This window comes from Stutzerimonas stutzeri (assembly GCF_024448955.1).
Taxonomy (GTDB): Bacteria; Pseudomonadota; Gammaproteobacteria; order Pseudomonadales; family Pseudomonadaceae; genus Stutzerimonas; species Stutzerimonas stutzeri_AQ.
Genome location: NZ_JAMOIH010000008.1, coordinates 173014 through 218119, shown reverse-complemented (window position 1 = coordinate 218119; position 45106 = coordinate 173014). Strand labels below are relative to the sequence as shown.

Here is a 45106-nt window from a genome sequence, read left to right as displayed (position 1 = left end):
ACGGCCTGGATCAGCTGGCTTTCTTCCTGGTGGACTTACTGGCTGCACTCTTGCTTGTGGTGGACGATTTGCTGCCAGTGGATTTGCTTGCCGTGGACTTGGCCGGTGCCTTGGCCTTGCTGGCAGCGCTTTTGCTCGCCGTGCGCTTGGGCGGCGGCGCCTGTTCCTCGGCATCGTCTTCGTCGTCCACCTCTTCGGCCTGCGCTGTTTTTTTGCCAGGTTTCCCGGCCAGGCTGCGCTTGAGCAGTTCGGTCAGGTCGATGACATCGGCGCTGCGGCGATCGACCGCTTCCTCCGGCCCACCCACGGCTTCGAGTTTGCCTTGGCGGGCCTTGGTTTCGACCAGGTCCATGATCTGGTCCTGAAACGTGTCCTTGTACTGATCGGGATTCCACTCGTCGCTCATGTCCTCGACCAGTCGCTTGGCCATGTCCAGCTCGCGCGGGTTGAGATCGGCATTGAGTGCTTCGTCCTTCATCTCAAGGTACTCCAGCCCCCGCACTTCCTCAGCCCAACGTAGCGTGTTCATCACCAACGCTTTGCCCAGCGGCATCACTACCGCCAGGTGCTGCTTGTTGCGCAGCACGACGTTGGCGATGCCGACCTTGCCGGTCTGGATCAAGGTTTCGCGAAGTAGCGCATAGACCTTTTCGCCTCGCCGGTCGGGCGTTAGGTAGTACGGCGTATCGATATAGAGGAACGAGATGTCCTTGGCATCGACGAAGGCAACGATATCCACCGTCTGCGTCGCCTTCGGATGCGCGGCCTTGATCTCTTCGTCGCTGATCACAACGTAGTGGCCCTTCTCGTACTCGACGCCCTTGACGATGTTCTCGCTATCGATGTCCTCGCCGGTGGTCTTGTTGATGCGCTTGTAACCGACCCGGTCCATGCTGCGCTTGTCCAGCCAATCGAAATCGATGCCCGTGCGGGTGGTGGCCGGCACCAGCGCGACGGGAATATGAACCAAGCCGAAACTGACGGCGCCCTTCCAGATCGTGCGAGGCATAAGCTTTTCTCCTGTCGACTGGTGCTCAGCCGTTGAGCACCGTACCGCCGTTCACATGCATCACTTGGCCGCTCACATAGGACGAATCGCTGCTGGCGAGATAGACATAGGCCGGTGCGACCTCGTCCGGCTGGCCAGGACGCTTCATCGGCACGTTGGCGCCGAATTTCGCGACCTTGTCCGCATCGAAGGTCGACGGAATCAGCGGCGTCCAGATCGGGCCTGGCGCTACGCCGTTCACGCGGATGCCGCGCTCGGCCAGGTTCATCGACAGCGAGCGGGTAAACGCGGTGATAGCGCCCTTGGTGGCCGAGTAATCGAGCAGCTGCGGGCTGCCCTTGTAGGCCGTTACCGAGGTGGTATTGATGATGGACGCACCCTGCTTGAGGTGCGGCAGCGCCGCCTTGGTCATCTGGAACATGCCGAAGATATTGGTGCGGAAGGTCTTCTCCCACTGCTCTTCGCTGATGTCTTCCAGGCTTTCCTGCGGATGCTGTTCGGCGGCGTTGTTGACCAGGATGTCGAGCTTGCCGAACTTGGCCAGTGTCTCGTCGATGGCTTTCCGGCAGACCTCGCGGTCGGCTACGTCACCGGCAAAGGTCAGGCATTGACGGCCATGGCTTTCGACCACTTTGCGGGTTTCGTCCGCGTCCTGATGTTGGTCGAGATAGAGAATCGCCACATCGGCGCCTTCCCTAGCGAACAATACGGCTACGGAACGACCGATGCCGCTGTCACCGCCCGTGATAATCGCCACCTTGCCCTGCAGCTTGCCGGCGGCCTTGTAGTCTTCGCCCTTGAACTCCGGACGCGGGTTCATCAAGCCTTCCTTGCCGGGCTCCGGTTGTTCCTGAGGTGGCAAGGTCTGGTTTTCTTCGCCCATGTGTTTTTTCCTCCGTCGAGTGAATTACCTGTCTTCGGAGGACTTGAAGGGAGAGTGGAAAGTTTCTATGAAGCGATGAGAGGCCCCTGAATCAGGCCACTGAAATCCCTAACCGGCGCCGCCCGCTTCACCTGTAGGGCCGAATTTATTCGGCTATCAACTGCACTGTGCATCCACTGACCGAACAAGTTCGGCCCTACAGGAAATCAATCGACGAGCAGCGCGACTCGACCGCGCGGGATGCCGCTTTCGACATACTCGTGCGCCGCTACCACCTCATCGAAGCCGAACACCTTATCGATCTGCGGCGTGATCAGCCGGTCGGCGGTGAGCTGGTTGATGTGCAGCAGCGCGCGCTGGACCGCGTCACGGTTCTGCTCGATGCCCAACTCCGGCTGGCCGGTGAAATCGCACAGGCAGTGAAGGAAGAATTTGAAATTTTTCTTGAACGCCGCACACGCTGGGAAGGCCGTCTCGTTGCCGCCGTTGAGCCCGTAAAGGATCAGCTTTCCGCGTGGCGCGATGACATCGCCCAGAAGCTTCATCTGAGGACCGCCACACGCGTCGAGCACCACCTCGACGCCCGCGTCAGCGGTGATTTTCTGCAGGCGGCCAACCAAGTCTTCCTCTTCGGTGACGATCACCGTTTCGGCGCCCAGTGTCTGGAGAAAGTCGCGATCTTCTGCGGTCTCGCAGGTGGCTATCACCCGGGCGCCTAATGCCTTGGCCAACTGCACGGCGATCGGTCCGGTGCAACGACTCGCTTGGGTCACCAAAACATGCTGTCCGGGCTCGAGTTGCGCCAGTTCGACCAACGCGAAGTAGGCGACCAACGCCGGCATGTAATGCACGCTGGCTTCGACCGGGCTGAGCATGTCCGGATAGTGAACAAGAGAGAACTGAGGCAACAGTACCTGCTCGCCGTACAACGGATACTGGTTGAGGTCATGAGCTAGGAAGCTCGCGACCCGATCGCCAATGACGAAACCATCCACCTCGTCGCCCACCGCCAGCACTTCACCAGCGACTTCGCAGCCGAGTCCGGCTGGCAGCTGTGCATGGCGTGGCGCAAGGTCTTGCCGCCAGAGCACATCGCTCCAGCTGATGCCGATCGCGTTCACGCCGATCAGCACTTCACCAGGACCTGGCCGTGGCACGTCCTGCTGTTCATAACGCAGCACTTCGGCAGGGCCGAACTGATGGAAACGGATCATGCGGGACATTGAAAGACCCCTCGATTACTACTGTATTAGCGACTCTATCTGCACTGTCGGCACAACTCCAGCCACGATGCCCGCATTCCGTTCGATAGTCGCCATGCGCGCCAATGATGTTCGGCTGTACGTAAAGCCGCATCCCGCCCTGCAGGTTTGTGTTATTGCAAAGCGGAAATGGACATGCCGGCGTCACTCCGATCTGTCTAGAATGCAGACGCACCCTCGGAAGCCCGCAGCATCTTGCGTGGCCACACGCGTGAATGAATGGCATGAATCGCAACGACCTCCGCCGCCTGGATCTGAATCTGCTGATCGTCTTCGAAACGCTGATGCACGAGCGCAGCGTGACGCGGGCGGCTGAAAAGCTGTTTCTCGGACAGCCAGCGATCAGCGCCGCTTTGGCTCGTCTACGTACGCTGTTCGACGATCCGCTGTTCGTACGTACGGGCCGCAGCATGGAGCCCACTGCTCGCGCACAGGAAATCGCCGGCCTGCTCTCGCCTGCGTTGGATTCGATCTCCACCGCGGTCAGCCGCGCCTCGACTTTCAATCCGGCGACCAGCGAACTGGTGTTCCGTATCGGTTTGACCGACGAGGTGGAGTTCGCCTTGCTGCCTCAATTGCTCAGACGCATACGCGCTGAGGCTCCGGGTGTGGTGCTGGTCGTGCGACGCGCCAACTACCTTTTGATGCCGGGCCTGCTGGCGTCCGGGGAAATCTCGGTGGGCGTCTGCTACACCGTCGAGCTGCCGGCCAATGCCAAGCGCAAGGTGTTGAGACGGCCGAAGCCCATGTTGCTGCGCGCCGACAGCATCCCAGGCCGCATGAGCCTGGACGATTACTGCTCGCGCCCGCATGCGATGGTGTCCTTCGCTGGCGACCTGAACGGCTACATCGACGAAGAACTGGCGCTGCACGGCTGCAAGCGCAAGGTGGTGCTGGCCGTGCCGCAGTTCAATGGGCTAGCGAGTCTGCTGGCCGGCACCGATCTGGTCGCGACCGTGCCGGATTACGCCGCTGCGGCCCTGGCCGCCAACGGTGGCGTTCGCGCCGAGCCGCTACCCTTCCAGACCAGCCAGGACTTTGAACTGTCCATGGCCTGGCGCGGCGCGCAGGACAACGACCCCGCAGAGCGCTGGCTGCGCTCGCGCATCCAGATGTTCGTCGGCGATCCGGATAGCTTATGAGCGAGCTGCGGGCTCGCTCACTTTTTGGTGAAGCCCAATCCGAGGCCTCGGTCAGCATTTGGGCTAGACGCTAAAGAACCTCACCCTTTCCGACAATTTCCCGGCCAGGGCAGTCAATGCCTTGCTGGCTACCGCGACCTGCTCGGAGCCGGTGGAGGTCTGCTGCGTTGCGGCGTTGATGTGAGTGATGTTGCGGTTGAGGTTTTCGGCAACATTGGATTGCTCGTTCGCTGCATTGGCGATCTGAACGTTCATGTCGCTGATTGCGCCAACCTCCAGATTGATCCGAGCCAGAGACTGCTCCGCTTGAGCGGTCTGCTCCACCGCCTGCCCGGCGAGCCGGCGGCTTTGGTCCATCACCTCTGCCGCTTTGCCGACTCCGTCGTGCAATTGGCCAATCATGGCGCGGATTTCCTGGGTCGAATCCTTGGTTCGGTTAGCCAGGGACCGCACCTCGTCAGCCACCACCGCGAATCCCCGCCCCTGTTCGCCAGCCCTTGCCGCTTCGATGGCCGCGTTCAGTGCGAGCAGGTTGGTTTGCTCGGCAATCGCCGTGATGACGCCGATGATGTTTTCGATGTTCTGGCTGTCTCGGGAAACCTCTTGGACGCGTTCGACAGCATCATCCAGGGTTAGCGCCAAATGCTGAATCGCCTGCGCCGTTTCGGTGACGACGCGATTGCCGATCGTTACTTCACCGTTGGCGTTGTGGGTAGCTTCCGCGGCTTTGGCTGCATAGCCCGCCACCTCACTCATGGTGGCCGACATCTGTGAAATAGCGGTCGCCATTAGCTCGGCCTCATGAATCTGCATGCGGATTTGCTGGCTGTTCTCGCCGGAAATCCCCTGCAGTTTTCCAGATGAGCTCGTGAGCTCGTCTGCCACCTGGCGCACCTGGCCGATAGTTTCAGCCAAGTGCACCGCCATGGTCCGGATCGCGCCCATAACGCTATCGGGATAGTCCGTGCGCACATCGAGGGAAAGCTGACCTTTCGCCAGCTGATCGATGGTATGCGCGACCTGATCAGGCTCGGCGCCCAACGTGGACTTGAGCCAGCGGATGATGATCCAGGTGACCGCGATACTGCACAGGATCGCCAGGGTGAGCAGGACGAAGATCATGTTCAGGAAACTTCCAGCCGCCGAGCTGACGCTGGTCAGGTCCTGCTTCAGGATTCTTTCCTGATAATCGATGAACGCATTGATGCGCTTGAGCCATTCGGTGTAAGCCGGTGCGACATCGCGCAGCAGCAGCGTCTTCGCCTCGTCGCTCCGGCCTTGCTGGCGCTGCGCAAGCAACGCATCGGTTTGCGGCAGCGCGGCGCGTTCGATTTCCCTAATGGCGTCCAGCAGGCGCAGCTCGTCCGGGTCTGCTACTCCAGCGGCAAAAAGCGCGTCCATGGCCATGGCAGCGTCTTTGTAAAAGGCTTTCAGCCGCTCGATTTCATTGAGATGCGTACGCAGCTCATTGTCGCTTTCAACCAAGACTGCATCGCGTATGGCAATGGCACGATCATGGACGCTGCCGCGGAAGTCTATCGCGTAGCGCTGCTTGGCTGGCGCGCCCACACTCTGGGTCAGGGTCTGCTTGATGTAGCCGACACGTTGAACCCCCACGAGGCCGATAACAATAATCATCGCCAGAATCAGGCCAAACCCGAGGCTCAGTCGTTGGGCGGTTGTCAGATGTGTCATGAAACGTGTCCTTTGGAAGCGTGCGTAGATTCGCGTGCGATGCGGTCACCGGTCCGTTGGACCGGCATGGCCCGCAGCGTACGTATCGACCCTTACTGCCGTTTCTGAAGGCACTGCGTCGCCTGCTTGTCCTTAGGTGATGAAAGGCTCCGGCCCGCTGCCGAGACAAGCCTTCCGCCTTACCCGAATCATCATCGGAAGTGATATCTACATTCGCCTCGTTCGATTTCTGCATCGAGAACCCGCCCCGCACACTTCGCCCAACATAAAAACCGAGTTGCGGAGTCAAGCATGGAACGTTCACTCAACGCCCTGCGTTACCCACTGGTTGCAGTTGTCGCTGCGCTTGTCGGTGCATGCGGGCAGGCGCCTGAAGCCACCGAGGCGGTGATGCCCGCGCCGGCGGTCAGCGTCGCGGAAGTCATCGAGCAACAGGTCACCGAATGGGACGAGCTCACCGGGCGTCTGGAAGCGCCGGAGTCGGTTGAAATCCGACCACGGGTTTCCGGCTTCATCGACAAGGTCGCCTTCGAGGAAGGCGCGCTGGTTAAGAAAGGCGATCTGCTGTTCCAGATCGATCCGCGCCCGTTCGAGGCTCAGGTAAAACGCCTGCAAGCCGAGTTGCAACAGGCGCGCGCCACGCAACAACGCACCGCCAGCGAAGCCCAGCGCGGCGAGCGGCTACGGGCCAATAACGCGATCTCCGCTGAATTGGCCGATGCCCGCGTCAGCGCTGCCAGCGAAGCGAAATCCGCAGTCGCGGCGATCCAGGCACAACTGGACGCAGCCAAGCTGGACCTCAGCTTTACCCGCGTCACTGCACCCATCGACGGCCGCGCGGGCCGCGCCATGATCACCGCCGGCAATCTGGTCAACGCTGGCGAGGCGCTGCTCACCACGCTGGTTTCCACCAACGAGGTCTACGCCTACTTCGAGGCGGATGAGCGTACCTACCTGAAGTACCGCGAGCTGGCCCGCAACGGCACACGTGGCGAAGCGACTCCGGTGTATCTCGGCCTTTCCAGTGAGGACGGTCACCCGCACCTCGGCCGCATGGACTTCATCGACAACCAGGTCGATCCGCGTACCGGCACCATCCGCGGGCGCGCCGTGTTCGACAACCGTGACGGGCGCTTCACGCCTGGCCTTTATGCACGGATGAAGCTGGTCGGGAGCGCCACCTACGACGCAGTGCTGATCAAGGACGTCGCAGTGGGGACCGATTTGGGCAAGAAGTTCGTGCTGGTGCTTGGCGAGGACGGCAAGGTGAATTACCGCGCCATCGAACTGGGGCCGAAGCTCGAAGGGCTGCGCATCGTCCGCAGCGGCCTCAACGAAGGCGAGACTATCGTCGTCAATGGCCTGCAACGCGTCCGCCCAGGCAATGCGGTTGAGCCGCAAACCGTGCCGATGGCAGACGCCGACACCCTCGCCGCACTCAAGGAACAGCACCGCGCCATCACTGCGGCGTTCAAAACCGAAGTGGTCGACCGCAGCGTGGCGCGACGTCCCAGCAGTTGAACAGATAGCAGCTGAGCTAACGCCCAGCCAGTCGACCGTGCGCTTCGGTGCACATCTAGAACAATCGATTCCGTCAGGGTGTGTCATGCGCACCCTCTCCCCCGGAGTGCGTCATGAATTTCTCTCAATTCTTCATTCAGCGGCCGATCTTCGCGGCGGTGCTGTCACTGGTGATCCTCATCGGTGGCGCCATCTCACTGTTTCAGCTGCCGATCAGCGAGTATCCGGAAGTCGTTCCGCCTACCGTGGTGGTGCGCGCCGAATTCCCCGGCGCCAACCCCAAGGTGATCGGCGAAACCGTCGCCTCGCCGCTGGAGCAGGCCATCACTGGCGTCGAGAGCATGCTCTACATGTCGTCTCAGGCCACCGCCGACGGCAAGCTCACCCTGACCATCACTTTCGCCCTCGGCACGGATCTGGACAACGCCCAGGTGCAGGTGCAGAACCGCGTCACCCGCACCATGCCGACCCTGCCCACCGAAGTGCAGCGCCTCGGTGTAACGGTGGACAAAGCCTCGCCGGATCTGACCATGGTGGTGCACCTGACTTCGCCGGATGAGCGCTACGACATGCTCTATCTGTCCAATTACGCAGCGCTCAACGTCAAGGACGAGCTAGCACGGCTGGACGGCATCGGCGACGTGCAGCTGTTTGGTATGGGTAATTACTCGTTGCGTGTCTGGCTCGACCCAAACAAGGTCGCCTCGCGCAACCTCACCGCTTCCGATGTGGTCAACGCGATCCGCGAGCAGAACCGTCAGGTCGCAGCCGGCTCACTTGGCGCGCCGCCGGCGCCGGGTGCGACTGATTTTCAGCTTTCGATCAACACGCAGGGTCGGTTGGTCACTGAGGAAGAATTCGAGAACATCATCGTTCGCGCCGGCGAAGACGGCTCGATTACCCGTCTCCGGGACATTGCGCGTATCGAACTGGGGTCCAGTCAGTACGCCCTGCGGTCGCTACTGAACAACCAGCCCGCCGTCGCCATCCCGGTATTCCAGCGTCCCGGCTCCAATGCCATCGAAATTTCCGACTCGGTGCGGGCACGCATGGCCGAGTTGAAGCAGGACTTCCCTGAGGGTGTGGACTACGAAATCGTCTACGACCCGACCATTTTCGTCCGCGGTTCCATCGAGGCGGTAGTGCACACGCTGCTTGAAGCCATCGTGCTGGTGGTACTGGTGGTGATCCTGTTCCTGCAGACCTGGCGCGCCTCGATCATTCCGTTGGCTGCAGTACCGGTTTCGCTGATCGGTACCTTCGCCGTGATGCACATGCTCGGCTTCTCGCTCAATGCGCTGTCGCTGTTCGGCCTGGTCCTGGCGATCGGCATTGTGGTGGACGACGCGATCGTCGTGGTGGAAAACGTCGAACGTAACATTGGCCTCGGCAAGTCGCCGGTAGAAGCCACTAAGCAGGCCATGAAGGAAGTGACCGGGCCGATTATCGCTACCGCCCTGGTGCTGTGCGCGGTATTCATCCCGACTGCGTTCATTTCCGGTCTCACTGGACAGTTCTACCAGCAGTTCGCGCTGACCATCGCCATCTCGACAGTTATTTCGGCGTTCAACTCGCTGACCCTGTCGCCAGCACTCGCCGCTGCACTGCTGCGCAGCCACGACGCACCTAAGGACGGCTTCTCACGCCTGCTGGACAAGCTCTTCGGCGGTTGGTTGTTCGCGCCGTTCAACCGGGTGTTCGAGCGCGCCAGCCACGGATATGTCGGCGCGGTGAAGCGCATCCTGCGCGGTAGCGGCATTGCCCTGGTGGTCTATGTCGGGCTGGTGGGCCTGGGCTATATGGGCTTTGCCAGCACGCCGACCGGTTTCGTGCCGCCGCAGGATAAGCAGTACCTGGTGGCCTTCGCGCAGTTGCCGGATGCCGCCACGCTGGATCGCACCGAGGACGTAATCAAGCGCATGTCGCAGATCGCCAGCGAACATCCGGGCGTGGAAAACACCGTCGCCTTTCCGGGTCTGTCGATCAACGGCTTCACCAACAGTCCCAACAGCGGCATCGTCTTCACCCCGCTCAAGCCGTTCGATGAACGCAAAGACCCGGCGCTTTCGGCCAACGCCATCGCGGCAGATCTGAATGGTCAGTTCGCGCAGATTCAGGATGCTTTCATCGCTATCTTCCCGCCACCACCGGTACAAGGCCTAGGCACCATAGGCGGCTTCCGCATCCAGGTGCAGGATCGGGGCAACCTTGGTTATGAGGAGCTCTACAAACAGGTCCAGAACGTCCTTGCCAAGAGCGCTGACTATCCAGAGCTAGCCGGACTGTTCACTAGCTACCAGGTCAACGTGCCGCAAATCGATGCTGATATCGATCGTGAAAAAGCCAAGACTCATGGCGTGGCGATCGATCAGATCTTCGACACCATGCAGGTCTACCTCGGCTCGCTGTATGCCAACGACTTCAACCGCTTCGGCCGCACTTATCAGGTCAACGTCCAAGCCGAACAGAAGTTTCGTCTGACGCCCGAGCAGATCGGCCAACTGAAGGTACGCAATGACCGTGGCGAGATGGTCCCGCTGTCGACCTTCGTCAAGGTCAGCGACAGCGCAGGTCCCGATCGCGTGATGCATTACAACGGCTTTCTCACGGCGGAAATCAACGGTGCGGCGGCTCCGGGCTACAGCTCGGGTCAAGCCGAAGACGCCATGGAGCGGCTGCTTCAGGCCGAGCTGCCGAACGGTATGAGCTACGAATGGACCGAGCTGACCTATCAGCAAATCCTGGCCGGCAACACCGCAATGTTCGTCTTCCCGCTCTGCGTGCTGCTGGCGTTCCTGGTGCTGGCGGCGCAGTACGAGAGCTGGAGCCTGCCGCTGGCGGTGATCCTGATCGTGCCGATGACGCTGCTCTCGGCCATCACCGGAGTGATTCTCTCGGGTGGCGACAATAACGTGTTCACTCAGATCGGCCTGATTGTGCTGGTGGGGCTGGCGTGCAAGAACGCGATCCTTATCGTTGAGTTCGCCAAGGACAAGCAGGAAGAAGGCATGGATCGGTTGGCTGCGGTGCTCGAAGCCTGCCGCCTGCGGTTACGCCCGATCCTGATGACTAGTTTCGCCTTCATCATGGGCGTGGTACCGCTTGTGCTTTCAACCGGAGCCGGTGCCGAGATGCGCCACGCCATGGGCGTCGCGGTGTTCAGCGGGATGCTCGGCGTGACCTTCTTCGGGCTGCTGTTAACGCCGGTGTTCTATCTGGTGATTCGCGCATTCGTCGAGAAGCGCGCGGAGAGAAAGGCTGTGTTGAAGGAGATCCATGCATGAAGGCTGTAATCACCACCCCGCTCCTGCTAGCCGCAATATTGACACTCAGCGCCTGTGCGGTGGGGCCCGATTACCGTACGCCGGAAACGGCTCCGGCAGAGATCGATCGCTCCGCCGCGGAAGGCTTCGACCGCTCACAGTTCGAATCTGCCTGGTGGCGCCAGTTCGAGGACCCGACGCTGGATACGCTGGTCAGTCAGGCGCTTTCGGAAAACCGTGAGTTGCGCATTGCCTTCGCCAGGCTACGGGCGGCACGCTCGATTCGTGACGACGATGCCAATGATCATTTCCCAACGGTAACCGCTGGCGCTACCGCCGAATACGGCAAAGCCCAGCAGCCCGGCTTCAGCGAAGAACGCAGCAATATCGAGCGCTACGATCTGGGCCTGGACATGGCTTGGGAACTGGATCTATTCGGGCGCATTCAGCGGCGTATCGAAGCCAGCGAAGCACAGACTGAAGCCGCCGAAGCCGAGCTCTATCAGTTGCAAGTCAGCCTGATCGCCGAGCTGGTGGACGCCTATGGTCAACTGCGTGGCGCCCAGTTGCGTGAACGCATTGCTCGGGAAAACCTGAACTATCAGCGCGACTCGCATCAATTGACCGAGCAGCTGCGAGACGCCGGCATGGGAAGCGAACTCGATGTCCTGCGCGCCGATGCTCGTTTGGCCGCCACCGAGGCAAGCTTGCCGCAATTTCAGGCGGCCCAGAGCCGTGCGCGCAATCGCATCGCCACCCTGCTCGGCCAGCGCGCCGATCAGCTCAGCGTCGACCTGTCGCCACGTGAACTTCCGGCGATTGCCAAAGCGTTGCCGATTGGCGACCCCGGCGAACTGCTACGCCGTCGTCCGGACATCCGTGCGGCGGAGCGCCAACTGGCCGCAGCCACCGCCAATGTTGGCGTCGCGACGGCGGACCTGTTTCCGCGGGTGAGCCTGTCGGGTTTCCTCGGCTTCATTGCCGGGCGTGGATCGCAGATTGGTTCCAGCGCTGCGCAGGCCTGGGGAGTTGCACCAAGCATCAGCTGGGCAGCGTTCGACATGGGCAGCGTCCGCGCCAGATTGCACGGTGCCGAAGCCGATGCCGAGGGTGCGCTGGCAAGCTACGAGCAGCAAGTATTGCTCGCGTTGGAAGAGTCAGAGAATGCTTTCAGCGATTACGCCCGCGCCCAGGAAAGGCTTCTGTCACTGTTACGTCAATCCAGCGCCAGTCGCGCGGCAGCGCAACAGGCAGAGATCCGCTATCGCGAAGGAACAGTGGACTTCCTTGTGCTATTGGATGCCGAGCGTGAGCGGCTCGCCGCCGAGGACGCCCAGGCACAGGCCGAAGTCGAGCTTTACCGGGGTGTCGTCGCGCTCTACAAAGCCTTGGGCGGCGGTTGGCAGCTATCCAACAGCTGACACGCGGATAGCTCTGCGCCGCTGCTTGCAAGGCAAAGCAGCGGCGCATGACGGGGCAAATTGTGATGCATTCCCGCTCCCGCTCTTTCAATTATGAATTTTGCGAGAAAGCGCTTTAGGTGGTTCGGCTTATTTGGCATAACGTCGCGTTGAAGCTCAATCGCATTCGGCTCCCGGATGTAATGCCAACCAACCAAAAATAAAGAGCCCTTCAAATGATCAAGCCGATCATCACCCTCGCCGGACTGATGCTGGCACTGACCGCGACAGTGGTCGAAGCAGAGCCAATCGTTATCAAGTTCGCCCATGTCGTTGCCGAAGAAACCCCCAAGGGCAAGGGCGCCCTGTTATTCAAACGATTGGTCGAAGAGCGCTTGCCGGGTCAGGTAACTGTCGAGGTCTACCCCAACTCCACGCTGTATGGCGATGCCGACGAACTGGAAGCCCTGAGCAAAAACGAAGTCCAACTGCTCGCGCCCTCGCTGGCCAAGTTCGAGCAGTACACCAAGCAGGTGCAGGTCTTCGATCTGCCGTTCCTGTTCGACGATCTGGACGCCGTCAATCGCTTCCAAAAGCGCGCCAAGGGGCGTCAGCTGCTGCGCTCCATGGAAAAAGAAAACATCACCGGCCTGGCCTACTGGCACAACGGCATGAAGCAACTGTCGGCCACCAAGGCGCTGCGCTTGCCGAGCGATGCGACCGGCCTGGCCTTCCGCATCCAGTCATCAGCGGTGCTGGAATCACAGTTCGCCCAAGTGGGTGCGCCTACCAAGAAAATTGCCTTCGCCGATGTCTTCTCGGCGTTGCAGAACGGCACCGTGCAGGGCGCGGAGAACCCCTGGTCGAACATCTACAGCAAGAACATGCATACCGTGCAGCCGTATATCACCGAGAGCAACCACGGGGTGCTCGACTATATGCTGGTGAGCAATACGCGCTTCTGGTTCGGCATCCCGCACAAAATTCGCACCGAACTCGAAGGCATCATCGATGAGGTGACGTATGAGGTGAACCGCGCCGCCGAAGAAGCCAACCAGGCCCATCGCGAACGCATCCGCCAAGCCGGTACGTCGCAAATCATCGAGCTCACCGCTGCCGAACGCGAAGCCTGGCGTGAAGCCATGCGACCTGTATGGAAGGAGTTCGAGCCGGTGATCGGCGCCGACATCATCAAGGCGGCACAAACGGTGAATCGCAAGCAGCGTGACTGATCTGGTTCACCCAGGCGCTCGCCTGATCTGACGAAACCCCGCGTTTTGCGGGGTTTTGTTTTTTAATCGAACGCTCTGCATCGCACGCCCGTCACCCATCACCAGCAATCACAGGCGCCAAATACTCAGCGCTCCGGCCCTTCGAACACCGGCTCCTGCTCCAGTTGAGACTCATCCCAACCACCGCCAAGCGCCGCGATCAGCTGCACGCTGGCCGTCAGCCGATCACCCAGCAACGCGAGGTTGGTCCGCTCGTTGTTCAATGCAGTGGTCTGCACCGTCGCAACGCTGAGGAAGTCCACAGTCCCAGCGCGATACTGGTTTTCGATCAGACGCAGCGATTCCTGCGCCGCTTCCAACGCCTCACGTTGCACAGCCGCTTCCTCGGCAAGCACGCGCAGTTGCACGAGGTTGTCCTCGACTTCACGGAAGCTGTCGAGCACCGTCTGGCGATAACTGGCCACAGTCTGGTCATAGCTGGCTTCAGCCGCTTCGAGGTCGGCACGGCGACCGCCGAAATCGAGTAGCGTCAGCGCCAGCTGAGGGCCCAGCGACCAGAAGCGGTTGGGCACGCTGATCAGGTCGCTGAAACTGCTGTTGCGATAGCCGCCGCTAGCGCTCAAGGTCAGGTCCGGATACCAGGCCGCTTCGGCCACGCCGATCTGCGCATTGGCGGCCATGACCTGGCGCTCGGCCGAGGCGATGTCCGGCCGGCGCTCCAACAATTGCGACGGCAAGGCCAGTGGTACTTCGGGCAATTGTGGAATGTCGCGTCGTTCGGCAATGGTCAGCTCCGAGGGCGGCACGCCAACGAGCACCGCGATGGCGTGCTCCATCTGCGCGCGTTGCCAGCGCAGGTCGATCGCTTGGGCCTGGGTGCTTTTCAGCTGGGTCAGGGCCTGGCTGACGTCGGACTTGGGCACGATGCCAGCCTCGTACTGGTTTTCTGTCAGGCGCAACGAGCGGGCAAAAGCCTCCACCGTCTGGTCCAGCAACCGCTGCTGCTCGTCCATCACGCGCAATTGCAGATAGGTCTGGACCAGTTCGGACTGCAGGCTCAGACGGACCGCCGTCAAGTCCGCTGCGCTCGCTTGCATGTTGGCGCGGTTGGCCTCCAGATTGCGGCGCAGGCGCCCCCAGATATCGAGTTCCCATGACGCGTCGAGGCCGACATCGTAGCTCTCGCTTACACCGCCACCGTTACCGACGTACTGCGACGAATTATTGCCAGAGCTACCCTGCCCTCCACGGGACACGCCGCCACTGGCCCCCACGACGGGAAACAGCTGCGAACGCGCACCCCGTACCAAGGCACGCGCTTGGCGATACTGCGCTTCGGCTACCGCCAGATTCTGGTTGGAAACGTTCAGCCGACCAACCAGCGCATTCAGCTCGGCATCGCCGTAGAGCGCCCACCAGTCGCCACGCTGCAAGACGTCCGCCGGGGCGGCGGTCTTCCATCCTTCGGCCTGCTTGAACTCCGTGGCAACGGGCAGTTCCGGCCGTTGGTAGTCGGGACCCAAGGTGCAAGCACCGAGCGAAAACGCCATGACCATCAGGGCCAGCGGGCGCAAGGGAGATTTCAAATACGACGAATTCATAGCGGATTTTCCAGGGCGGCATCGGTGCGCACACCACGCCAGCGGTTGAAGCGATGACGCGCGCGATCCAGGTACAGATAGACGACCGGCGTGGTGTAAAGCGTGAGGATCTGGCTGAGGATCAACCCGCCGACGATGGTCAGGCCCAGCGGTTGGCGCATCTCGGCCCCTTCGGCACCGCCCATGAGCAACGGCAAGGCGCCGAGGATCGCGGCCATGGTGGTCATCAGAATTGGGCGGAAGCGCAACAGGCAGGAACGGCGAATCGACTCTTGCGGAGACAAGTGGTCGTTGCGCTCGAATTGCAGCGCCAGATCGATCATCAGGATCGCGTTCTTCTTGACCACGCCAATCAGCAGGAACAGACCGAGCAGGGAAATCAGGCTGAACTGTTCGCGCATCAGGATGATGGCCAACAGCGCACCGACGCCCGCGGACGGCAGCGTGGAGAGGATCGTCAACGGATGGATATAGCTTTCGTAGAGAATGCCGAGCACGATGTAAACCAGCAACAGAGCGCCCAAGATCATCAGCGGCTGCCCCTCCTGCGTAGCCTTGAAGACATCACCGGTGCCACCTAGACGCCCCTGCACCTCGCTGGGCATGCCGATGGCGGCAACCGCACGCTCAATCGCCCGTGTCGCCTGATCGAGACTCACACCGGGCGCCAGATCGAAGTCGATGTTTTCCGCGGCGAACTGCCCCTCGTGGCTGACGCGGTCTTCTTCGAGGCTGCGCTCATAGCTTGCGAAAGCAGCCAGGGGCACCCGCCGACCATCGCTGGTGATTACCTGGACCTGTTCCAGTACCTCGGGGTGCTGGGCGTAGGCCGGGTCGATTTCCATCACCACCTGATACTGATTGAGAGACTCGTAGATGGTGGAAATCTGCCGCTGGCTGAACGCGTTGTTGAGCAGCGTAGTGACCGTGCTCATATCGACACCGAGCCGCTTGGCCGCATCTCGATCCACCTTCAGGCTGATCTGCTGCGCGCCCTCGCCTTCGTTGGCATCGATGCTGGTCAGCTCCGGTAACTCCATCAGCGCACGCGTTACCTGCGGAACCCAGGCGCGCAGGTCGGCCAGATCGCTGGCGAGCAGACTGTAGGAATATGCCGAACTGCTCTGCCGTCCCCCGCCGAACTGCAGATCCTGATCGGCCATGAGGAACATGCGCCCACCCGGGACTTTCGGCTGATTGGCGCGAATCCGCTCGATGACTTTCTGCGCGGAAATCTTGCGTTCAGCCAGCGGCTTGAGGCGGACGATCATGAAGGCGTTATTGATGCCGCCCTGCCCGCCAATGAAACCGGCCACGCTTTCCACCGCTGGATCGGCCAGCACGGCTTGGCGGTAGGTTTCCATCTTAGGCTGCATGACTTGGAACGACAGCCCATCGTCCCCGCGAATGAAGCCGGTCAGCTGGCCGGTGTCCTGCTGCGGAAGGAAGGTTTTGGGTACTTCGATATACAGAAAAACGTTGAGCCCGATGGTCGCCAGCAGCGTGAACAGCGTGATCCGGTGATGGCGCAGCGCCCAACCCAGGGATCGATCGTAATGACGCAGCAGCCATTGATGAGCGTTGTGGCTCCAGCGGTGCAGGCGGCCTTCCTGCGAGGCTTGGTGGGGCTTCAACCAACGGGCGCAGAGCATCGGTGTCAGCGTCAGCGACACCAACAGCGAGACCAGAATTGCGGCCGCGAGGGTAATGGAAAACTCGCGAAACAGCCGCTCCACGATGCCGCCCATGAACAGGATCGAGACGAACACCACCACCAGCGACAGGTTCATCGACAGCAGCGTGAAGCCAACCTCTCGCGTCCCGATATACGCGGCGCGCATGGGCGGAACGCCGTCATCGATATGCCGTGCGATGTTCTCCAGCACCACGATGGCATCGTCCACCACCAGCCCGGCGGCCAGAATCAACGCCATCAACGACAGTACATTGAGCGAGAAACCGAACAGATACATCACCGCGAAGGTGCCAACCAGCGACACCGGCACCGCCAACGCCGGAATCAACGCCGTGCGCAACCGCCCGAGAAAGAGGAACACCAGCACGATGACCAGTCCCACTGCGATCAGCAATGTGCGCTCGGCCTCGTGCAGCGTCGCGCGGATGACTGGCGAGCGATCCATCGCCACGGCCATCTTGACGCTACCAGGCACGATCGCCTGCAGCGCGGGCAGTTCGTTGCGAATGCCTTCGATGGTTTCGATGATGTTGGCGCCAGCCTGACGGTTGATGATCAGCAGCACGGCACGTTCATTGTTGAAGAAGCCGTCGTTGTAGCGATCCTCGACCGCGTCGCTGACCTTGGCCACGTCGCTCAGACGCAGTGCGGCACCGTCCTCGTAGCGGATGATCAGCGGCAGGTAATCCGCCGCCTCGTGCAGCTGGTCGCTGGCTTGCACCTGCCAGTGACGATGATTGTCTTCGACCATGCCCTTGGGCCGACGCACGTTGGCCGAGGCGATGGTCTGACGAACCTCGTCGAGGGACACACCGTATTGCTCGAGCTGTTGCGGTTGCAGTTCGACGCGCACCGCCGGAAGCGAACTGCCACCAACCTGCACCTCACCCACGCCGGGCACCTGCGATAACTTCTGCGCGAGCACTGTAGAACCGATGTCGTACAGCTGGCCTTTGTCGAGCACATCGGAGGTCAGCGACAGCACCATGATCGGCGCCTGCGATGGGTTGACCTTGCGGTACGTAGGCATGCTGCGCATACCGCTAGGCAGCAGATTGCGCGCAGCGTTGATCGCCGCCTGAACCTCACGCGCAGCACCGTTGATGTCGCGGTCTAGGTCGAACTCGATGATGATCCGCGTCGAGCCCTGACTGCTGCGGCTGCTCATCTGGTTGACACCGGCGATGCTGCCGAGCGACCGCTCCAGCGGCGTCGCCACGCTGGACGCCATGATTTCCGGACTGGCCCCAGGCAGACTGGCCTGCACCGTGATTACCGGAAAATCCATGTTCGGCAGCGGCGACACCGGCAGCAAGCCAAAACTGACCCCGCCCAACAGCAGGATCGCCAGGCTCAGCAACATGGTCGCCACCGGACGGGCGATGAAAGGTGCGGACAAGTTCATCGCGCAAAAGCCGCTGGAGATTGAAGGCTGGAGACTGGACGAGCCGGCAGCACCAAGCGCTTTTGCCCCCCAGCCATATCATCGACAACCTTGTAACCGACCGTAGGATGGGTGCAACCCATCGAGCCAAGGTGATGGGTTGCACCCATCCTACGGGCTGGCCTCGGGCGTCTTTTCGAACCGGTCATACGCCCACCTCTTGTCCTGCCACGTTCTTACGGGCAAAACGACTGCCCAACCGATCGAAGAACAAATAGATCACCGGCGTGGTGAACAGCGTCAGCAACTGGCTCAACAGCAAACCACCAACCAGGACCAGGCCCAGCGGCTGACGCAGCTCGGCACCGGAACCAGAGGCGAGCATCAGCGGCACCGCGCCGAACAGTGCCGCCAGCGTGGTCATCAGGATCGGCCGGAAACGCAGCAGCGCGGCCCGGTAGATAGCATCGTGCGGGCTCATGCCTTGATGGCGCTCGGCCTCCAGGGCGAAGTCGATCATCATGATCGCGTTCTTCTTGACGATGCCGATCAGCAGGATGATGCCGATGATCGCGATCAATCCCAGATCATTGCCGGTCAGCAACAACGCGAGCAGCGCCCCGACCGCTGCCGACGGTAGCGTCGAAAGAATAGTGATCGGATGGATGTAGCTCTCGTAGAGCACGCCGAGCACGATATACATGGTCACCACCGCCGCCAGAATCAGCAGCAGCGTGCTCGACAGCGAAGCCTGGAATGCCTCGGCGGCGCCCTGGAAACGGCTCTGGATGCCAGCGGGCAGGCCGATCTCGGCCTCGACACCTTCGATGACCTCCACCGCTTTGCCCAACGAGACGCCATCGGCCAGGTTGAAGGATAAGGTCACTGCCGGGAACTGGCCGATGTGGTTGATCAGCAGCGGCGCATTGCGCTGTTCCAGCGTCGCCAGGCTCGACAACCGCACCGGCGTACCGCCTTCGCTCTGCACAAAAATCTCTTCCAGTGCCTGTGCGCCAAGACGGCTGCCCGACTCGGCCTCCAGCACTACACGGTACTGGCTGGCCTGGGTGAAGATCGTCGAAATCTGCCGTTGACCGAAGGCGTCGTACAGCGCGTCGGTGATGGCCGAAACTTCGATTCCGAGGCGCGCCGCGGCATCGCGATCGATGTCCAGATAAATCTGCAGGCCGTTGCTCTGCAGGTCGCTGGCGATATCGGTCAGTTCAGGGCGCTCGCGCAGTGCCTCCACCAAGCGAGGCGTCCATTCCTGTAGCAGCTCTCCGTCCGGTGATTCGAGGCTGAACTGGAATTGCGTGCGGCTGACCCGATCTTCGATCGACAGATCCTGCACCGGCTGCATGTACAACGCTATACCTGGCAGCTTCGCCAGTTCCGGTCGTAGCCGATCGATGACCTGGCTAGCCGTGACGTCCCGCTCACCGTGGGGTTTGAGATTGATCAGCAAGCGGCCGCTATTGAGGGTGACGTTGTCGCCGTCCACGCCGATATAAGACGACAGGCTCTCTACCGCCGGGTCGTCCAGGATCACTCCCGCAAGCGATTGCTGACGCTCGCTCATGGCGCGGAAGGAAATCGACTGAGGCGCTTCGCTGATGCCCTGGATCACGCCGGTATCCTGCACCGGAAAGAAACCTTTCGGCACGGCCAGGTAAAGCACCACGGTCAATCCCAAGGTCAACACGGCAACCAGCAGGGTCAGTGTCTGGTGCCTCAGCACCCAGGTCAGCCAGCGCGCGTAGCCGCCGATGAGCCGCTCAACCCAATCCGGCTTGGCTTCATCCACGGTGGCCGGCTTGAGCAGCTTGGCGCACATCATCGGCGTCAACGTCAGCGACACTACCAGCGAGATGAGGATGGCGACCGCCAGGGTGATCGCGAACTCGCGGAACAGACGCCCTACCACGTCCTGCATGAACAGCAGCGGAATCAGCACGGCGATCAGCGACAACGTCAGCGAGATCAGGGTGAAGCCGATCTGCTTGGCCCCTTTGAGCGCGGCCTGAAGGGGCGTCTCGCCCTCCTCCACATGGCGGGCGATGTTTTCGAGCATGACGATGGCATCGTCCACGACGAAGCCGGTCGCGATGGTCAGCGCCATCAGCGTCAGGTTATTCAGCGAAAAGCCGGCGAGATGCATAACTGCAAAGGTGCCCACCAGCGACAACGGTACGGCAATCGAGGGAATGATCGTCGCCGACAGCCGCTTGAGGAATACGAAGGTGACCATCACCACGAGGACCGTGGCCATCAACAGCTCATGCTGCACGTCGGTGATGGCGGCACGGATGGTCTGGGTACGATCGGTGAGCACCACCACGTCGAGACCGGCCGGCATGCTGGCGGTGACTTCAGGTAGCAACGCCTGGATACGTTCGACCACATCGATCACGTTCGCGCCGGGTTGGCGCTGGATGTTCAGCAACACGGCCTGGGTTTCGTTGGCCCAGGCGGCGAGGCGTTCGTTCTCGGCACCATCGATGATGTCGGCGACATGCTTCAAGCGCAGCGTCGCGCCGTCTTCGTATGCCAGGATGAGTTCGGCGTATTCCTCCGGCGTTTTCAGCTGATCGTTGGCGTCGAGCATTGACACCCGGGTTGGGCCGTCAAAATTACCTTTGGGCTGGTTGACGTTGGAGCTGGTGACCAGCGAACGGACGTCGGCGAGCGACAATCCGTATGACGCAAGCGCTTCGGGGTTGACCCGAATGCGTACCGCAGGGCGCTGACCGCCGGCGATACTGACCATACCCACGCCGCTGATCTGCGCGAGCTTCTGTGCCATGCGCGTATCGACCAGATCATGCAGTTCCGGTAGCGCCAGGCTTTCCGACGTCACCGCCAAGGTCATCACCGGCGTGTCCGCCGGATTGACTTTGTTGTATACGGGTGGCGCCGGCAGGTCGTTGGGCAACAGGTTGCTTGCGGCATTGATAGCCGCCTGAACTTCCTGCTCGGCCACGTCCAGCTCGACTTCGAGGGAGAAACGCAGCGTGATCACCGATGCCCCGCCCGAGCTGGTCGAGGACATCTGGGTCAACCCCGGCATCTGACCGAACTGACGCTCCAGCGGCGCGGTTACGGCGCTGGTCATTACCTCAGGACTGGCACCGGGATACAGCGTCATGACCCGGATGGTCGGATAGTCCACCTGAGGCAGCGCCGATACGGGCAGCATGCGATAGGCGATCAGGCCGGCCAGCAAGATCGCAATCATCGTCAGCGTGGTCGCCACCGGCCGCAGGATGAACAACCGCGAGATGTTCATCGCGCCGGGCGCTCCTTGGCGTTCTGAGGGTCGACCTTGGGATTTTCGGCCGCTTCTTCAGCGAGCGTCTGGCGATCCACCACTTCCACTTCGCTACCGTCACGCAGCCGGTCGGTGCCCTCCATGACGATGCGCTCACCCACGCTCAAGCCCTTGGTAATGACGGTGTGCTCGCCATTACTCGGCCCTACTTCAAGGACACGCAGCTCGACCTTCGAATCGTCGCCGACCACATAGGCGAAGTTTCCGCGCGAGCCGAACTGAAGCGCCGCGGAGGGGATCAAGACGGCATCCTCCAACGTTTCCACACGCAAGCGGATATTGACGAACTGGTTGGGTATCAGCAGCTCGGCTTCGTTGTCGAAGCGGGCTTTCATCTTCAGGGTGCCGGTGGTCGTGTCAATCAGGTTGTCGACGCTTTCCAATACCCCTTCGCCGAAGAGGACTCGCGCACTGCGGTCCCAAGCCTGAACCGACAACTCGTCACCGCGGCGGAAACGGCTTATGACAGGCGGCAACTCGCCCTCTGGCAGCGTGAAGCTGATGGCCATTGGCTGGGTCTGGGTGATGACGACCAGCGGCGTAGTGTCGTTAGCCGCGACGAGGTTGCCCTGATCCAGCTGCCGCAGGCCCACGCGGCCATCGATCGGCGCGCGGATCTGGGTGAATTGCAGGTTCAGCTTGGCCTCGTTGACCGCTGCTTGGTTGGCCGCAAGCGTCCCCTGGTACTGGTTGACCAGCGCCTGCTGGGTGTCGAGCGTCTGCTTGGCGATGCTGTCATCGGCAAACAATCCCTGATAACGCTTGAGATCGACTTGCGCGTTCTGCAGCAATGCGCGGTTCTGCTGCAAGGTGCCTTCCGCCTGCTGCAACACCACCTCGTAGGGGCGCGGATCGATGACCGCTAGCAGATCGCCAGCCTTGACGCGCTGGCCCTCCTCGAAGCGCACCTCGACGAGCTCTCCGGCCACACGGCTGCGTACGTTCACGGTGTTCAACGGCGTGACGGTGCCGAGCGCCTGGGAGTAGACCTCGAACCGTCCCTGCTCGACCGAAGCGACCCGCACCGGCGTTGGCCCACCGAACGCTCCGAATGCCGGACGACCACCGGCTCGCTGTTGGGGTTGTTCCGCTGCGCTAGGCCATAGCCACCAGAGCAGGAGCGCAATCGCGATGACCACGACGCCAATGATCAGCCAGCGCTGCAACGCGCCGGCGCGAGAAGTGTTTGCCTCGGACATGAACTGGGTTCGCCTGGAAATGAGGATGAACCATAAGCAGTCGAGCTCCGCTGGGAAAGCGGATTTACGGCATTTTTACGTAACCGAGCTTGTCGATGCCAAACACGGCTTTTTAGCGTGCGTTCCAGGCTCAGGAACCATGTTTGAGCCATCCAGTCTATGTACCGTTCGCTCGGCAGCTGGTGAACCTGACTTCTGTCGATTCATCGCATCTGGTGCGATATGCCGCTATTCATCAGGCCGTCCGATAATGGCCTGCACAGGATCAAGGAATGAACGCATCACTGGTTATTCTGGCGTTGACTGTCGCCAGCTTTCTTCTCGGTTTTCTACGCGACCTGTTCATTGCCAAGGCCTTCGGCCTGAGCTGGGAAGCCGACCTGATCTTCGTTGCGCTGATCCTGCCGATGTTCTTCGAGAATTTCTTTGGCCTCGCCCTTCGCGACGCCATGATTCCGTATCTGCAAAAGTTGCGCAGCCAATCCCAAGCCTTGTTCGAGACCGTCAGCCGCTGGCTTTATTGGCGTGTCATGGGCATGGGTGCGGCGTTCAGTGCCGTTGCCATCGCCGGCAGTTACTGGATCCTCAATCTTCTGGCGCCCGGTTGGACGGACGCTCAGGTCGCCACCGGCCAAATCGTGTTCTGTGTAGGCGCGGCGCTGATCGCCGTTCAGGCCGTCCTGTATTGCCAGGGCGCATTGCTCAACATGGATGAGATCTTCATTCTGCCGATGACTCGCACGGTGTTGCTCAACGCCGGTGCGATCATCGGAATTCTGCTGTTCCAGCCCACCGGGATGGTGATCTTCATCGGCATGCTGCTGCCGCAACTTGCGCTGATCTGGCTGCAGCACAGGCGGATCGCCTATTTGCGTGGAAGTGAAAACGTTGAAACGGACGGTCACCGAGGCAGCTTCGGCCTCGCCTTCGCACCAGTCCTGCTAGCCGCAGGGGCACAACAAGGCTGCATTCTTGCGGAACGGATGTTCGCGTCCTATCTCGACGAAGGCAGCATCACCATGCTGTCTTTTGCATTCCGCATCGTCACCATCCCGCTTACGCTCTACGCGTTGTCAGTCCTATCCGTGCTGTTCCCCCGCTTCGTCTCGAGCTGGAATGACGGTGATTACATTGGTCACGCCGCAGTGATACGCAAAGGGTTGTTGGCCACTCTGCTCTTCTTGGTCCCGGCGACCGTGGTGCTCTGCTCATTTCCGCAGCCCGTGGTGTCGGTGCTACTGGAGCGGGGCCAATTCGGCGCTGCGCAAACAGATGCCACTGCATCGCTGGTGGTTCTCTATTCACTTGGCCTGCCGGCGATGGGACTGGCGCTGTTATGGGGCCGCACCCTGCTCGCTCAGCATCAGTCACGGCTGTTTCTGGTGATCACGCTTGTCAGCTCTGCGCTCACCATCAGCCTCGATGCGCTGCTCTACGGCCCATACGGTGCTGAAGGTTTGGCGTTCGCTTTTTCCAGCGGGGCGGCACTGCAGGCGCTGTTCATGGGGCTATATGTTTATCGTGCATCGCCGACGGGTCTGGCTCCGAGCGTACTCCTGCGTTGGATCACCACAGGCGCTACCGTTGCGGCTCTACTGCACTGGCTACCCACGCCGCACGGATTGCTCCAGTTGTGCCTGTACATCGCGTTGATGCTGTGTGCCTTCGCGGCGGGCGTGGTGTTGCTCGGTGAACGGGACCTGTTCAGGCCCAGCTACTGGTCGATGAAGAAGGCCTGACGATATCGGCTTCGCTCCAGCAGGGGTAGCCAGTCAGGAATGAGCTTCAGCGGGAAGATCAGAGCGTTGCTCATGAGCAACACCCTGCTTTGGTGAGTGGCGAAGCCAGGAATTGATTTGGAGCCCGCCCGCTCGAACGAAGCCCTATAGGAACCGTTTCGGAACGACCCAGAGGCGGCGGCGAAACCCCTCAGTTAGGCTCGGTCTCAGCTTCCTCGTGCGCCTGGCGCAAACGCTCGCGACTGTTCGTCAGGTGCAGACGCATCGCTGCGCGGGCGGATTCTGCATCCTGGCGCGCGATGGCGTCGTAGATCTGCTCATGCTCGCGGCCGAGGCGCTGTTGATAGTGCGGCTGGTCATCGTGAGCCAGACGTGCCGAGTTGAGCCGACTGCGTGGAATGATCGCCGTACCCAGGTGATTCATGATGTCGGTGAAATAACGATTACCGGTCGCCTCGGCAATCTGCAGATGGAATTGAAAGTCCGACACGGCGGCTTCGCTGGAAAGCGCTGCACTTTGCTGCAGCGAATCGAGAAACGCCCGCATTGCGGCCAACTGCTCCGGTGTTCGGCGTGTCGCCGCCAACCCTGCTGACTCGACCTCCAGGCTGATGCGCAGCTCCAAGATCGAAAGCACGTCACGCAGCGTGCCGATGGTCGCCGGATCGATGCGAAGCCCAGTCGTGCTCGGCGTATCGAGCACGAAAGTACCTATTCCATGGCGAGTTTCCACCAACCCGGACGCCTGCAATCGTGAAATCGCTTCCCGCACCACCGTCCTGCTCACCCCCTGCGCCTGCATGATTGCAGATTCGGTAGGCAGCTTGTCTCCACGCTTGATAACGCCATCGCGTATCTGCTGAGACAATTCGGTCACCAACTCCTGTGCAAGGCTGCGATGCTTTCGGCGAACGCGTGGCTGGATGCTCTGGTTTTCCATGGACACATCGATCTCTTTGAAGCGAAGTAAGCCGTATCATAGCCCAGTAGTTGTACGATAACTATGCGGCGCCCCTAATTCTCTGTCCCCAACCTTATATCTGAAAACCGCACTGCCCCCAGGCGGCTCCTATACTGACGGAGCCCCCTCTAAGGAGATCGACACCATGCGCCGCATCATTCTGTCCATCGCAGCTGCCGTCGTCAGCATGCCCCTTTGGGCGATGCATTGCCCAATGGACATGGCAAAGATCGACGAGCACCTGAAAACAAAACCGCCAAGCGACCCCGCTACTCTGACCCGCGTCAAAGAGCTGCGCGCCGAAGGAGAGGCGCTGCATAAGGCTGGTGAGCATGAGCAATCGCTCGAGGTACTGGGAGAAGCCCAGGATTTGCTCGGCATAGCAGAATAGCCCTCCGTCTTCACCACCGAGCATCTGCCGCATCGGCGGCTGCTCGGTGCGGCTGTCAGATATCCTCGCCGCCCTCGCCGGTGCAGCGAACCCGTAGTTCCTTGCGATCGAAGTTTTCTTCTCTGCTCAGGGTTTCGTAGCCCTCCGGGCAGACCTCGCGCGCACGCGTCGCGCAGCCCGGTTGCCCCGCGACTTTGGTGCAAGTGAACACATATTCGTCGGTGCCGTCTGCCGGGGACACGGTTTCAATGGCGCTGCAGCCGTTCAGCAAGACCGCCAGGGCGACAATAACGGCACATTGCCTGTTTAGGTTATTCATCGATAAATCGGCTCGATGTGGTTGAGCGACACTGATCGTCCACACCTGCGGCTCGGCGGGCCTCATTGGCTGCTACCGTCAGACGCGGCTCAGAACAAAAGCACAGCCATCCTTGCGGGCTTTTCGTTGGATCGGGCACTTGCGCTAGCGTGGGTCAGGTGCGTCATCCATCTCGGCATTGTCAACGTCGATATCAGGCGTCTCGCGTTCGATAGGGTCATCCGACCTATCCCGCGGAATCTCCAGTTCATTTCCTGGCAGCTCGTCGACGCCCGCCTGGTCATCCGGATTCACATCGGTGCGCCCGGGACTCAACGGTGGCGCAGAACCAGGAATCACCACGCCATCGTCGCCCCCGGCCTGGGAATTCGTACGGGGTTCGTTCAGCGGTTGCTGATTCTGGCTCTCGATGCTCATCATTCACCTCTGTCGTTGCTCTGTACAGATAAGAGGGTTGACGGGCTTCTGCGTTCAGGCAGATAGGTGCCATCGGTCACCTATGGAAACGCTGGATTGATGTGATCATTCATCACTAGCTCTACGCGGTCACAGAGACTCAACCACTGCGATTGAATCCGCCGCTCGGGTTGCACCTCGACGGGTGGCTGGTTATAGTCCTGCGCCGCGATAGAGCATCGCGCTCACCGTCCTGCCCGGATGGCGAAACTGGTAGACGCAAGGGACTTAAAATCCCTCATCCGAAAGGGTATGCGGGTTCGATTCCCGCTCCGGGCACCATCAGCGTGGGTTATCAATTGTTTGTTGCGGCATCTATTTAGAACCGGCCTTCGCAGCCGGTTTTTCGTTCTATAGATAGATATGGCTCAACAGCTCGTAATCTAAGTCAATGCTGACGTCGCATTCCCACGACTAACCAGAACACCAACCCGAGAATTGGCAGCAGCGCAATGCCGATAGCCCAAAGCGCTTTGACTCCAACCGTTCGGTCGCTTTTGAACACGCTGATGATCGCAAGTAGATCCAGTGCTATCACAACAACGGTAACGGCGATTGCCAGATAACTCATCGCATCCGTCATGTAGCCCTCCACGGTCAGCTCTATATATGAGTCCCAAGCGCCTCACTACAGTTCCGTTTGTTTGAACGGCCAGCCCTGAACCACTAGCCGCGCTACTCTACCTCGCGAAAACCAGCTCTTACGAATGTTTGGCAGCTCAAATCGAAGGCATAAAAAAACCGCAAGCTTGCGCTTACGGTTTCTTTATTAATGGAGGCCGATGTCGGAATCGAACCGGCGTACACGGATTTGCAATCCGCTGCATAACCACTCTGCCAACCGGCCTCAAAACGAAGACGCCGCATACTGCGGCGCCATCGTCAACAAATTGGAGCGGGAAACGAGACTCGAACTCGCGACCCCGACCTTGGCAAGGTCGTGCTCTACCAACTGAGCTATTCCCGCGTCGTCTTGATGACGGGCGCCATTTTATAGTTTCAGCACGCCGCGTCAAGCCTTTGATTAAAAAGTTTTATTTCTTTTCCGTAGGGCTGAGATGAGGCCAGGCGGCCATCAGGTAATTGACCATCGACCACAACGTCAGAGCGGCGGCGATGATCAGCAATGCGTAGCCAAGCCCGACCCAGATGGTCGCCAGTGGCGGGTTGGCCAGCAGGATGATGAGCGCAACCATCTGAGCCGCAGTTTTCCACTTGCCCAGGTTGGATACGGCTACCTGCGCTCGCGCACCCAGCTCGGCCATCCACTCTCGCAGGGCTGAGACCACGATCTCCCGGCCGATGATGATGGCCGCCGGCAAGGTCAGCCAGAGGTTGGAATGCTCTTCGACCAGTAGTACCAGCGCTACCGCCACCATCAGCTTGTCTGCGACCGGATCGAGGAACGCACCGAAGGGAGTGCTCTGCTTGAGCTTGCGAGCAAGATAGCCATCCAGCCAATCGGTTACCGCTGCGATGGCAAACACCGCGCTCGACGCCAGATAGCTCCACTGAAACGGGAGATAGAACAGCAGGATGATGATGGGGATCAGCAGCACACGCAGCACGGTGAGAATGTTTGGAATGTTCATCGATACCACTGGTCCGCGGATTTAGAGGGTGATTCTACTCACTGTGCAGAGCGGCATAAATCGACTCGGCAAGCTTTTTACTGATACCGGGCGCCTTGGCGATTTCATCAAGACTGGCGCGGCTGAGTTCCTGAAGACCTCCAAAGTGCTTCAGCAGTTCGCGGCGGCGCTTCGGCCCGATGCCTGCTACCCCTTCAAGCGTAGAAGTCGTTCGTGCTTTTCCACGCCGCGCGCGGTGGCCTGTAATGGCGAAACGGTGGGCCTCGTCGCGAACCTGCTGGATCAGGTGCAGCGCCGGGGAGTCGCCTGGCAAAGTGAATTCATGGGCTGCGTCGTTGAGATACAGCGTTTCCAGACCCGGCTTGCGGGTGACACCCTTAGCCACGCCCAGCAGGATCAACTCCGGCACGGCGAGCTCCTGCAGCACCTCGCGGGCCATGTTGAGCTGCCCCTTGCCACCGTCAACCAGCAATATGTCAGGCAGCTTGCCCTCCCCCTCGACGGCCTTCTTGAACCGGCGAGAAAGCGCCTGGTGCATCGCGGCATAGTCATCGCCCGCAGTAACGCCTTCGATGTTGTAACGGCGGTAATCGGACTTCAGCGGCCCTTCCGGGCCGAATACCACACAGGACGCGACGGTCGCTTCACCGCTGGAGTGGCTGATATCGAAGCATTCCAGCCGTGTCGGCGGCTCCTCGAGATCCAACGCCTCGGCCAGGGCCTGGAACCGTGCAGCCAGATGCTGCCGATTCGCCAAGCGCGCGCCCAGCGCCTGCTCGGCATTGGTCAGCGCCAGCTGTTGCCAGCGTGCGCGCGTACCGCGAACACGGTGGCTGATTGTCAGCTCGACATCGCGCAGTTCTGTAATAGCGCTGATCAACGTATCGAAGTCTTCATGAACCGTATTGACGATCAGCTCCGAGGGAAGATCGCGCTCCATGGAGCCGAGGTAATACTGCTCGAGAAAGGCCTGCAGAACCTCGCTGACGCTCTCTTCAATGGCGACTTGCGGAAAGAAATTCTTGCTGCCCAGGACCCGTCCGCCACGCACGCTGATCAAATGCACGCAGGCACCGCCTGGGCTTACCACCGCCGCGACGATGTCGACGTTACCACTACCGCCTTCCATGCTCTGCTGATCCTGCACGCGACGCAGGATGCCGATCTGGTCGCGGATTTCCGCGGCACGCTCGAAATCAAGCGCCATCGCCGCTTTTTCCATGTTTTTCGACAGCTCCTCGGCCAGCGCATTGCTGCGCCCCTCAAGAAACATCACAGAATGCCGGACGTCATCGGCATATTCTTCCGGATTGACCAGGTTCACGCAGGGCGCCTTGCAGCGTTTGATCTGATATTGCAGGCAGGGCCGAGTACGGTTGCGGTAATAGCTGTCTTCGCATTGGCGCACAAAGAACGCCTTCTGCAGCAGACTCAGGCTTTCGCGAATGGCGCCAGCGCTGGGGTACGGACCGAAATAACGCCCCGGCTCCTTCTTCGCACCTCTATGAATGCTGAGCCGGGGAAAGTCCCCGCTCGACAGAAATACATAGGGGTAGGACTTATCGTCGCGCAGCAGGATGTTGTACGGCGGGCGCCACTGTTTGATCAGGGTCTGTTCGAGCAACAATGCTTCGGTTTCGTTCGCCGTGATCGTGGTTTCGATCTGAGCAATCTTGGCCACCAGCGCGGCTGTTTTCGGCGCCTGCCCAGTCTTGCGGAAATAGCTCGCCAGGCGCTTCTTCAGATTCTTTGCCTTGCCCACATAAAGCAGCTTGGCGTCAGCATCGAACATTCGGTAGACGCCGGGACGCCCGCTGCACGAAGCCAGAAATGCGGAGGAATCGAAGCCGCTCATCAATTGATGGTGTCGACCATGCCGTGACGGACAGCGAGCAGCGCCAGCTCGACGTCACTGGTAATCGAAAGCTTCTCGTAGATACGGTAGCGATAGGTGTTGACGGTTTTCGGCGACAGGCACAGCTTGTCAGAGATGGCCTGAACCTTCTGGCAGTTCGCGATCATCAGGGCGATTTGGATTTCTCGCTCGGATAGGAGATCGAAAGGTGACCCGTTGACCTTGGGCTGGAATGACTTGAGCGCCAGCTGCTGGGCGATTTGCGGGCTGATGTAGCGCTGACCCGCAAATACCATGCGGATCGCCTGAATCATCTCATCGAGCGCTGCGCCCTTGGTCAGGTACCCGGCGGCACCTGCCTGCAGCAGTCGCGTCGGGAAGGGGTCTTCTTCGCAGATGGTGACCGCAATGACCTTGATATCGGGATGGCTGCGCAGGAGCTTACGGGTGGCTTCGAGGCCGCCGATGCCCGGCATCTTGACGTCCATCAGGACCACATCAGGCTTGAGTTCACGCGACTTCTTGATCGCCGCCTCGCCCGATTCAGCCTGCCCAATCACCTGCAGGCCATCGATATCGGCGAGCATTCGGGAAATGCCTGTGCGTACTAGATCGTGGTCATCGACCACCAGCACCCTAATCAAGCAGACACCTCTTTCAGTGCAAATTCAAAGCTGGCTGACTGCTCGCTTCATAAGCGGCGGACTTTAACAAAAACTCACCGTCTTACCCAGACCATACATCGCAAAATGGCCAGATGACATCACGCCCTTGCCCTAGTGTCAGGAACTCTGTGTGAACGGATAGGCAGGCGTACCAGTCCGAACTATGGTCGATATAGCTCTCGTCACCGGTACCGATTCTTGTTCGAAAGCCTCATTGCAGCCCTCCTCCTGGCTACCGTTCACCTGCTCGCAGGACGCCTGCGCACACTTGGCCATCTGCCTCGTAGCCGTTGGCTTTCGCTGGCCGGTGGCGTTTCTGTGGCATATGTATTCGCTCACCTCTTGCCGGAACTGGCCCGAGGTCAGGAAGTGATAGACGGTAGCGATATCTGGCTACTCAATTATCTCGAGCATCACGCCTATCTGCTGTCATTGCTTGGCCTCGCTACTTTTTATGGCTTAGAGCGCTTGATAAAGAAGCACCGGAGCGAGCTGGAGGAGCATGAAGAGTCCCATGCCGGTGTGTTCTGGCTGCACATCGCTGCCTTCGCCCTCTATAACGGGCTGATTGGTTACCTGTTGACGCATGGCGCGAATGACAAACCGTACTCGCTGCTGCTCTACTGCGTCGCGATGGGGATGCACTTTCTGATCAATGACTTCGCGCTGCAAAACGACCACAAGGATCTGTTCAAACGCCGGGGCCGCTGGGTACTCGCGATGATGCCACTGGCTGGGTGGGGCTTCGGGGCCATTACCGATGTTTCAGAACTGACCGTTTCGGCGCTGACCGCCTTTATTGGCGGCTCGATCATATTGAACGTGCTCAAAGAGGAGCTGCCGGAAGAGCGCAACAGCCGCTTCGGCGCCTTTCTCATCGGCTCGGCCGGTTATTCGCTGCTGTTGCTCGGGTTTCAGAATGTCGGCTGACCCGCGACACACGACTACTCGACATCCGATTCAGCCATCACAACCACGCCGCTCACGTAAGGCACAGGCTGGTTGATGCCGCTGAGCACGGATTCGGGCGGTACACTCCCCCAGGACTTCGATCAACGCAACGGGTCACCAAGAGACTTTCATGCTTAAAACCTTCGCACTATTTGCTGTCACAGCTGTTGCCGAGATCGTCGGTTGCTACCTGCCTTATCTCTGGCTCAAGCACGGCAAAAGCGCCTGGCTCCTAATGCCCGCCGCGTTGTCGCTGGCACTCTTTGCATGGCTGCTGACATTGCACCCGACCGCAGCGGGCCGGGTTTATGCCGCTTACGGCGGCGTTTATGTGGGCGTAGCGCTGCTCTGGTTATGGCTGGTCGATGGCGTTCGCCCAACTCATTGGGATTTGCTCGGCTGTGCAGTCGCCTTCCTCGGCATGGCAATCATCATGTTTGCACCGCGAGCCGCCTGAGCTAGAACCGACTACGGCCGCTCCGCCGCACGCTTAGCAAGCAGCCCCTGATAGAAACGACACTCACGCTCCAGCGCATCCGCCAGATTGCTTGCCTGCCGGAAACCATGATGTTCCTGCGGGTAAAGACGGTACTCGACCGGGATGTTTCTCTGACGAAGCGCCGCCACCATCGATTCGGTCTGTTCGGGAAGCACCACCGAGTCCTGCCCGCCCTGAAAGAAGATCACCGGCACCTTGATCTGCGCCGCATTGTGCAACGGGGCGCGCTGACGGTAACGCTCAGCATGACGCTGCGGATCGCCGATCAGCCAGTCCAGATAGTCCGCCTCGAACTTATGCGTGACACGCCGCAACGCGAGCGGGTCGCTGACACCATAAAGACTGGCGCCACCACTGAAGCCTGCATCGGATGCCAGCGCGCAGAGCGCAGTAAAGCCCCCGGCGCTCGAACCGCGAATGTAGGTGCGGGCCGGATCGATCTGCTCGTCCTCAGCCAGCGCTCTGACGGCGGCGCATGCATCTTCCACATCGACAACGCCCCAGTGACCACGCAGCCGCTGCCGGTAGGCACGACCGAAACCGCTGCTGCCTCGGTAGTTGATATCGGCCACGGCAAATCCTCGCTGGGTCCAGTATTGAATCCGCGGATCGAATACCGGATAGCAGGCCGACGTCGGCCCGCCGTGCAAGAAGATCACCAGCGGTGGGCGCTCACCGTCCAGGCTCCGGCAGTTGGCATTGCGCGGCGGATAGAAGAATGCGTGAGCGGTTTCGTCACGCCCGGTGACGAAACTGAACGACCGTGGACACGACAACGCGTCGGTCGATAGCGGTTGCTCGCCACCCGCGATGATGTCGGCCCGGCCGGTTCGCCGGTCAATGGCCAGCACCGCTGGCGCGCGATCGACGGCTGCGGCGATGCAGTAGTAGTTCCGATTATCAGCAGCCAGCTGCCGGCACCGGCTGAATGCCGTCGCCAGTTGACGCTCGCAGCCCCCGGCGTCCCGCTCGAACAGCAGGCCGTAGCCGTCGACCATCCGCGTCAGTAGCAGGCCGCCCTCGGCAAGTGGCAAATAGCTGTTCGTGCCTAACTGCCATGGGGCTGGCGCATGGTCGAATGCCAGCTGCGCCGGGCCAACCGCATCAGGCCCGGACTCGCCGTTTGCAGACGTGAGCGCCGGGACCAATCGGCCATCCTGCTCTCGCCAGGGCTGCCACCAGCCTGCTTTGTCGCTCAGGCAGTAAAGCGTGCCATCCGATGCAAAGCGTGGCTGTTGCAGGGATTCATCACCTTCGCGCCCGGCCAGGCAAAGTGGCGTCTGCCATGTGCCATCGGTGTCGCGCTCGGCCATCCAGAGGCTGGTTGCGGTCCAGGGTTGATCCGGGCGTTGCCACTGGATCCAGGAAATGCGCCGAGCTTCGGCATCGAGCGTTGGCGACGAGTAGAAGTCCGCACCTTCAGCGATAACACTGCGCTGACCGGTACTCAGCAAGAAACTGACCAGCCGATGCTCCACGCGCGTGCCGGCCTGATCCTCCTCGACCGCCACGATGGCGACATGCTGGGAATCGAACTGCAGATCACCGTAGCGGCAACAGGGTCGTTGCGTGAGTGCAACGGGTTCAGCCGATTCGCCCACAATGGCCTGCAGATAGATCTGCTGATCCTTCTCATTGACGAACGCGACGCCTCGATCCGTCATACAGAAGGCCCCGCCACCGTATTCATAGACCCGGCTGCGAAGCGATACGTCTGGCGGCGTCACACAGACGGCCCGCCCGTCTCGCCAGTACCAAAGGGTGCAGCGAGCATCCTTTGGCTGATATTCGTTCCAGAACAGCCCGCCGTGCCCTGCCCTGATCTCGGCGAAATCGCGGCTCGCCGAGGCGGCTTTCTCGGCGGTCCAGTCACTGGGCCAGAAGCCGTATGGGATTTTGTTCATCGTTCGGTTGGCTCCGGTCGGCGGTAACGTGACGGTCTCAAACCTTGAGGATCAGCCGCGATGCCTTCTCGTTGCGGAAGGTCAGCTCATCCAACCCGCACGGCGTCTGCTCAGCTTCGGTGCGCGCGGCGAGAATTACGCCGTGATGGGCGGATTTGCTGCACACCGGGTCGGCATTGGCGGCATCGCCAGTGAGCATGAAGGCCTGGCAGCGGCAGCCGCCGAAGTCCTTTTCCTTCTCGTCACAGGATTGGCAAGGCTCAGGCATCCAGTCGAAACCGCGAAACCTGTTGAAGCCGAACGAGTGCTTCCATATCTGCTCGATGCTCTGCTCGCGCACGTTGGGAAAGCTGATCGGCAACTGACGCGCGCTGTGGCATGGCAACGCCGTGCCGTCGGGCGTAATGTCGAGAAACAGGTTGCCCCAGCCGTTCATACAACCCTTCGGCCGCTCTTCGTAGTAATCGGGCGTGACGAAGATCAGCTTGCAGGGGTGGTTCGCGGCGGCGAGTTTGTCACGCCACTGGTTGGTGATGCGCTCGGCAAGAACCAACTGCTCCTTGCTGGGCAACAGCCCGGCGCGGTTGAGTTCGGCCCAGCCGTAGAACTGACAGGTGGCGAGCTCTACAAAGTCCGCTTCCAACTCCAGGCACAGCTGGATGATGCGTTCGATGTTGTCGATGTTGTGCCGGTGGGTGACAAAGTTGAGCACCATCGGATAGCCGTGGGCTTTCACCGCACGCGCCATGGCGAGCTTCTGCGCGAAGGCTTTCTTGGAACCGGCGAGCAGGTTGTTCACCTCTTCGTCGGCGGCCTGGAAACTGATCTGGATGTGATCGAGGCCAGCATTGGCGAACGAGGCGATCTTCTCCTCGGTCAAGCCGATACCCGACGTAATCAGGTTGGTGTAGTAGCCAAGGTCCCGCGCCGCCTTGATCAGTTCAGCCAAGTCCTGACGAACCAGCGGTTCGCCGCCCGAGAATCCCAGTTGCGCCGCGCCCATCTCGCGCGCCTGGCGGAATACTTCAATCCATTCGGCAGTGCTCAGCTCGTCACGGCTGCTGGCAAAATCCAGCGGATTCGAGCAATACGGGCACTGCAACGGGCAGCGATAAGTCAGCTCGGCAAGCAGCCATAGCGGCGGACCGGGCTCGCAGCCCGGCTTAGCGAAGCTCGATCCAGAACCGCTCAACGGCTACCCCCAAGAATGCGACGATGTCCTCTTCGATCCCTTCCGCCTCCGGATAGCGCACCTGTAAATCGGCGACGATGGCGCCGACGGTACGCGCGCCGTCAACTTCAGCCAGTACCGCGGAGGCGCTCTCGTTGAGTTTGATCATGCCTTCGGGATAGAGCAGCACGTGGCATTTCTGTGCGGGTTCCCATTGGAAGCGGAAGCCACGGCGCAAGGCAGGGATCTGGGTCAGTTGGATGTCACTCATGGTCCGTTGTCTCGCCAGTGGACAGGCGGTGGCTTGGCCTGGCTGGTGAATCGAATCGTTTGAGCGGGCGTCATGGTGGGCTGAAGCCCACCCTGCTACCGGAGCGAAACGCCGCCGGCCCGACCTACCGAAATGTCAAAACGTAATGCCGTTGTGCCAGACGCGCTCGCGGGTCACGGTGTGGTACGGCGGGCGGTCCAGTTCATAGGCCATGCTCATGGCGTCCAGCATGCTCCATAAAACGTCGAGTTTGAATTGAAGAATGTTCAGCATGCGCTCCTGATTCTCGCGACTGGTGTAGTGCTCGAGCGTGATGCGCAAACCGTGTTCGACGTCCCGGCGCGCTTCTTTCAGACGCCTGCGGAAATACTCGTAACCGGACGGATCGATCCAGCTGTAATGCTGCGGCCAGGCATCCAGGCGCGACTGATGAATGGTCGGCGCGAAGAGTTCGGTCAGCGAACTGCTCGCTGCTTCCTGCCAGACCGCACGACGCGCGAAGTTGACGTAGGCATCCACCGCAAAGCGTACGCCCGGCAACACCAGCTCCTGCGACAGCACCTGTTCGCGATCAAGCCCCACAGCTTCAGCCAACCGCAGCCAGGCTTCGATGCCGCCTTCCTCGGCCGACGTAGCGACGCCCGACGTAGCGACGCCCGGAACACCATCATGATCGATGATGCGCTGCACCCATTCGCGCCGCGCCTCGCGATCCGGGCAATTGGCCAGGATCGCAGCATCCTTCACCGGGATGCAGACCTGATAGTAAAAGCGGTTCGCCACCCAACCCTGGATCTGCTCACGGGTCGAGCGGCCTTCGTACATGGCCCGGTGGAACGGGTGGTGGATGTGGTAGTAGTCGCCTTTGGCGCGCAGCGCCTGCTCGAACTCAGCGCGGGTCATGGCTGGCAGGGTCATCGCGGCTTCCTTTGCTGTTCCCGCTGCGGCAATGCACAGCGCGGAGGGTTGCTCTCGTAGGGTGCGCTCTGCGCACCGTAAGCTTCGAAGTAATCAGGTGCGCAAGCGCATTCTGCGTACTACAGCTCGATACTCATGCCATCTAACGCCACTTCGATGCCGTGCTCGTCGAGGGTTGCGCGCTCGGCCGAGTCTTCATCGAGGATGGGATTGGTGTTGTTGATATGGATGAGGATCTTGCGAGCCGCCGGCATCCCATCGAGCACCTCGATCATGCCGCCAGGACCGCTCTGCTGGAGATGGCCCATCTCGGACCCGAGCTTGGTACCCACTTCACGCACACGCATTTCGTCATCGCGCCAGAGCGTGCCATCGACCAACAGGCAATCGGCGCCACGCATCAGTTCCAGCAGCTCGGGGCTGACTTTGCCCAGCCCCGGTGCGTAAAACAGCTTGCCGCCGGTGTTGTGATCTTCGATCAGCAGGCCGATGTTGTCGCCCGGATGCGGGTCGTTGCGATGCGGCGAGTATGGCGGTGCGGCGCTGCGCAGCGGAATTGGCGTAATTTCGATATCTGGACAGGTCGGAATGCGGAAGCTGCCTTCCAGAGCGATGGGGTTCCAGCGCAGGCCGCCGTTCCAGTGCTCGAGCATCTTGAACAGCGGAAAGCCGGTCGTGAGGTCCTGATGAACCATCTCGGTACACCAGACTTCATGGGGGCAGCCTTCACGCAACGTCAGCAAGCCGGTGGTGTGATCGATCTGGCTGTCGAGCAGGATGATCGCGCCGATTGCCGTATCGCGCGGCGCACGTGCCGGCTGCAAGGCGGGAAACGACTCCAGCTGCGCACGGATGTCCGGCGAGGCGTTGCACAGTATCCAATACTCGCCGTCATCACTGATGGCGATGGATGACTGCGTACGCGCCTGCGCGCGCAAGGTGCCGTTACGCAACCCGGCGCAATTGGCGCAGTTGCAGTTCCACTGAGGAAAGCCGCCGCCCGCAGCAGAACCGAGAATCTGGATGAACATTGCGATCCTTTAAAACGAAGCCCCGGCCTGAGCCGGGGCGAATAAATCAGCGGTTGGCGAAGTACATGGTGACTTCGAAACCGATACGCAGGTCGATGAAAGCAGGTTTGGTCCACATGGTTCGATCCCCTCTATTTATGGCTGCGGATTGGCCCGACAGCCTATTGAACACCCTAGTCCACTGAAAAGCAGAATGGCACAGAAGGAGACAACGCAGCGTCCGGGTAGTGCCCGGCACCTCGCCTCGTCATCGGCGAGTGCCTCTAATTAATGCGCCGGCTCAGCGCAGCGTCATCAGGCAGTTTCTATGCCTAGACGCCAAGGCCACGCTGCGATTGCAGTCACGTAAACGTTGGCCTCGGCAATCGCCCCACCGACGAAAAACCGTTAGGCTGCTCATGGAAACGCCACCGAGATTGTTTCCACCCACTTTTCGTTATGCAGGCGTGTAGATGAAAGAAAACTGGTCGGCCTTCCCCTGGGTCTGCTTCGCCATGTGCGTGGGTGTGATGGGCACAGCGCTCATTTCGCCGCTTTATCCGCTGTACCAGCAGGCCTGGCAGTTGCGTACCAGTGACGTCTCGCTGATTTACGTGGTTTACATGGTGGGCGCGCTGTTCGGCCTGCTGTTCATGGGGCGGCTGTCGGACACGCTGGGCTTTCGCAAGGTGATGCTGGCCGGCCTGCTGCTGGGTTGGGGCGGCACCCTGCTGACTATGCTCGCGTGGGACTTGTCGAGCCTGAACATGGGTCGTTTCGCGGTGGGTCTGTCGTCCAGTCTGATCGTCACCAGCGCCACGGTCGGGCTGGTACAGATCTCGCGCGACGGGGCTTCGCAGCGAATATCGATGATCACCAGCTTCCTGCTCGCCTTTGGCTTTGGTCTGGGCCCGATAACGGGCGGCATCACCGGTCAGTGGCTACCGAACCCGCTGATGGTGACCTACTTACCCTCACTACTGTTGGGTGTGCTGGCTGTGTATGCCTTGATGCGCGTGCAACTGAAACCGCATACAGATGAACTGGCGACCGCATCGCCGAGCTGGAGAACCTTCATGCCTCGCCTGGCCTGGACGGGCCGCAGCGATTCGCTGGCGTTCACGCTTACCTGCGCCTGCCCGTTCTTCGCCTTCGGCGTGTTTGGCATTTACGCCTCGATGGCCCCGCTATTTCTGGAGAAGATGCTGCCCTGGCATGGACCGGTGGTGAGCGGTACATCCATCGGCGTCATCCTGCTGGCTTCGGCCATGATGCAGCTGGCGTGCGCCAGGATGAGCCTGCGTTGGTGCGGATTTCTCGGCTTGCTGGCGGTCGTGCTCAGCAACGCCATGCTCGTGCTCAACTTTAAGCTCGGATCGCCCATCGTGTTCATCGTTGGCGTCTGCGCCGCGGCAGCAGGCCATGGCATGTGCCTGCTGGCCGGCATCAGCATGGTCAACCGCATCGCCACGCCGACAGAGCGCTCGGGGTTGATTTCGACCTACCTGGTTTGCGGCTACGTCGGCAGCATCGCGCCCTTGATCGCCGCAGGCTGGATTGCCGACCACCACGGCCTGCCCGCAGCGATCACGCTGCTGGGACTATGCGTGATCGTGATCGCCTCACCGCTGGCAATCTGGTTTTTCCGGCATCCACGGATGCGGTAGACCTGAACCGCCGGGCCCTCAAATTGCCGGTCCGTCGTGCAAGAACGCCACCGCGGTAGTGGCGTTCCGGTCAGCTTGCCGCTCCGTTTGCCAAGCCATTCAGGCTGGAGCCCGGCGCTATGGATCAATGGTGCCGCTTGCGCCCTCTATCCAGCGTCAAGACCGGCCCGACCTTCCTTTTGAGCAAACCCGGGATAGCCTGCGCCGGATGGACCCTGGTGCGTAGCGTCGGTCGCCAAGAGGTATCGCTCACTAGCTGCAGTTCGGCTGCGGCATTGGCGTTATAAGCCGCGAGCAAATCGACCTTGCGGCGGTTGATGACATTGCCAATAGTCGTGATCGCCTGCCCTTTCCAATGCTTGATGATTCGCGTCGAGTCCACCGAGGGGCTAAAGGTGAAGGCGTTGGCTTCCGCCCAGATGTGCGAGTCATAACCAACGCCGAAGGCGTAACCGAAGGGGACACGTGCGTCGTCGTTGCGAATGAAATGGTTGTTGTAGACGTCCGCATGCCCCCAGCGGAGGCGCGGGGCGCGCTGGCCGATATTGATGAACTCGTTGTGGTGAATCGTCACCCGCAGCTTGCCCGGATCCCCCGCCGTCGGAGAATCGGTGGAACCGACCAGCATCAGCTTGTCCCGATCCGCGAAGCGGTTATAGGACACCGTGACAAGGTCCGACCCATAGGTGATATCGACCGAGCCATCATGCTGCTGGAAAGGTCTGCCAAAATACATCGGCGCTTGGTCGTCGAAGTTCGGGTCGTCCGTGTAGTAGTTGTGGTTGATCCAGATATTGGATGCGCCGTTGATGATCTGAACCATGTCGTATTCGCTGTTCCAGTTTCCGTCCGAACCATCGGTCGGGTCCCACTGCGGGAAGCAGTCGCTGACGGCTTTGTGATTCAGGTTACGCACGATCACGTTGCGTTCGCCGTCTATTCGCAACGACAACCCTATCAAGCTCGCCTTGGGGTTCGCTCCGATGATCGTCGTGTTGCTCGGCACCTCAATCACCATGGTGTTTTTCTGATTCTCAGCCGCCTGGCGACGCGCGTTCTCCGGACCGCCGGAGGGCTCCGTATCCCATCCCCAGACCGCTGGATCGTATGCAGCCAGGTAGCTGTCCAGGGTATATCCGGTACCCCGCGCATAGTCTTCGCATGTCAGCGGATTGCCTGAATCATCCGAGTTGCCAAGAAGCGCGCCGTGAACGCGAACGATCTTGGGTTCGTCCCCCGCTTCATCGAACGCCGACTTCAATTGGGCGCGCGTGGTGACATCGTAAACACGGCCGGGCACCGCGTAGGCACCACCGCTGGTCCCACCGTCCATCGAGGCAAATCCATCGCGCACGGGAAGCGTCTGCCGCTCCAGCGGAATCCTTCCTCCGGCAAGTCCGGCATTGACGACTACCGACGCACCGGCCGTTGCTGAGGAAAGGCCAATGCCCAACGAGATCGTCATAACTGCTGCAACATTTCGCATTTTCTTATCCTTATTTTTGCTGTCGTCATACTTCGCCGTTTGCTTTTAACCGACTTTTCATGTGAAAACGGCGTTTCGGAGTCTAGGCAAGCACGATGCAACGTCAATTAAATGTATGACGTCATATCTCTTGATTTGGTATTTTTCCGACGGAATGCTTCGCTGGAGCTGAACGAGGGTAGGTCACGTTTCGAGGTGAACGAGCCTAAGGGGCTGGGCCAGCTCCGCTGGGAGCCGTCTACTCTTGCCGGGTGGCAAGGCTGACACCCGTTAGGCGAAAGGACTGCCTGCGCGGACGACAGGCTATGGGCTTTAATACTGAAAGCCGTCCGCTCACCCTCGATCGCAGCGGCGCTCTGAAATGGAGGTCTATCATCATCCGCATCCCACAGCTGGCCGACCTCGACGGCCTGCCGCGCTTCGAAGGACTCACGCTCGACCGCATCGTCACGCCTTCGACACCGGCGGAGTTCTCCCAAGCCGTCGAAGACCTCCTAAGCGTCGCGCAGATCGGCTTCGATACCGAATCCAAACCCACCTTCAAGATAGGCGAGGCTTCCACCGGACCTCACGTGATCCAGCTAGCCACGCCGCAAACCGCCTATCTGTTTCAGGTCCGCGTGGACGGTTGCGTTGAGGCAGCTAAAGCCGTGCTGGAGTCGAATCAAATTATTGAAGGTCGGCTTTGGCCTGAGCTCAGATCGAAGCCGATTGCGTAGTCGCCTGGGCATCGAGTTGCAGCATTTACATCGACCTTGGCACGACGCTGCGCTATCAGGGCAAGAAAGGCCAGGTCGGATTGCGCGGCGCGGTCGCAGCGGTGCTGGGCGCTCGGGTGAGCAAATCTCGAAGCGTCTCTACGTCCAACTGGGCGAATCGAACATTGACCGATGCACAACGGTATTACGCCGCAAACGACGCCTACGCCGCGCTACAGGTATACCTAGCCTTAGGCGATGGCGCCGGGCAGCTGCCGGCGGACCGTATTGTCACCGGGTCGGCAAGCCAGTCTGCGTGAGAACGCCAAACCTTCAGGACGTGCAAATTTAGCTGCTCAAAAGCATGACGGAGACGAACGACGATGGAGCTTCTGTTGAACATCGACGTCGCAGATCTGGACAAGGCGATCCCCTTCTACCGGGACGCCCTCGGCTTGCGCCATACGCGCTCCCTGTTCAACGGGGCGGCAGCGGAAATGCTGGGCGCAGGCTGCCGTATCTACTTGATCGAGCACGCCGGATCGGAACCGGCCACCGCAGTCGACGCTGGCATTCGCACCTATGCCCGCCACTGGACGCCCATTCACCCCGACTTCGTCGTCGACGATATCGAAGCGTCCGCCGCACGCGCGGTAGCGGCCGGCGCGCGCCAGGAAACACCGATACGCGTTTTCGACTGGGGCAGGCTGGTCACGCTGAGCGATCCATTCGGCAACGGCTTCTGCCTGATCCAGTTTCCCGGTGAGCCGTACGAGAACGAGGGGGCACCTGGCCTGGGCGGCTGATCGCGCGGGTAAATCGTTTGTACAGCGGCAGTTCCAATCAGCGACGTTCGAGTCTCTCCGGAACAGAGCGAGGGCATCCGTGTTGAAAATGGCAGCGCTGCCTATCGGTCCCAACCATCGGGTGCCGGCGCATTGGTTACGATAAACCGGCCAGCGCCCCCGCGCAGGTCATGCAAGGCTGCCATAAGATCCGCTGGCCGCAGCTCGCGCATCGCTCTGATCACCTGTTCGATCCGATCGGATTCATGCCCGGCCAGCACCGCCTGCCAGGCTCGTTCGGCATGGCCATTGAGATCGGCAGAAGCAGCGACTTTCTGATCGGCTGTCGCATGGGCGATCCCTGTCAGATCTTCTGTCGAGCGCTCTGCCAGCTGGAGCGCGAAGGTATCCAGAAACGCCTCGATTTGGCGGAAGATTTCAGTCGCCGAAGCGGTCGGCGACTGCACCGCGAAGAGCATGCCTGGCTGGCCGGCAAACTGGCAGAACCGGCTGAGCACCGCGTAGCCCAGCTGCAGCTCACTGCGAATCCGACGGAAGAAGTCACCCTCCAGCAAACGCCCCAGCACGCGCCACGCCGCTTCGCCTTCAAGGTGGCGATCTGCGAGTGGACAGAACAGGATGAATGCCGTGTCGCTGGTGACCACCCCGTCTCCAACCTGATGCCAGCGACTTTCCGTAGGCGGCGCCTCAAGCCAATCCTTGTCCAGCGCAGGCTTACCAGGCAACGCGCCGACCGATGCCAGCAGCGCCGCCGAGGCGTGCGGGGAGAAGCCAACCGCTAGCCCGTCCCAACGCGCATCATTCCAGGCGGCGTGAAGCTGTTCGCGATTAGCTGATCCGGCCGGCTCGGCTGACTGCTGCATTCCAGCAACCAGACGTGGCAAACGACTGAGTAACTGACGAAGCAGCATTTCATCCTGCCCCAGCGAACGGTGCTGTTCTGCCAGCCGCGCACCTTGGGCAAGCGACGCCTCGGGGGGCTCGGCGAGCAAGTAGGCAACGTCGCGAAGAATGGGTGGCACGGCTTCGGCGAAACCACACAGACTCAGCGTCCAGCTATGCCCCATGTCCTCGAAGCGCAGTTCCACGCCCGCCTGCCGTGCTGCCCAGACGCATCCTTGCAGCGCATGCGACAGCCCATGCCAGAGTGCCGGCACCGGCAGTTCAGCGAAGCGCCAACGCAGCATCAATGCAGCCTTGCCGCTCTCCTCTGTCGGACCCAGCCAACGCAATGCGGCGACGGGGTTGGCAGCCTTGCCATCCGACACGGCGGCCTTCAACCAGGGATTGGGCTGTGGAATCTGCCAGTGCCAGTCGCGGTGCGCGGCGGTTAATTGAGGCTCGCTGGCCATGCGCAGCGGAAATCCATCAGTACTGACCGAGCCGCAAGGAGCCGTATCGACGGTGAGGATCACCGGTCCAGTGTCCGTCATTCGCGTTATCAGGGTGCGCAGCGCATCGCCTATGCCGGCTTCATCGGAATCGGCGGCCCAGGCCAGCGGTTCCACCCAATGGCGCAGCAGCTTCAAAGGCTCGGCGCCGTGCAGGCTGCGATCGGCTATCAGTCGGTACTCATCCCAGCACGCTTGCCAACACGATGGTTCAACGAAGAAGCGCAGCCAATCCGTCAGCGCATCGACCACCGTGGCTCGCTGCGCCAGGCCCTTGCTCGTCAGCAATGCCTCGATGACCAACACGCCCTGCCCCGCAAACCAGTACGGCGCCCGCAGCAACAGCGCCTGGCACAGGCCCGCCGCCTGCAAGCGCTGCGACAATCCGTTCGGCGCTTCGGAGGCGATCCAGGTTGCGAGGTAATCCAGCGCCGGCAAGGCGTGCTCATCCAAACCGTCGACGATGAAGGCGAGCAGCAAACGCGGCTGCGTTTGCTCCAGTTGCAGCCTCGACCACCACTCCGTGCGGGCATGCAACACGGGCGGGGATCGCCGCACGGCAGCACCTGCGATCAGCGATATGTCGGCCTGCTCCGCAAGGCGCTGCAATACAGCTTCGCTCTGCGGACCGGCCAGTAGTAGCTCCATCTGCCCGGTCCGATAGAAACGCTGATGGTAGCCGTGCAGCGCCTGCTGAAAATCTGGGTCATCTACCGGCAAGGTTTCCCGGTTGCCGGCATGAAAGCCGCTGGCTGGGTGCGTGGAGTCGATTGCGCGGGCCAACGCCGCATCGGATAGCGTCTCTCGATCCTTAGCGCGAGCGAGAAACTCGGCGTGCAATACCTCGCGCTCGCGCACTTGCGCTTCTGGATCCAGCAGCGGATACGCCAGCATATCCAGCAGACGGCGCAAGCCTTCCTCAAGCTGGCCAGCCGGAAGCTGGAAGAAAAAGTCGGTATGCCGCTCCCGCGTCGATGCGTTCAGTTGCCCGCCGCAGGCCTGAATGAAAGGCATCAGGCTCTGCGCCACCGGGTAATCCCGGCTGCCAAGAAACAGCAGGTGTTCGAGAAAATGGGCCAGCCCCGGATAGGCTCGAGGCGCGTCGTGGGAACCGGCATGCACTCGTACCAGGGCTGCGGCCTGCGCGCTGTGCGGCAGAGATAACAGACGCACCCGCAAACCGTTGGTCAGAGTCAATTGCGGCGGACGTTCGGCTGGATAGATGGACTGGCGCATGGCGGCATCGTGTTTCGGCTGAAGTCACTGAGCATCGCGCCAACTGGAGTTAGACACAATGATTCAAGGGCGGAACCGATGCTCCGCTCAGCAAAACGTCAGGTATCCAGACGTCCATCGAGAAACTGCCGCAGACGGCGTTGCATAAGTTCGCCCGAATTACCGAGGCGCGCAATCGGTGAGCCTCGCAAGCTCTGCTCTGAAAACTCGGCCGCCTCGCCTGCCAACGCCAATGGGCAATCGAGCCCCAACGCGAGTTTGGCCAGTTGACGCAGCAGTCCCGCGTTCGGCGGTACGTTGGAATACAGCACCAACGCTCTCGGGCGAGTTTTCTCGCAAACCAGTGGCAACTCGTTCAGTGGCTGACCGACTGCCAGCACATTGACCGCAACCGCATCGCTGGACAGCAACAAGCCAGTGACCAACAGTTCCAGCTCACGACATTGCCCCGGGACCGCAGCCAGCAGTACCCGACTCTTCGCCTGATCGCGATCAAGCTGCAAGC

General features: G+C 60.7%; 37 protein-coding genes and 3 tRNA genes (1 of these 40 cut by a window edge). 14 read left to right on the top strand and 26 right to left on the bottom strand.

Features of this window, described 5'->3' with window-relative positions; translation table 11 throughout:
- Positions 1–10: 10 nt before the first annotated feature.
- From NA645_RS11090 to NA645_RS11080, 3 genes are all read right to left on the bottom strand, one after another.
- The gene (locus NA645_RS11090; protein WP_256048845.1) at positions 11–1009 is read right to left on the bottom strand and encodes a Ku protein; all 999 of its coding nucleotides are present in this window, start codon (positions 1007–1009) and stop codon (positions 11–13) included.
- Positions 1010–1034: 25 nt separating this feature from the next.
- Entirely contained in the window at positions 1035–1892 is an 858-nt protein-coding gene (locus NA645_RS11085; protein ID WP_256048844.1) for an SDR family oxidoreductase, read from the bottom strand.
- Positions 1893–2098: 206 nt separating this feature from the next.
- Positions 2099–3115 carry a zinc-dependent alcohol dehydrogenase family protein gene (locus NA645_RS11080; RefSeq protein ID WP_256048843.1) on the bottom strand — a complete coding sequence of 339 codons (1017 nt, stop codon included), beginning with the start codon at positions 3113–3115 and terminating at the stop codon, positions 2099–2101.
- Between the two features lie 263 nt (positions 3116–3378).
- Between NA645_RS11080 and NA645_RS11075 the strand changes: the two genes are divergently transcribed.
- The gene (locus tag NA645_RS11075; RefSeq protein ID WP_256048842.1) at positions 3379–4296 is read left to right on the top strand and encodes a LysR family transcriptional regulator; all 918 of its coding nucleotides are present in this window, start codon (positions 3379–3381) and stop codon (positions 4294–4296) included.
- Positions 4297–4359: 63 nt separating this feature from the next.
- On the opposite strand, the gene NA645_RS11070 is transcribed toward NA645_RS11075, so the two are convergent.
- Positions 4360–5991 (bottom strand): methyl-accepting chemotaxis protein, encoded by a 1632-nt coding sequence (locus NA645_RS11070; RefSeq protein ID WP_256048841.1) that lies wholly within the window; start codon positions 5989–5991, stop codon positions 4360–4362.
- 291 nt (positions 5992–6282) lie between these two features.
- Here NA645_RS11070 and NA645_RS11065 point away from each other — a divergent pair, with 291 nt between their 5' ends.
- The 4 genes from NA645_RS11065 (at position 6283) to NA645_RS11050 (ending at position 13407) form a co-directional block, all read left to right on the top strand.
- Complete coding sequence (locus NA645_RS11065) at positions 6283–7512, top strand: efflux RND transporter periplasmic adaptor subunit (protein WP_256048840.1); 1230 nt, start codon at positions 6283–6285, stop codon at positions 7510–7512.
- Positions 7513–7625: 113 nt separating this feature from the next.
- Positions 7626–10796, top strand: coding sequence for an efflux RND transporter permease subunit (locus NA645_RS11060; protein WP_256048839.1), 3171 nt, complete (start codon positions 7626–7628; stop codon positions 10794–10796).
- Positions 10793–12196, top strand: a complete 1404-nt coding sequence (locus NA645_RS11055; protein WP_256048838.1) for an efflux transporter outer membrane subunit — start codon at positions 10793–10795, stop codon at positions 12194–12196. The genes NA645_RS11060 and NA645_RS11055 overlap by 4 nt, the downstream gene beginning before the upstream one ends.
- Positions 12197–12414: 218 nt before the next feature.
- On the top strand, positions 12415–13407 hold the full coding sequence (locus tag NA645_RS11050; protein WP_336605260.1) for a TRAP transporter substrate-binding protein: 993 nt from the start codon (positions 12415–12417) through the stop codon (positions 13405–13407).
- Between the two features lie 125 nt (positions 13408–13532).
- Here the strand turns inward: NA645_RS11050 and NA645_RS11045 are convergent, their stop codons facing one another.
- The 4 genes from NA645_RS11045 to NA645_RS11030 form a co-directional block, all read right to left on the bottom strand.
- Positions 13533–15008, bottom strand: coding sequence for an efflux transporter outer membrane subunit (locus tag NA645_RS11045; RefSeq protein WP_256048836.1), 1476 nt, complete (start codon positions 15006–15008; stop codon positions 13533–13535).
- Positions 15005–18109 carry an efflux RND transporter permease subunit gene (locus NA645_RS11040; protein ID WP_256048835.1) on the bottom strand — a complete coding sequence of 1035 codons (3105 nt, stop codon included), beginning with the start codon at positions 18107–18109 and terminating at the stop codon, positions 15005–15007. The genes NA645_RS11045 and NA645_RS11040 overlap by 4 nt, the downstream gene beginning before the upstream one ends.
- A 184-nt stretch (positions 18110–18293) precedes the next feature.
- Positions 18294–21374, bottom strand: coding sequence for an MdtB/MuxB family multidrug efflux RND transporter permease subunit (locus tag NA645_RS11035; RefSeq protein WP_256048834.1), 3081 nt, complete (start codon positions 21372–21374; stop codon positions 18294–18296).
- Positions 21371–22615, bottom strand: coding sequence for an MdtA/MuxA family multidrug efflux RND transporter periplasmic adaptor subunit (locus NA645_RS11030; protein ID WP_256048833.1), 1245 nt, complete (start codon positions 22613–22615; stop codon positions 21371–21373). Before NA645_RS11030 ends, NA645_RS11035 begins: the two co-directional genes overlap by 4 nt.
- Before the next feature lie 272 nt (positions 22616–22887).
- Between NA645_RS11030 and murJ the strand changes: the two genes are divergently transcribed.
- Complete coding sequence (gene murJ, locus NA645_RS11025) at positions 22888–24354, top strand: murein biosynthesis integral membrane protein MurJ (RefSeq protein WP_256048832.1); 1467 nt, start codon at positions 22888–22890, stop codon at positions 24352–24354.
- A 190-nt stretch (positions 24355–24544) separates the two neighbouring features.
- Here murJ and NA645_RS11020 read toward each other — a convergent pair whose 3' ends face one another.
- Positions 24545–25294 (bottom strand): FadR/GntR family transcriptional regulator, encoded by a 750-nt coding sequence (locus NA645_RS11020; protein WP_131648988.1) that lies wholly within the window; start codon positions 25292–25294, stop codon positions 24545–24547.
- Between the two features lie 166 nt (positions 25295–25460).
- Between NA645_RS11020 and NA645_RS11015 the strand changes: the two genes are divergently transcribed.
- Positions 25461–25706 carry a hypothetical protein gene (locus NA645_RS11015; protein WP_256048831.1) on the top strand — a complete coding sequence of 82 codons (246 nt, stop codon included), beginning with the start codon at positions 25461–25463 and terminating at the stop codon, positions 25704–25706.
- 55 nt (positions 25707–25761) lie between these two features.
- On the opposite strand, the gene NA645_RS11010 is transcribed toward NA645_RS11015, so the two are convergent.
- Together NA645_RS11010 and NA645_RS11005 are read right to left on the bottom strand one after the other, a co-directional pair.
- Complete coding sequence (locus tag NA645_RS11010; RefSeq protein WP_256048830.1) at positions 25762–26025, bottom strand: hypothetical protein; 264 nt, start codon at positions 26023–26025, stop codon at positions 25762–25764.
- 144 nt (positions 26026–26169) lie between these two features.
- The gene (locus NA645_RS11005) at positions 26170–26442 is read right to left on the bottom strand and encodes a hypothetical protein (RefSeq protein ID WP_256048829.1); all 273 of its coding nucleotides are present in this window, start codon (positions 26440–26442) and stop codon (positions 26170–26172) included.
- Between the two features lie 234 nt (positions 26443–26676).
- On the opposite strand from NA645_RS11005, the gene NA645_RS11000 reads away from it, so the two are divergent.
- Positions 26677–26763: transfer RNA gene (locus tag NA645_RS11000), tRNA-Leu, on the top strand.
- Between the two features lie 106 nt (positions 26764–26869).
- On the opposite strand, the gene NA645_RS10995 is transcribed toward NA645_RS11000, so the two are convergent.
- From NA645_RS10995 to gacA, 6 genes are all read right to left on the bottom strand, one after another.
- Complete coding sequence (locus NA645_RS10995) at positions 26870–27064, bottom strand: PLD nuclease N-terminal domain-containing protein (RefSeq protein WP_256048828.1); 195 nt, start codon at positions 27062–27064, stop codon at positions 26870–26872.
- 190 nt (positions 27065–27254) lie between these two features.
- Positions 27255–27328, bottom strand: a tRNA-Cys gene (locus tag NA645_RS10990).
- A 44-nt stretch (positions 27329–27372) separates the two neighbouring features.
- A tRNA-Gly gene (locus NA645_RS10985) sits at positions 27373–27448 on the bottom strand.
- A gap of 67 nt (positions 27449–27515) precedes the next feature.
- Positions 27516–28073 carry a CDP-diacylglycerol--glycerol-3-phosphate 3-phosphatidyltransferase gene (pgsA, locus tag NA645_RS10980; RefSeq protein ID WP_256048827.1) on the bottom strand — a complete coding sequence of 186 codons (558 nt, stop codon included), beginning with the start codon at positions 28071–28073 and terminating at the stop codon, positions 27516–27518.
- Between the two features lie 34 nt (positions 28074–28107).
- The gene (gene uvrC, locus NA645_RS10975; RefSeq protein WP_423836577.1) at positions 28108–29928 is read right to left on the bottom strand and encodes an excinuclease ABC subunit UvrC; all 1821 of its coding nucleotides are present in this window, start codon (positions 29926–29928) and stop codon (positions 28108–28110) included.
- Positions 29928–30572 (bottom strand): response regulator transcription factor GacA, encoded by a 645-nt coding sequence (gene gacA / locus NA645_RS10970; protein ID WP_131648857.1) that lies wholly within the window; start codon positions 30570–30572, stop codon positions 29928–29930. The genes uvrC and gacA overlap by 1 nt, the downstream gene beginning before the upstream one ends.
- A 219-nt stretch (positions 30573–30791) precedes the next feature.
- Between gacA and NA645_RS10965 the strand changes: the two genes are divergently transcribed.
- Entirely contained in the window at positions 30792–31523 is a 732-nt protein-coding gene (locus NA645_RS10965) for a hypothetical protein (protein ID WP_256048851.1), read from the top strand.
- A 151-nt stretch (positions 31524–31674) separates the two neighbouring features.
- Entirely contained in the window at positions 31675–32001 is a 327-nt protein-coding gene (locus tag NA645_RS10960) for a YnfA family protein (RefSeq protein WP_256048825.1), read from the top strand.
- Positions 32002–32012: 11 nt separating this feature from the next.
- Here NA645_RS10960 and NA645_RS10955 read toward each other — a convergent pair whose 3' ends face one another.
- The 6 genes from NA645_RS10955 to pqqA form a co-directional block, all read right to left on the bottom strand.
- A complete protein-coding gene (locus NA645_RS10955; protein ID WP_256048824.1) occupies positions 32013–33947 on the bottom strand; it encodes an alpha/beta hydrolase family protein in 1935 nt (644 codons plus the stop codon).
- Positions 33948–33984: 37 nt separating this feature from the next.
- Complete coding sequence (gene pqqE, locus NA645_RS10950; RefSeq protein ID WP_256048823.1) at positions 33985–35139, bottom strand: pyrroloquinoline quinone biosynthesis protein PqqE; 1155 nt, start codon at positions 35137–35139, stop codon at positions 33985–33987.
- Positions 35111–35389, bottom strand: a complete 279-nt coding sequence (gene pqqD, locus NA645_RS10945; protein WP_256048822.1) for a pyrroloquinoline quinone biosynthesis peptide chaperone PqqD — start codon at positions 35387–35389, stop codon at positions 35111–35113. Before pqqD ends, pqqE begins: the two co-directional genes overlap by 29 nt.
- A 135-nt stretch (positions 35390–35524) precedes the next feature.
- Positions 35525–36307 carry a pyrroloquinoline-quinone synthase PqqC gene (gene pqqC, locus NA645_RS10940; RefSeq protein WP_256048821.1) on the bottom strand — a complete coding sequence of 261 codons (783 nt, stop codon included), beginning with the start codon at positions 36305–36307 and terminating at the stop codon, positions 35525–35527.
- A gap of 119 nt (positions 36308–36426) precedes the next feature.
- Positions 36427–37338, bottom strand: coding sequence for a pyrroloquinoline quinone biosynthesis protein PqqB (gene pqqB, locus NA645_RS10935; protein WP_256048820.1), 912 nt, complete (start codon positions 37336–37338; stop codon positions 36427–36429).
- A gap of 46 nt (positions 37339–37384) precedes the next feature.
- Positions 37385–37456: a pyrroloquinoline quinone precursor peptide PqqA gene (gene pqqA, locus NA645_RS10930; RefSeq protein WP_110660746.1), complete on the bottom strand. Its 72-nt coding sequence runs from the start codon at positions 37454–37456 to the stop codon at positions 37385–37387.
- Between the two features lie 334 nt (positions 37457–37790).
- Here pqqA and NA645_RS10925 point away from each other — a divergent pair, with 334 nt between their 5' ends.
- A complete protein-coding gene (locus NA645_RS10925) occupies positions 37791–38984 on the top strand; it encodes an MFS transporter (protein WP_256048819.1) in 1194 nt (397 codons plus the stop codon).
- Between the two features lie 124 nt (positions 38985–39108).
- Here the strand turns inward: NA645_RS10925 and NA645_RS10920 are convergent, their stop codons facing one another.
- Entirely contained in the window at positions 39109–40470 is a 1362-nt protein-coding gene (locus NA645_RS10920; RefSeq protein ID WP_256048818.1) for a pectate lyase family protein, read from the bottom strand.
- 305 nt (positions 40471–40775) lie between these two features.
- On the opposite strand from NA645_RS10920, the gene NA645_RS10915 reads away from it, so the two are divergent.
- The 3 genes from NA645_RS10915 to NA645_RS10905 all read left to right on the top strand — a co-directional run bounded on the left by NA645_RS10915 (position 40776) and on the right by NA645_RS10905 (position 41974).
- The gene (locus NA645_RS10915) at positions 40776–41189 is read left to right on the top strand and encodes a hypothetical protein (protein WP_256048817.1); all 414 of its coding nucleotides are present in this window, start codon (positions 40776–40778) and stop codon (positions 41187–41189) included.
- Between the two features lie 101 nt (positions 41190–41290).
- Positions 41291–41488, top strand: a complete 198-nt coding sequence (locus tag NA645_RS10910; RefSeq protein ID WP_336605259.1) for a hypothetical protein — start codon at positions 41291–41293, stop codon at positions 41486–41488.
- 63 nt (positions 41489–41551) lie between these two features.
- Positions 41552–41974: a VOC family protein gene (locus NA645_RS10905; protein WP_256048815.1), complete on the top strand. Its 423-nt coding sequence runs from the start codon at positions 41552–41554 to the stop codon at positions 41972–41974.
- 101 nt (positions 41975–42075) lie between these two features.
- Here NA645_RS10905 and pqqF read toward each other — a convergent pair whose 3' ends face one another.
- Positions 42076–44601 (bottom strand): pyrroloquinoline quinone biosynthesis protein PqqF, encoded by a 2526-nt coding sequence (gene pqqF, locus NA645_RS10900; protein WP_256048814.1) that lies wholly within the window; start codon positions 44599–44601, stop codon positions 42076–42078.
- A 98-nt stretch (positions 44602–44699) separates the two neighbouring features.
- On the bottom strand, positions 44700–45106 hold the 3' end of the coding sequence (locus NA645_RS10895; protein WP_256048813.1) for a MerR family transcriptional regulator. It continues 538 nt past the right edge of the window; the window shows 407 of its 945 coding nt (coding positions 539–945); its start codon lies off the right edge, out of view — the gene reads right to left on this strand; it ends in the stop codon at positions 44700–44702.

Coding starts and splice junctions, on each gene's coding strand:
- pgsA (WP_256048827.1), bottom strand. CDS start 28,073: ATGAACATTCCAAACATTCTCACCGTGCTGCGTGTGCTGCTGATCCCC.
- pqqB (WP_256048820.1), bottom strand. CDS start 37,338: ATGTTCATCCAGATTCTCGGTTCTGCTGCGGGCGGCGGCTTTCCTCAG.
- NA645_RS11085 (WP_256048844.1), bottom strand. CDS start 1,892: ATGGGCGAAGAAAACCAGACCTTGCCACCTCAGGAACAACCGGAGCCC.
- NA645_RS11080 (WP_256048843.1), bottom strand. CDS start 3,115: ATGTCCCGCATGATCCGTTTCCATCAGTTCGGCCCTGCCGAAGTGCTG.
- NA645_RS10925 (WP_256048819.1), top strand. CDS start 37,791: ATGAAAGAAAACTGGTCGGCCTTCCCCTGGGTCTGCTTCGCCATGTGC.
- NA645_RS11030 (WP_256048833.1), bottom strand. CDS start 22,615: ATGTCCGAGGCAAACACTTCTCGCGCCGGCGCGTTGCAGCGCTGGCTG.
- uvrC (WP_423836577.1), bottom strand. CDS start 29,928: ATGAGCGGCTTCGATTCCTCCGCATTTCTGGCTTCGTGCAGCGGGCGT.
- NA645_RS11040 (WP_256048835.1), bottom strand. CDS start 18,109: ATGAACTTGTCCGCACCTTTCATCGCCCGTCCGGTGGCGACCATGTTG.
- pqqC (WP_256048821.1), bottom strand. CDS start 36,307: ATGACCCTGCCAGCCATGACCCGCGCTGAGTTCGAGCAGGCGCTGCGC.
- NA645_RS11075 (WP_256048842.1), top strand. CDS start 3,379: ATGAATCGCAACGACCTCCGCCGCCTGGATCTGAATCTGCTGATCGTC.
- NA645_RS11060 (WP_256048839.1), top strand. CDS start 7,626: ATGAATTTCTCTCAATTCTTCATTCAGCGGCCGATCTTCGCGGCGGTG.
- pqqF (WP_256048814.1), bottom strand. CDS start 44,601: ATGCGCCAGTCCATCTATCCAGCCGAACGTCCGCCGCAATTGACTCTG.
- NA645_RS11005 (WP_256048829.1), bottom strand. CDS start 26,442: ATGAGCATCGAGAGCCAGAATCAGCAACCGCTGAACGAACCCCGTACG.
- NA645_RS11045 (WP_256048836.1), bottom strand. CDS start 15,008: ATGAATTCGTCGTATTTGAAATCTCCCTTGCGCCCGCTGGCCCTGATG.
- NA645_RS11065 (WP_256048840.1), top strand. CDS start 6,283: ATGGAACGTTCACTCAACGCCCTGCGTTACCCACTGGTTGCAGTTGTC.
- NA645_RS11070 (WP_256048841.1), bottom strand. CDS start 5,991: ATGACACATCTGACAACCGCCCAACGACTGAGCCTCGGGTTTGGCCTG.
- NA645_RS11090 (WP_256048845.1), bottom strand. CDS start 1,009: ATGCCTCGCACGATCTGGAAGGGCGCCGTCAGTTTCGGCTTGGTTCAT.
- NA645_RS10955 (WP_256048824.1), bottom strand. CDS start 33,947: ATGAACAAAATCCCATACGGCTTCTGGCCCAGTGACTGGACCGCCGAG.
- NA645_RS11055 (WP_256048838.1), top strand. CDS start 10,793: ATGAAGGCTGTAATCACCACCCCGCTCCTGCTAGCCGCAATATTGACA.
- NA645_RS10905 (WP_256048815.1), top strand. CDS start 41,552: ATGGAGCTTCTGTTGAACATCGACGTCGCAGATCTGGACAAGGCGATC.
- NA645_RS10960 (WP_256048825.1), top strand. CDS start 31,675: ATGCTTAAAACCTTCGCACTATTTGCTGTCACAGCTGTTGCCGAGATC.
- murJ (WP_256048832.1), top strand. CDS start 22,888: ATGAACGCATCACTGGTTATTCTGGCGTTGACTGTCGCCAGCTTTCTT.
- NA645_RS11020 (WP_131648988.1), bottom strand. CDS start 25,294: ATGGAAAACCAGAGCATCCAGCCACGCGTTCGCCGAAAGCATCGCAGC.
- NA645_RS11010 (WP_256048830.1), bottom strand. CDS start 26,025: ATGAATAACCTAAACAGGCAATGTGCCGTTATTGTCGCCCTGGCGGTC.
- NA645_RS11035 (WP_256048834.1), bottom strand. CDS start 21,374: ATGAACATCTCGCGGTTGTTCATCCTGCGGCCGGTGGCGACCACGCTG.
- NA645_RS10995 (WP_256048828.1), bottom strand. CDS start 27,064: ATGACGGATGCGATGAGTTATCTGGCAATCGCCGTTACCGTTGTTGTG.
- pqqD (WP_256048822.1), bottom strand. CDS start 35,389: ATGAGTGACATCCAACTGACCCAGATCCCTGCCTTGCGCCGTGGCTTC.
- NA645_RS10920 (WP_256048818.1), bottom strand. CDS start 40,470: ATGCGAAATGTTGCAGCAGTTATGACGATCTCGTTGGGCATTGGCCTT.
- NA645_RS10915 (WP_256048817.1), top strand. CDS start 40,776: ATGGGCTTTAATACTGAAAGCCGTCCGCTCACCCTCGATCGCAGCGGC.
- NA645_RS11015 (WP_256048831.1), top strand. CDS start 25,461: ATGCGCCGCATCATTCTGTCCATCGCAGCTGCCGTCGTCAGCATGCCC.